Annotated in this window: 48 protein-coding genes, 2 tRNA genes and 3 pseudogenes (2 of these 53 only partly in view); 29 read left to right on the forward strand and 24 right to left on the reverse strand. The window is 73.3% G+C overall.

Translation table 11 applies throughout. From position 1 onward, the window contains the following. Both BS83_RS21805 and BS83_RS21810 read left to right on the forward strand, forming a co-directional pair. Positions 1-81, forward strand: the end of a protein-coding gene (locus BS83_RS21805) for a Gfo/Idh/MocA family oxidoreductase (protein WP_037605291.1). 987 nt of this gene lie to the left of the window's left edge; 81 of the gene's 1,068 nt are visible here — the last part of the coding sequence; its start codon lies beyond the left edge, outside the window; it ends in the stop codon at positions 79-81. Beyond that, positions 78-536, forward strand: a complete 459-nt coding sequence (locus BS83_RS21810) for a heme-degrading domain-containing protein (protein WP_037605292.1) — start codon at positions 78-80, stop codon at positions 534-536. The genes BS83_RS21805 and BS83_RS21810 overlap by 4 nt, the downstream gene beginning before the upstream one ends. Positions 537-640: 104 nt before the next feature. Here BS83_RS21810 and BS83_RS21815 read toward each other — a convergent pair whose 3' ends face one another. Both BS83_RS21815 and BS83_RS21820 read right to left on the reverse strand, forming a co-directional pair. Next, entirely contained in the window at positions 641-1,279 is a 639-nt protein-coding gene (locus tag BS83_RS21815) for a histidine phosphatase family protein (protein ID WP_037605293.1), read from the reverse strand. Positions 1,280-1,943: 664 nt separating this feature from the next. Next, a complete protein-coding gene (locus BS83_RS21820) occupies positions 1,944-2,654 on the reverse strand; it encodes a TetR/AcrR family transcriptional regulator (protein WP_037605294.1) in 711 nt (236 codons plus the stop codon). A 199-nt stretch (positions 2,655-2,853) separates the two neighbouring features. On the opposite strand from BS83_RS21820, the gene BS83_RS21825 reads away from it, so the two are divergent. From BS83_RS21825 to BS83_RS21855, 7 genes are all read left to right on the forward strand, one after another. Beyond that, positions 2,854-3,678 (forward strand): phosphatase PAP2 family protein, encoded by an 825-nt coding sequence (locus BS83_RS21825; protein WP_051943559.1) that lies wholly within the window; start codon positions 2,854-2,856, stop codon positions 3,676-3,678. A 286-nt stretch (positions 3,679-3,964) separates the two neighbouring features. Further along, positions 3,965-4,522, forward strand: coding sequence for a hypothetical protein (locus tag BS83_RS21830; protein ID WP_037605295.1), 558 nt, complete (start codon positions 3,965-3,967; stop codon positions 4,520-4,522). A 117-nt stretch (positions 4,523-4,639) separates the two neighbouring features. Then, the gene (locus BS83_RS21835) at positions 4,640-5,812 is read left to right on the forward strand and encodes a hypothetical protein (RefSeq protein WP_051943561.1); all 1,173 of its coding nucleotides are present in this window, start codon (positions 4,640-4,642) and stop codon (positions 5,810-5,812) included. Next, complete coding sequence (locus tag BS83_RS21840) at positions 5,809-7,323, forward strand: hypothetical protein (RefSeq protein ID WP_051943563.1); 1,515 nt, start codon at positions 5,809-5,811, stop codon at positions 7,321-7,323. The genes BS83_RS21835 and BS83_RS21840 overlap by 4 nt, the downstream gene beginning before the upstream one ends. Beyond that, positions 7,320-8,693, forward strand: coding sequence for an AAA domain-containing protein (locus BS83_RS21845; protein WP_037605296.1), 1,374 nt, complete (start codon positions 7,320-7,322; stop codon positions 8,691-8,693). The genes BS83_RS21840 and BS83_RS21845 overlap by 4 nt, the downstream gene beginning before the upstream one ends. Before the next feature lie 231 nt (positions 8,694-8,924). Next, positions 8,925-9,275, forward strand: a complete 351-nt coding sequence (locus BS83_RS21850) for a hypothetical protein (RefSeq protein WP_037605297.1) — start codon at positions 8,925-8,927, stop codon at positions 9,273-9,275. Between the two features lie 131 nt (positions 9,276-9,406). Continuing rightward, positions 9,407-9,970, forward strand: coding sequence for a bifunctional DNA primase/polymerase (locus tag BS83_RS21855; RefSeq protein WP_037605298.1), 564 nt, complete (start codon positions 9,407-9,409; stop codon positions 9,968-9,970). Between the two features lie 180 nt (positions 9,971-10,150). On the opposite strand, the gene BS83_RS21860 is transcribed toward BS83_RS21855, so the two are convergent. Continuing rightward, positions 10,151-11,017 (reverse strand): PhzF family phenazine biosynthesis isomerase, encoded by an 867-nt coding sequence (locus BS83_RS21860; protein ID WP_037605299.1) that lies wholly within the window; start codon positions 11,015-11,017, stop codon positions 10,151-10,153. A 122-nt stretch (positions 11,018-11,139) separates the two neighbouring features. On the opposite strand from BS83_RS21860, the gene BS83_RS21865 reads away from it, so the two are divergent. The 4 genes from BS83_RS21865 (at position 11,140) to BS83_RS21880 (ending at position 14,984) form a co-directional block, all read left to right on the forward strand. Then, positions 11,140-11,213: transfer RNA gene (locus BS83_RS21865), tRNA-Lys, on the forward strand. Between the two features lie 68 nt (positions 11,214-11,281). Beyond that, on the forward strand, positions 11,282-11,932 hold the full coding sequence (locus tag BS83_RS21870) for a nucleoside/nucleotide kinase family protein (protein WP_037605300.1): 651 nt from the start codon (positions 11,282-11,284) through the stop codon (positions 11,930-11,932). An 863-nt stretch (positions 11,933-12,795) separates the two neighbouring features. Further along, positions 12,796-14,019: a phosphodiester glycosidase family protein gene (locus BS83_RS21875; RefSeq protein ID WP_037605301.1), complete on the forward strand. Its 1,224-nt coding sequence runs from the start codon at positions 12,796-12,798 to the stop codon at positions 14,017-14,019. Next, on the forward strand, positions 14,016-14,984 hold the full coding sequence (locus BS83_RS21880) for a decaprenyl-phosphate phosphoribosyltransferase (protein WP_084713821.1): 969 nt from the start codon (positions 14,016-14,018) through the stop codon (positions 14,982-14,984). Before BS83_RS21875 ends, BS83_RS21880 begins: the two co-directional genes overlap by 4 nt. Before the next feature lie 548 nt (positions 14,985-15,532). Here the strand turns inward: BS83_RS21880 and BS83_RS21885 are convergent. From BS83_RS21885 to BS83_RS21895, 3 genes are all read right to left on the reverse strand, one after another. Further along, positions 15,533-16,492, reverse strand: coding sequence for a cation diffusion facilitator family transporter (locus tag BS83_RS21885; protein WP_037605302.1), 960 nt, complete (start codon positions 16,490-16,492; stop codon positions 15,533-15,535). Positions 16,493-16,561: 69 nt separating this feature from the next. Continuing rightward, complete coding sequence (locus tag BS83_RS21890) at positions 16,562-17,014, reverse strand: universal stress protein (RefSeq protein ID WP_037605303.1); 453 nt, start codon at positions 17,012-17,014, stop codon at positions 16,562-16,564. A gap of 104 nt (positions 17,015-17,118) precedes the next feature. After that, positions 17,119-17,433, reverse strand: coding sequence for a chorismate mutase (locus BS83_RS21895; RefSeq protein WP_037605304.1), 315 nt, complete (start codon positions 17,431-17,433; stop codon positions 17,119-17,121). Positions 17,434-17,577: 144 nt separating this feature from the next. Here BS83_RS21895 and BS83_RS21900 point away from each other — a divergent pair. After that, positions 17,578-17,651, forward strand: a tRNA-Lys gene (locus BS83_RS21900). A 221-nt stretch (positions 17,652-17,872) separates the two neighbouring features. Further along, entirely contained in the window at positions 17,873-18,694 is an 822-nt protein-coding gene (locus BS83_RS21905; protein WP_037605305.1) for a putative protein N(5)-glutamine methyltransferase, read from the forward strand. A gap of 231 nt (positions 18,695-18,925) precedes the next feature. Here the strand turns inward: BS83_RS21905 and BS83_RS21910 are convergent, their stop codons facing one another. Next, a complete protein-coding gene (locus tag BS83_RS21910) occupies positions 18,926-20,173 on the reverse strand; it encodes an MFS transporter (RefSeq protein WP_051943567.1) in 1,248 nt (415 codons plus the stop codon). Between the two features lie 360 nt (positions 20,174-20,533). Between BS83_RS21910 and BS83_RS21915 the strand changes: the two genes are divergently transcribed. The 4 genes from BS83_RS21915 to BS83_RS21930 all read left to right on the forward strand — a co-directional run bounded on the left by BS83_RS21915 (position 20,534) and on the right by BS83_RS21930 (position 26,140). Then, entirely contained in the window at positions 20,534-21,328 is a 795-nt protein-coding gene (locus tag BS83_RS21915; protein WP_037605306.1) for a VOC family protein, read from the forward strand. A gap of 166 nt (positions 21,329-21,494) precedes the next feature. Next, the gene (locus tag BS83_RS21920) at positions 21,495-21,920 is read left to right on the forward strand and encodes an OsmC family protein (RefSeq protein ID WP_037605307.1); all 426 of its coding nucleotides are present in this window, start codon (positions 21,495-21,497) and stop codon (positions 21,918-21,920) included. 328 nt (positions 21,921-22,248) lie between these two features. After that, on the forward strand, positions 22,249-24,057 hold the full coding sequence (locus BS83_RS21925; protein WP_037609610.1) for a putative bifunctional diguanylate cyclase/phosphodiesterase: 1,809 nt from the start codon (positions 22,249-22,251) through the stop codon (positions 24,055-24,057). Between the two features lie 640 nt (positions 24,058-24,697). Then, entirely contained in the window at positions 24,698-26,140 is a 1,443-nt protein-coding gene (locus BS83_RS21930; protein ID WP_063774210.1) for a glycoside hydrolase family 26 protein, read from the forward strand. A gap of 55 nt (positions 26,141-26,195) precedes the next feature. On the opposite strand, the gene BS83_RS21935 is transcribed toward BS83_RS21930, so the two are convergent. Next, the gene (locus tag BS83_RS21935; protein ID WP_063774211.1) at positions 26,196-27,782 is read right to left on the reverse strand and encodes an APC family permease; all 1,587 of its coding nucleotides are present in this window, start codon (positions 27,780-27,782) and stop codon (positions 26,196-26,198) included. Positions 27,783-28,259: 477 nt separating this feature from the next. Here BS83_RS21935 and BS83_RS21940 point away from each other — a divergent pair, with 477 nt between their 5' ends. The 3 genes from BS83_RS21940 to BS83_RS21950 all read left to right on the forward strand — a co-directional run bounded on the left by BS83_RS21940 (position 28,260) and on the right by BS83_RS21950 (position 33,497). Next, positions 28,260-29,996 carry a cholesterol oxidase substrate-binding domain-containing protein gene (locus BS83_RS21940; RefSeq protein WP_037605308.1) on the forward strand — a complete coding sequence of 579 codons (1,737 nt, stop codon included), beginning with the start codon at positions 28,260-28,262 and terminating at the stop codon, positions 29,994-29,996. A 51-nt stretch (positions 29,997-30,047) separates the two neighbouring features. Then, positions 30,048-30,797: a crotonase/enoyl-CoA hydratase family protein gene (locus tag BS83_RS21945; RefSeq protein WP_037605309.1), complete on the forward strand. Its 750-nt coding sequence runs from the start codon at positions 30,048-30,050 to the stop codon at positions 30,795-30,797. A gap of 375 nt (positions 30,798-31,172) precedes the next feature. Beyond that, positions 31,173-33,497, forward strand: a complete 2,325-nt coding sequence (locus BS83_RS21950) for a protein kinase domain-containing protein (RefSeq protein ID WP_037605310.1) — start codon at positions 31,173-31,175, stop codon at positions 33,495-33,497. Positions 33,498-33,515: 18 nt separating this feature from the next. Here the strand turns inward: BS83_RS21950 and BS83_RS21955 are convergent, their stop codons facing one another. Together BS83_RS21955 and BS83_RS21960 are read right to left on the reverse strand one after the other, a co-directional pair. Continuing rightward, entirely contained in the window at positions 33,516-34,139 is a 624-nt protein-coding gene (locus BS83_RS21955; RefSeq protein ID WP_037605311.1) for an FMN reductase, read from the reverse strand. Positions 34,140-34,168: 29 nt separating this feature from the next. Then, on the reverse strand, positions 34,169-35,293 hold the full coding sequence (locus BS83_RS21960) for an LLM class flavin-dependent oxidoreductase (RefSeq protein WP_037609613.1): 1,125 nt from the start codon (positions 35,291-35,293) through the stop codon (positions 34,169-34,171). 138 nt (positions 35,294-35,431) lie between these two features. Here BS83_RS21960 and BS83_RS21965 point away from each other — a divergent pair, with 138 nt between their 5' ends. Beyond that, on the forward strand, positions 35,432-36,187 hold the full coding sequence (locus BS83_RS21965; RefSeq protein ID WP_037605312.1) for a MerR family transcriptional regulator: 756 nt from the start codon (positions 35,432-35,434) through the stop codon (positions 36,185-36,187). Between the two features lie 215 nt (positions 36,188-36,402). On the opposite strand, the gene BS83_RS48370 is transcribed toward BS83_RS21965, so the two are convergent. Both BS83_RS48370 and BS83_RS47680 read right to left on the reverse strand, forming a co-directional pair. Continuing rightward, complete coding sequence (locus BS83_RS48370; protein ID WP_269664894.1) at positions 36,403-36,903, reverse strand: DUF6508 domain-containing protein; 501 nt, start codon at positions 36,901-36,903, stop codon at positions 36,403-36,405. Continuing rightward, positions 36,877-37,323 (reverse strand): annotated as a pseudogene (locus BS83_RS47680) (HD domain-containing protein); the annotation flags it as partial. The gene BS83_RS48370 and the pseudogene BS83_RS47680, both read right to left, overlap by 27 nt. A gap of 129 nt (positions 37,324-37,452) precedes the next feature. Between BS83_RS47680 and BS83_RS21975 the strand changes: the two are divergent. Continuing rightward, positions 37,453-38,499 (forward strand): MBL fold metallo-hydrolase, encoded by a 1,047-nt coding sequence (locus tag BS83_RS21975; protein ID WP_051943571.1) that lies wholly within the window; start codon positions 37,453-37,455, stop codon positions 38,497-38,499. Positions 38,500-38,566: 67 nt separating this feature from the next. Here the strand turns inward: BS83_RS21975 and BS83_RS48955 are convergent. Continuing rightward, a pseudogene (locus tag BS83_RS48955) lies at positions 38,567-39,651 on the reverse strand (ADP-ribosylglycohydrolase family protein). A gap of 413 nt (positions 39,652-40,064) precedes the next feature. On the opposite strand from BS83_RS48955, the gene BS83_RS45615 reads away from it, so the two are divergent. Then, positions 40,065-41,669: a hypothetical protein gene (locus tag BS83_RS45615; protein WP_051943573.1), complete on the forward strand. Its 1,605-nt coding sequence runs from the start codon at positions 40,065-40,067 to the stop codon at positions 41,667-41,669. An 81-nt stretch (positions 41,670-41,750) separates the two neighbouring features. Here BS83_RS45615 and BS83_RS21990 read toward each other — a convergent pair whose 3' ends face one another. Together BS83_RS21990 and BS83_RS21995 are read right to left on the reverse strand one after the other, a co-directional pair. Further along, positions 41,751-43,286, reverse strand: coding sequence for a hypothetical protein (locus BS83_RS21990; RefSeq protein ID WP_157597272.1), 1,536 nt, complete (start codon positions 43,284-43,286; stop codon positions 41,751-41,753). A 118-nt stretch (positions 43,287-43,404) separates the two neighbouring features. After that, positions 43,405-44,352 carry an ADP-ribosylglycohydrolase family protein gene (locus BS83_RS21995; RefSeq protein ID WP_037605313.1) on the reverse strand — a complete coding sequence of 316 codons (948 nt, stop codon included), beginning with the start codon at positions 44,350-44,352 and terminating at the stop codon, positions 43,405-43,407. 36 nt (positions 44,353-44,388) lie between these two features. On the opposite strand from BS83_RS21995, the gene BS83_RS22000 reads away from it, so the two are divergent. Then, on the forward strand, positions 44,389-44,997 hold the full coding sequence (locus BS83_RS22000; protein WP_037605314.1) for an SUKH-4 family immunity protein: 609 nt from the start codon (positions 44,389-44,391) through the stop codon (positions 44,995-44,997). Positions 44,998-45,238: 241 nt separating this feature from the next. Here the strand turns inward: BS83_RS22000 and BS83_RS22005 are convergent, their stop codons facing one another. Further along, complete coding sequence (locus BS83_RS22005) at positions 45,239-46,174, reverse strand: NADP-dependent oxidoreductase (RefSeq protein ID WP_037605315.1); 936 nt, start codon at positions 46,172-46,174, stop codon at positions 45,239-45,241. A gap of 179 nt (positions 46,175-46,353) precedes the next feature. Here BS83_RS22005 and BS83_RS22010 point away from each other — a divergent pair, with 179 nt between their 5' ends. Then, the gene (locus BS83_RS22010; protein ID WP_051943577.1) at positions 46,354-46,965 is read left to right on the forward strand and encodes a TetR/AcrR family transcriptional regulator; all 612 of its coding nucleotides are present in this window, start codon (positions 46,354-46,356) and stop codon (positions 46,963-46,965) included. A 66-nt stretch (positions 46,966-47,031) separates the two neighbouring features. Here BS83_RS22010 and BS83_RS22015 read toward each other — a convergent pair whose 3' ends face one another. From BS83_RS22015 to BS83_RS47695, 6 genes are all read right to left on the reverse strand, one after another. Then, positions 47,032-47,457, reverse strand: a complete 426-nt coding sequence (locus BS83_RS22015; protein ID WP_037605316.1) for a hypothetical protein — start codon at positions 47,455-47,457, stop codon at positions 47,032-47,034. 164 nt (positions 47,458-47,621) lie between these two features. Then, on the reverse strand, positions 47,622-48,323 hold the full coding sequence (locus BS83_RS22020; RefSeq protein ID WP_037605317.1) for a thioredoxin family protein: 702 nt from the start codon (positions 48,321-48,323) through the stop codon (positions 47,622-47,624). A 76-nt stretch (positions 48,324-48,399) separates the two neighbouring features. Continuing rightward, positions 48,400-49,146, reverse strand: a complete 747-nt coding sequence (locus BS83_RS22025; protein WP_037605318.1) for a cytochrome c biogenesis CcdA family protein — start codon at positions 49,144-49,146, stop codon at positions 48,400-48,402. Continuing rightward, positions 49,143-49,751: a TlpA family protein disulfide reductase gene (locus BS83_RS22030; RefSeq protein ID WP_084713827.1), complete on the reverse strand. Its 609-nt coding sequence runs from the start codon at positions 49,749-49,751 to the stop codon at positions 49,143-49,145. Before BS83_RS22030 ends, BS83_RS22025 begins: the two co-directional genes overlap by 4 nt. An 80-nt stretch (positions 49,752-49,831) precedes the next feature. Further along, on the reverse strand, positions 49,832-50,689 hold the full coding sequence (locus BS83_RS46580) for a CAP domain-containing protein (RefSeq protein ID WP_051943579.1): 858 nt from the start codon (positions 50,687-50,689) through the stop codon (positions 49,832-49,834). 238 nt (positions 50,690-50,927) lie between these two features. Beyond that, on the reverse strand, positions 50,928-51,491 hold the full coding sequence (locus tag BS83_RS47695) for a hypothetical protein (RefSeq protein WP_232248450.1): 564 nt from the start codon (positions 51,489-51,491) through the stop codon (positions 50,928-50,930). 35 nt (positions 51,492-51,526) lie between these two features. Between BS83_RS47695 and BS83_RS22045 the strand changes: the two genes are divergently transcribed. Together BS83_RS22045 and BS83_RS48960 are read left to right on the forward strand one after the other, a co-directional pair. Beyond that, a complete protein-coding gene (locus BS83_RS22045) occupies positions 51,527-52,249 on the forward strand; it encodes a response regulator transcription factor (RefSeq protein WP_037605320.1) in 723 nt (240 codons plus the stop codon). A gap of 437 nt (positions 52,250-52,686) precedes the next feature. After that, positions 52,687-53,625, forward strand: a pseudogene (locus tag BS83_RS48960) (HAMP domain-containing protein); the annotation flags it as partial. Between the two features lie 485 nt (positions 53,626-54,110). Here BS83_RS48960 and BS83_RS22055 read toward each other — a convergent pair. Together BS83_RS22055 and BS83_RS42020 are read right to left on the reverse strand one after the other, a co-directional pair. Then, positions 54,111-55,508: a glycoside hydrolase family 16 protein gene (locus BS83_RS22055; RefSeq protein ID WP_157597273.1), complete on the reverse strand. Its 1,398-nt coding sequence runs from the start codon at positions 55,506-55,508 to the stop codon at positions 54,111-54,113. Positions 55,509-55,963: 455 nt separating this feature from the next. Then, positions 55,964-56,190: the end of a hypothetical protein gene (locus BS83_RS42020; protein WP_051943581.1), read on the reverse strand. 898 nt of this gene lie beyond the right edge of the window; only the last 227 of its 1,125 coding nucleotides appear in the window; its start codon lies off the right edge, out of view; its stop codon occupies positions 55,964-55,966.

Below are 56,190 nucleotides of genomic sequence, written 5' to 3' on the forward strand. Positions count from 1 at the left end.
CCGCGGGACGCGGTGGCCGCGCTCATCGTGCTGGAGGCGGCCCGCCGCTCCGCCGCCGAGGGCCGGACGGTGACGCTGTGACCACCACCGCCGAGCTGGTCGAGCAGGAGAGCCGCCTGCAGTTCGCCCGCTTCAGCAACGAGGACGCCTGGAGGCTCGGCTGCCTGCTCGTCGACATGGCCAGGGAACGCGAGCTCCCCGTGACGATCGACATCCGTCGCGGTGACCAGCAGCTCTTCCACTGCGCGATGCCGGGCACCTGCGCCGACAACGACGCCTGGATCGAACGGAAGATCAGGGTCGTCCGGCGCTACGGCGCGAGTTCGTACCTGGTCGGGCAGCGCTTCAGGGAGCAGGGCAGCAGCTTCGAGGAGAAGTCCCGGCTGGACCCCGACCGCTATGCCGCCCACGGCGGTGCGTTCCCCGTCGTGGTCGTCGACGCGGGCCTGGTGGGCACGGTCGCGGTCTCCGGGCTGCGGCAGCTGGCCGACCACAAGCTCGTGGTCGAAGCCCTGGAGAAGTTCCTGGAGGGCTGACCGACGCGCCTAACGCCTGCGCCTCGGGACGGAGGCGCAGGCCCGGGGCGGTCGGCGGCCTCACGTCCGGGCCGAGCGCCGACCCGGCTGCCGCGCGGCGCGGCTCAGTCGAGGTGGGCGGCGTCGTTCCAGCGTTCGACGGCGCGGGCACCGTACTCCCAGGTCAGGACGGAGAGGGTGGCCGGTCCGAGCTTGAAGCGCTGGGCGTACTCGGGAGGCAGCCCGAGCCAGCGCGCGGTGAGGATGCGCAGCAGGTGGCCGTGGGCGAAGACGACGAGGTCGCGGTCGGCCGGGTGCATCACCGTGGTGTCCGGGTCCGGCACACCCGCGCGGGCGTCGACGTCGGCGAGGAAGTCGTCCACGCGTCCGCAGACCTCCGCGAGCTTCTCGCCGCCGGGGACTCCGTCGCGCCAGATCAGCCAGCCGGGCTGCGTCTCTGCTCGGATCGCGGGGCCGGTCAGGCCCTCGTACTGGCCGTAGTCCCACTCCAGCAGGCGCTCGTCGGTACGGAGCCGGTCACCGAAGCCGGCCAGCTCGGCGGTCTCGCGGGCCCGGGACAGCGGGCTGCTGACCACCTCGGCCTGCGGCAGCCCTCCCCACGGCTCGGCCGACAGCCGCGCGCCGAGTCGGCGACCCATCTCACGCCCCTCGTCCGTCAGCGGGACGTCGGTGCGCCCGGTGTGCCGCCCAGTGGCCGACCACGCGGTCTCACCGTGCCGGACCAGCAGAATCCGCGCGGGCATGAGAGTCCTCCAAACATCATGGCAACGCCCCCGGTCACCTCCATGATCCCCGACCCACCGAGCCCCCGCCGCCACCCGGCCCCCTGCCGGCGGGGCTGAGCGCCTGCGGCCTGCGCAGCCGCCGGACGGGAGACGGCCCGGACGCCGTCGGCTCGCTGGGCGGGAACAGCCACGACCGCTTCCGGTGCCCCCGGCCCGGCCGTCACCGGCCGGCACAGCCACCGGGACAGCCCGGCCCGCGCGACCTGGACACCGCTCGAAGTCACACGCTGCCGCCGCCCGTGACCGCTCGTCGGTGCCGGCCCACCCCCGCTCGGGTCCCGATCACGCCCGAGAAACCCGGATGCCGACGCCCTCGGGCGGGAGAGCGTGCCGTCAGGGCAGGCGACGGCCCCAGATGCCGTCGGCTTCCGGAGCCGGAACAGTCACGATCGCCCGGCGGCCCGGCCGCGACACGTGCTGCGGCCGGCACCGGCCGGCACAGCCACCGGGACAGCCCGGCCCGCGCGACCTGGACACCGCTCGAAGTCACACGCTGCGCCGACCAGGGCCGCTCGTCGGCCACGGCCCCACCGCCGCTCGGGTCCCCAGGGCGCCCAAGGCCTGGATCCCGACGCGCCCCGACGGGCGGCGACGCGCGCCGGGTGTCGGTTCGGGCGTGGGCTCAGGTGCAGCGGGAGGGGAGGTGGCGGAGTCCGGCGAGGATCAGGTCGAGGCCATACTCGTACTGGCCCGGGCCGTCCTCCGTCGTGGCCAGGATCTCCGGGGCGAGATCGGCGAGGTGCGGGTAGTGCTCCGGCGGCAGCGCCGCGATACGGCTGCGGAACATCTCCACCGCCTCCGGGCGGGAGCAGACCCGGATCTCGCGGAGGGCCGAGCCGATGGTGAAGCGCGAGAGCGTGCCGTACGCGCGGGCCGCGTCCTCGCGGTTCAGACCGCCCTCGCACAGCAGGCCGAGCATCCGGTCCATCGAGGCGGTCGCCACGTCGACGAAGTCGTCCTGCGCGGTGGACTCGGCCAGCAGCCTCAGGACCGCGGGGCGGCCGGTGAACAGGTCGTGCACGGCGAGGCAGGCGGCGCGGAGCTGCTGGTCCCAGCTGCCCTCGGTGCTCGGCGGCGTGTAGGCCGCCAGGACGCGGTCGCGCGCCGCGCGGAAGAGCTCGTCCTTGCCGCGGAAGTAGGTGTACAGAGCCATGGTGCCGACGCCGAGGTCCTCGGCCAGGGCACGCATCGAGAAGGCCTCCAGGCCCTTCTCGTCCATCAGCCGCAGGGCGTGATCGATGATCAGCTCGGCGCTCAGCGAACCCCGTGGCGCACGCGACCGACGCGCGGGCCTGGGCGGCGCGACGGTGGCGACGGACTGCTCGGAGGGCATGTCTGGAGCGTACACATGCCTGGTAAACGCCACCTTGCGGGCTCCCGCCAACGCTCTTCGGGGCGGTGGTCGACCGCTCTAACGTACAGCGTACGGTAGGGCGTACGTTTTCACCCGACCGTCCCGGCCGTACCTCGCCGCACACGGTCACCACACGTCCCGCACACGTTCAACCGCCCACGTCGCACGGAGCCCGCAGATGTCCACCGCCACCACGACCGCCCCTCGGGCGGAGGACTCTCCCACCCCCTCCCCCGGGGTGGCCCGCAGCGGCTGGCTGCGCGAGCTGCTCCTGGTCGCCGGCGTCTACTTCGCCTACGACGGCAGCCGGCTCCTGGTCCGCAACGGGCTGGAGCGGGCGCAGCGCGACGCCACCCGGCTGCTCGACGTGGAGCAGTGGCTGCATCTGGACCCCGAGCGCTGGCTGAACGCCGACTTCAGCAGCCACCAGTGGCTGGGCATACCCGCCGACTTCGCCTACGCGACGCTGCACTACGCGGTGACCCCGGCCGTCCTGATCTGGCTCTGGCGCAGTCACCGGGCGGTCTACCGACGCGCGCGGACCTGGTTGGGGATCTCCACGGTGCTGGCTCTGGTCGGCTTCGTGCTCTTCCCGGCCGCACCGCCCAGGCTGCTGCCCGCCTGGTTCGGGTTCACCGACACGATGGCCCAGCACGCGGCCGTCGGCTGGTGGGGCCAGAGCGCGAGCGCGCCCGCCGGGCTGGGCTCCCTGACGAACGAGTTCGCCGCCATGCCCAGCCTGCATGTCGGCTGGGCGCTCTGGTGCGGCCTGATGCTCTTCGCCCACGCCAAGGACCGCACCGTGAGGACGCTGGGCCTGCTCTATCCCGTCGTCATCGCCCTGGTGGTGATGGGAACGGCCAACCACTACCTGCTGGACGTCCTGGCCGGCGCGGGCGTGGTGGTCGTCGGCCGCCTGCTGGTCGGCCCCGCCCTGCGCGCCTGGAACCGCGTCACCGCCCGGAGGCGCGGTCGCACCGCACGGCCGTCGCCCTCGCGCTGAACGGTCGCGACCAGGCGCGCCGGCCCGGCCCGCCACCAACCGTGGCCAACGATGAGGCGTGTCGACCGGCATCGGGATCTCGACGGTACGCACCACGGCAGGCAGCCGATGCGGTCGCCGCGCCTTCGTCGCCACGCCCCGAGCGCCCCGGGGGAAGGCGACTGGTCCGCCGTACCGACTGATCGGTGGATGCCGCCGACGGCCGGCGCGCCGGAGTCTGGACGTGTAGCCCGGTCGCCTCCAGCCGGGCTCTCCCCCACCGCTCCTGCCTCGAAGGGTCACTGCCGTGAAGGACAACAAGGCCACCTCAAGCCCGAACCGTTTCCGTCCCGGCAAGCGTGGCCGCACGCTGATCGCCGGACTGGCCGGTGTCGGCGTCCTCGCGACCGGACTCGCTCTCGCCGCTCCCCAGGCCAACGCCGCCGAGCCGCTCCCGCAGGGGAAGGTCACCGGATGCTCGGGCACCTGCAGCGAGACCTTCAAGGTCAAGGACACGACGCAGGACCTCACCGCGACGCTCGTCGATGCCGGCAACCCGACCAACGGCTGGCTCCCGCCGACCCCCAAGGTCGGCGACCAGCTCAGCCCCACCGCCCCGGGCACCCATGTCTGGGACATGGCCTACCAGCCCCTGTGGGGTGACAGCACGGCGACCGTGACCTACGCGCTGACCGACCCGACAGGACACTCCCACGGTGACATCGCCATCGCCATGCGGACCAACATGTTCGGCCGGGGCACCGTGGACTCGTGTGTCTCCAACGACGCGAACATCACCTGCCAGTGGTCGCACGAGGGTTCTCTGGGATTCGGGACCGTCGACGTCTACCTCGTGCGGAAGTGACCGCAGCGTCGCCGTGCACCGGCGCGATCCCGCGGGCCCTCCACCGGGGCCGTCCACCTGCGCGGACGCGCCGACCGCACACCGTTGTCAGCGACAGGTGCAACACTGGCGGGCACCATGAACCACTCGACGCACACGCGGGTCGACCCGCACCTCACCCCGCTCGAATCGCGCCTCGCCGCGCTCCGCGGGGACGCCGCCGCGCGGAGCATGGACGCGCGGGCGCTGGCCGCACTCGCGGCGAATCCCGGCTGCGGCCGACGGGCCGTACTGGACGCCGCCGGGGTGGACAAGGCGGCGCTGGCCACGCGTCTGGGCAGCCCCGTGGCGTTCGGGCAGTCGCCGTTCGCGATCACCCGTGGGCTCGCCTTCGAACGGCGCCTGCGCGCGGACCACTGCGCCGAACTGGTCGCCCTGCTCCGCGCCCGGCTGCTGCCTGAGGCGTCCGAGCAGGCTCCGGTCGAGGTGCCGGATCTGCTGGTCGGCGAGGGGCTCGCGGTGCGCGCGGCGCGCACCCGCGCGGCGCTGGCGGACGCGACGAAGTCGGCGGAGCACGACGGGGCGTGGACGCTGCTCGACCATCCGCTGCTCCGGCTGGAGGTGGCCGGGTCCACGGTGTCCCTGGAGCCCGACGCCGTCGTGGTCCGGCCGGACGGGCGGTGGACGGTGGTGGAGATCAAGTCCTTCCCGATCCTGGACGGCGGCGCCGATCCGGCCAAGGTCGGCGCCGCCGCCCGGCAGGCCGCGGTCTACGTGCTGGCGCTGCGGGCGACGGCGGCCGCGCTCGACGGCGTCACCCTGCCCACGTCCCCCTACGCCGAACCGGAAGGCCTGGCCGCCGCACCGACCACGACGGGGCTGCTGGTCTGCCCGCGGGACTTCTCGAACGTGCCGGTGGCCGCGCCGGTCGATCTGCGCAAGCAGCTCGCGGTGACGCAACGTCAGCTCGCACGTCTGACACGGGTCGAGCAGTTGCTGGCCACCCTGCCGGCCGGTGCACGGCTGGACGAGGAGCCGACCGCGGTCGATGCGCTGGCGCACGCCTACAGCCCGGACTGCCTCGCCGCCTGCGAGCTCGCCTTCCACTGCCGCGCCCAGGCCCGCGAGGCGGGCGCGGTGGAGACCCTCGGCCGGGGCGTGCGCGGCGAGCTCGGCAGCCTCACCACCGTCTCCGCCGCCCTCACCGCGACCACCCCAGGCGGTTCCCTCGCCCGCGCCGCCCAACTGCGCCACGAGGCGCTGACGGCGGCCGGCGCCCGGACCGCGTCGGGCGAGGGGTGCCTGCGATGAGCCTGCTGACGACGCTGGCCCGGCTGGAGGCCGTGCGGGACGGGGTGGCGCAGCCCCTGGCCACCGTGTGCCATCGGCATCTGGCCGACGAGCCGTTCGTGCTGGTGCCGTTGGCCGCCGCGGGTGAGGCGGGGGCGCCGCTGGCGGCGCTGTTCGGGCGGGAGCGGGGTCGGCCGACGCTGCTGACGGTCCCGCAGCCGCTGGACCGCGATCTCCGCTTCGCCTTCCTCGCCCGGCTGGCCGACGAACTCCTGCCCTACCTGGAGGGCTTCGGCGAGGACGTCGAGCTGCTCGAACGCTCCGTCAAGGACGAGGAGTCCGGCGAGAAGAAGATCGAGGTACGGGAGCTCTGCGCGGACGCGCCGCAGCTGGTCGTGCCCAACGAGGGCGGTGTCGAGCTGCTCCGGCTGCTGGGCCGTTCCATGCGCTTCCGCCGCACCGCTGACGACCCGGATCCCGGACCCTACCCCGCGCCGGCGCGGGTGCCGCTGCTGGGACGCTGGCTGACGCACCTCTCCGACCGGGCGCAGATTCCCGGGTCGTCGCTGCTGCTGCCGCTGACGAGCGTCCTCTCCCGACACTGGGCCACCGGCCAGAGTTCGTTGGAGGACGCCCATCTCGGCGCGCTGCTCGGGTGGATCGCACCGCCCGAGGGCGAACGCGGCGAGCAGGTGGCGCTCCGCGCCGAGACCGGCAGGAACGCCCGCGGTCAGCTGCTCTGCCCGCCCGCGGGCCCGGCCACCGATCCGGCCTTCGACAGCGCGCTGCTCGGCCCGGCCGTCACCCGCTACGACGCCGCGCGCGCCACCGGCGACGAACGGCTGGTCAAGGCACGGACGGCGGAGCTCGACGCGCTGCTGGAGTCGGTGCTGCTCCCGGTCTGGGAGCAGGTGTGGCAGGGCATCGACCTGCTGCGCACGCTGCCGCCCGGCGCGCACGTGGCCGAGCGCTGGGAGGGTGACCGCTGGTCCTACACCGCCCACCGCGACCGCCTCGCGGCCGGCGAACCTCCGCAGCCGATCAGGGACGACGCCGTCACGGCGGCCCGCAAACTGGCCCAGCGCGAGCGGGAGCAGACCCGGCTGGATCTGCAGGAGGCACTGGACGATCCGCTCGCCATGGCCGAGCACCGACTGGCCGGCCAGGCCTTCGCCGGCGAGGTGGTCGCGGTCGAGGCCGCGTACGACACGAGCGGGCGCACCCCGAAGCCCCGGCCGCTGGTCACGATCCGCACGGACGACCGCCCGCACGCGGAGCCCGGCGGCGAGCTGCACCGGGCCGGCGGTCCGTCGGCGCAGAAGGCCGAACTGGACTCCGTCGACGCCGGGGAAGGGCTGCTGACGGTGCGCCTGCTGAGCGGGATGGGCCGGAAGAAGGAGCCGGAGCCGGGCAGCGTTCCCGAGCCGGGCGACCAGGTCTGCTTCACGCTCTTCGAGCTCTCGGCACGCCAGTCGGCGCCCCTTCCGGAGCCCGAGGACACCCCCTGGACCCACGGAGGCCCGCCGCAGTGACCCCCGCTCTCCCCCTCCCGGCTCCCGAGCCCTCCCCCGCCGAGCAGGCGAACGCCGCCGTGGCCGCCATCCTCGAATCGGCGCTGCGCGGCGGCGAACGCGGCACCGTGGTCGACTCCCCTCCGGGGGCCGGCAAGTCGACGCTGGTGGTGAAGGCGGCGCGCGAGCTGGTCGGCACCGGCGAGCGGCTCATGATCGTCGCGCAGACCAACAGCCAGGTGGACGACCTGGTCGACCGGCTGGCGCGGGCCGACGGAGAGCTGGCGATCGGGCGTCTGCACGGCAGCGACGCCGCCCCCTCGCACACCGCCTTGCAGCACCCCGGCGTCGTGGCCTCGACGAAGGCCGCGGAGCTGCGCGAGCTGCCGGTGGTCGTGGCGACGGCGGCGAAATGGCAGTGGGTCAAGGACGTCGATCCGTGGCGTCACGCGATCGTGGACGAGGCGTACCAGATGCGCTCGGACGCGCTGCTCGCCGTGGCGCGGCTCTTCGAGAGGGCCCTGTTCGTCGGCGATCCCGGGCAGTTGGACCCGTTCAGCATCGTCGGCACGGAGGCCTGGGCCGGGCTCAGCTACGACCCCTCGCAGAGCGCCGTCGTCACCCTGCTCGCGCACAACCCCGGCATCGTGCCGCATCGGCTGCCCGTCTCCTGGCGGCTGCCGTCCTCGGCGGCGCCGCTGGTCTCGGACGCGTTCTACCCGCTCGCCCCGTTCCGTGCGGGCACCGGGCCGGGCGCGCGGCGGCTGGTGCTCGGCGCGGCCCCCGCGCCGGACGGCCGGATCGCGCGCGGGCTGGCCGACGCCGCCGACGAGGTGCTCGACACCGCCGCAGGGTCGGGGTGGGGGCTGCTGGAGCTGCCGGCCCGGCGCACGATCCGCACCGACCCCGAGGCGGTCGCCGCGGTCGCGGCCGTGGTCGCCCGGCTGCTGGCCCGCGGCGGCTCGGCCTGGTCCGACGAGGAGGAGACACCGCTCACCGCCGACCGCGTCGCGGTCGGCACCGCTCACAGGGACCAGGCGGCGGCGGTCCGCGCCGCGCTCGCCGCGCTGGGCGTCGAGGGCGTGACCGTCGACACGGCCAACCGCCTGCAGGGCCGGGAGTACGACGTGACGGTGGTGCTCCACCCGCTCTCGGGCCGCCCCGACGCCACCGCCTTCCATCTGGAGACCGGCCGGCTGTGCGTGCTGGCCTCCCGCCATCGGCAGGCCTGCATCGTCGTGACGCGGGCGGGCATTCCCGAGCTGCTCGACGCCCATCCGTCGGCGGAACCGGTGTTGCTGGGGGTGACCTCGAAGTTCCCCGACGGCTGGGAGGCGAACCAGGCGGTGCTGGAGCACCTGCGGGCCCACCGGGTCACGGCGACGCCGTGACGCCGACCCGTCCCGTCCCGGGCCCTCGCGGGGCCGTCCACCACCACCCACCGCCACCGCCCGAACGCCGAAATCGCACATGAGGCCCGGGAATAAGGGCGCACGGAGGCCCTGTTCCTAACCCGGCTGCCCGCGTCGACAATGGAATGCGGCGGTCCACCGCGGCCGCTGATCCGTGCTGCCGTTTTCGCATGCTTTCGCCGGCTTTTCGCCCGCCCCTGGAGGTGCCCGATGTCCGACTCCCCCGCCGACCGCTCGTCGCAGAGGAGGCTCCGCCCTGCCCCACTGCTCTTCGAGCCCGGCATCGCGGAGCCGGAGGCGGAGCACTTCTTCGACCTGGAGTCCATCGAGGACTCACGCGAGCTGCTGGCCCGCGCGACCGAGCTGACCCTCGCCTTCCGCGCGGCCGCCGAACGGGCCGGCGAGTTCCAGGCGATAGCGGCGGCGCAGCTCGCCGACACGCGGCGCTTCGACAGTCTCAGCCTGGAGGAGATCGCCGAGGCCGCGGACTGGACCCCGGACTATGCCGCGAAGATGGTCGAACACGGGCGCGGCCTGCAGCGCCGCAGACCGCTGGCCTGAGCCGGACGGCCGACTTCCCTTTGGCATATGCCAAGGGCAGCGGATAGTACCCCTCCTCGTCCGTCCGTGTCAGGGATTCCGAGGTTCCGGTCCGGGTGAATCGTCGACCTCGGTACAGCTGGACCGTGGACATGTGGACGTACGACTCCGTCGAGTACGTGACCGTCGCCGGTGAGTCATGGCTCGCCTCGGCCAGCGAGTACCCGCGGAGCATGCGCGCGCTGTGGGAGGCCCGCCCCTGGGCGGCCACCGTGCTGCCCTGCGGGCGGGTCTTCGACGTGATCAACCTCCCCGGGCTCTTCGGCCGCCGGGTCCTCGACGAGCTGTGGGCCTCGGGCCCCGGCTGCGGGCCGGTGGCGACGTTCCGCGGTCGGATCCTGATCTTCGCCGAGCCCGGCACGGCCGCCCGACTGCGGCCGCTGCTGGTCTGGGAGGAGTGGGCCCGCGACGTCCCGCCGCTGCTCTGCCACGGTCCCGGCGACGCGATCACGGTCCCTCCGCTGCAGCGCCCGCTGGACGCGCCGGAGACCCAGGGCCGCTGGATCGTGGGGCCCGACGGCCCCGAACCGTGGCTGCCCGGCGCGTCGACCCTGCTCTGGGCCTGCGTCCGGGCCGCCCGGGACCTGCCCGCCGCGCCGCAGCGCGTGGAACAGGAGGCCCCCGACCACGACCCCGACGTGCTGCCGGCCGGCTGATCAGGCGCCGGCCTGCACGGGCACCCAGCCGAGCAGGCGGCAGGCGGCAGGCGGCACGAACCACGGCCGGAGCGGGCAACGGGCCCTCGGGCGGCAGGGGCTCCGGGTACGTCAGCCGACGTCGCCCGGGCGGGCCGGGGTCGACACACCCGGGGCCGACGTGGGCCGGAGCCCGTCGGCTCAGATCACGACGGCCGTTCCCGAGACCCGGATCCGTTCGCCGCCCGGCACGGCGGAGACCGTCAGCACGCTCGGTCGGCCCATGTCCTCGCCCTGGAGGATGGTGAAGGCGCCAGACTCCGGCAGCTTGCCGAGGGCGCGCAGGTAACCGCCGAACGCGGCCGCCGCGGCGCCGGTGGCCGCGTCCTCGACCACACCGCCGACGGGGAACGGGTCCCGCGCGTGGAACAGCTCCTCGCTCTCGCGCCAGACCAGCTGCACGGTGGTCCAGGCATGACGGGTCATCACCGCGGCCAGCGCGTCGAAGTCGTAGTCGAGCGCGGCCAGTCGCGCACGCGTGCCGACGGCCAGGACCAGGTGCTCGACACCGCCGAAGGCGACGTGCGGAGGGAACGCCGGATCGAGCTCCTCGCGGGACCAGCGCAGCGCGGCGAGCGTCGCGTCCAGCTCGGCCTCCGTGGCGGGACGGGTACGGGTCGGCACGCTCGTCAGGGTGGCGCGGACCGTGCCGGAGACGTCCTTCCCGGTGTCCAGCGTGATCTCGCCCGCGTTCGTCACGAAGAGCAGCGGCCCGTCGCCCAGGCGCTCGGCCAGCGCGACGGCCGTCGCCACGGTCGCGTGGCCGCAGAAGTCGACCTCGGCGAGCGGGCTGAAGTAGCGCAGCCGGAAGCGGCGGCCCTCCCGGTCCTGCTCGGTGACGAAAGCGCTCTCCGAGTAGCCGACCTCGGCCGCCACCGCCAGCATCTCCGCGTCGCTCATCGCGCGCGCGTCGAGAACGATCCCGGCGGGGTTGCCGCCGGCCGGATCGGCCGAGAAGGCCGTGTAACGCAGGACCTCGGACGTGGGGAAGCCGCTGGAAGTCGTCATGCCTCCACGCTGGCACGGCGGTTCGCCAAGATCAACTGATTCGGCACGCCGGGCCCGGCCGCCTGCAGGGACCGGATTCGGCAATCGGGGGTCCGGTCATGTAATGTCTTCCACGTCAGCAGGCGCCGCTAGCTCAGTTGGTTAGAGCAGCTGACTCTTAATCAGCGGGTCCGGGGTTCGAGTCCCTGGCGGCGCACAGACAGCTCGAAGGGCTCCCTCGTCCACGGACGAGGGAGCCCTTCGGCGTTCCAGGAGGTTCGGGTCATGGACGCACAGGAGCTGGTCGAGGCGGCAGCGGCGCTGGTCCCCGCTCCCGGCGGCCGCTTCCTGCTCGGCATCGCGGGCGCGCCGGGCGCGGGCAAGTCCACCCTGGCCCGCCTGCTCGTGTCACGACTACGGGACCACCTCGGCCCCGACACGGCGGCCTACGTCCCGATGGACGGCTTCCACCTCTCCAACGTGCAGCTCGCGCGGCTGGGCCTGACCGACCGGAAGGGCTCGGCGCCCAGCTTCGACGTCTGGGGCTACCTCGCGCTGCTGCGGCGCCTGCGGGAGCAGCGCCCGACCGAACCGGTCTACGTCCCCGACTACGACCGCGAGCTGCACGAACCCGTGGCGGCCCGCCACCTGGTGGCCCCCACGACCCGCCTGGTCGTGACCGAGGGCAACTATCTCGCCACCGGCGCGGCGGGCGGCCCCGGCTGGGCGGAGGTCCGCGACGCGCTGGACGCGATCTGGTTCCTCGCGACACCGGACTCCGTCCGTGACACCCGCCTGCTGGCCCGCCAGCAGGCGGGCGGCCTGGACCCGATCGCGGCCCGCGCCTGGGTCGACGGCAACGACCACCCCAACGGGGCACTGGTCAACACCCACGTCTCGGCCGACGTGCGCGTGATCACCCTCGACGTGCGCTGACCCACCCCGGGTAGCGTCCCCCGGCCACGTCCGCCGGCGCGATGCGCGCCCGCGAACGCCCACCGGAACAGCACGCCGATGCCCGGGCCACCGCCGGTGCGCCAAAGCGGCCACTCGCCCGGGGCCGTCCTGGCACCGGCGCCTGACCTACCCGGGCTGTCCCGTGCCGGTAGGCGGCACGACGGAGGACAGCTTGGGCACCAGGGCGCATTCGGGCCCCGCGACCTGGCGGCGGGCGGCGCTCCCGGCCCGAGGCCGAGACGGAGCGCGCCATGCGATCTCGGACCGGCGTGAAGCTGAAGACCTGACCAACCCCTGACGAGGCACCCGCGACCGACAAACCCTCGCACCCCCTGCCTCCTGCCTCCTGTCGACGCGCTCGGTCACACCTGCGCATCACCTCGTGGAACTGCCGTGCGACCGTCAGCGGCGAGCGCGCGTCCCGCTCTCCCCAGAGGAGGAGGGTCATCAGACCGCGGTCGACGGAGACGCAGGTCAGCCGGTCACCGACGGGGTCCCGGGGTGAGGACGTCGCGGGCCGCCTCGCCGACGCCGGGCTGGGCGTGGTCGGTGCCCGCTCACGCACGCCCCCTCACCCACGCCCACGCGCCCCCGCGCCCGAGCCCATGGGCCCGCCCTCGGCGCGTCCGTCACACCCCGCCGCCGAACCCTCCCTCCCGCACCGCAGGTGGACGCGTTGCCGTAACCCGGACTGCCTAGCTGAAGAGGCGGCTCCGGTTCCGCTTACCTAGCGTGAAAGTCCGGGCGACCAGACGTGATTTGCGATCACCCTCCGTGCCTACGGGCTGGCCGTCTTTCCCTTGCTCCGCGCGCCCAGGCGCGCCCGGCTGGAAGAGGTCCGCGTGGGTATACCAGCGCCGCCCGAGTCCGTTTCGGAGGATCCGGCCGAGGAGCCGCCACAGGCGGGCACGACTCAGCCGCGCAAGAAGCGGTTCCGGCGAATACGGCATCTGCTCAGCCTGCGCACCGTCCGGGCGATCCTGGCGCTGTTCGCGGTGTTCTTCGTCTGGCTCTGCTGGTCCATAGGCTCCGCGCTCGCCGCGCCCGGGGACGACAGCGTCGTCGCCCGGGTCGCCGAGTGGGCCCGCGACCACCACCTCGGTCCGGTGGTGACCTTCCTGGAGGACCAGCAGTACAAGGCCAACCCGCCGAAGATCGGCGGGAGGCCGACGATCGCGCTCGCGCCCGACGGCACGCCCGTCCAGAGCGGCACCAAGCCCACGATGAAGCCGATCACCCCTGCTCGCCTGGTCTCCCCCGCCGGTCCCCCGCTCCCGAACGAGGGCACTTGGCACACGCTGGGCAGCGTCAACGGCACCCCCGCGCTGCTCGGGGCGTTCCTGCGGCCGGACAACGAGCACACCTCGTACGTCGCCGCGGTCGCGTCGATGGACCAGCGCCTGCTCCGCTTCTCGCTGCACCCCGGCGAGTTGGACCCGGGGCCGGGAAAGTGGGGCGTTCCGCCGTCCGTGCCCGCCGGTCAGCGCACGGGCCTGCTGGCGACCTTCAACGGCGGCTTCAAGATCTCCGACAACGAGGCCCAAGGCGGCTTCTACCTCAACGGCACCACCCGCGGCACGCTCACCGACGGCGCAGCCTCCCTGGTCTTCACCAAGGACGGCAAGGCCACGGTCGCCGACTGGGGCCGTGACGCGACGCTCACGCCCAACGTGACCGGCGTCCGGCAGAACCTGAAGCTGATCGTGGATCACGGCAAGGTTCCGGACAGCGTCGACACCAACGTCGAGAGCGGCTGGGGCCTCACCATCGCCGGCAAGTACTTCGTCTGGCGCTCCGGCATCGGCATCACCAACGACGGCCGCATGGTCTTCGCCTACGGCCCCGCACTCTCGGTACGGACCCTCGCCGACCTGCTGGCGAACGCGGGCGCGGTCCGCGCGATGCAGCTGGACATCAACCCGGCCTGGATGTCGTTCCAGTACTACGAGCCGAAGACCGACCCGGCCGACCCGACGCCGGTCAAGCTGCTGCCGGACCAGGAGCGCCCGGCGAACCGCTACTACGAGTCGACCAGCCGCGACTTCACCGCGGTGTACGCGCGATGAGCGCGCCTCAGCCCGTCCGCCCGGTGCAGCCGACGACGCCGTTCGTCGGGCGCCGCACCGGGTGGGTCCGGTTCCCCTCCGCGGTGCTGCGCACCGCGCGGCCGCGGCAGTGGGTGAAGAACCTGCTGGTCTTCGCGGCTCCGCTGACCGGCTCGGAACTGACGGCACGCCAGTTCGAGGCCCGTGGCGGCAGCGCGCTGGGCGGGGCGGCCCTGGCCTTCGTGGTCTTCACGCTGGCCTCCTGCTCGGTCTACTTCGTCAACGACGCGGTGGATGCGGAGCGCGACCGGCAGCACCCGCGCAAGTGCCTGCGGCCGATCGCCTCCGGCGAGCTGAGCGAGACGGCGGCGATGGCCGTCGCCGCGACCTGCGTGGCCGCGGCCCTGGCGGTGAGCCTGACCGCTCCCGGCTTCGGGCTGACCATCGCGGTCTCGGCCTACCTGGTGACGTCGTTCCTGTACAGCCTCGGGCTGAAGCACCTGGCGGTGCTGGAGCTCACGCTGGTCGCCTCGGGCTTCGTGCTCAGGGCGCTGGGCGGCGCGGCGTCCTCGCAGGTGCCGCCGTCGGGCTGGTTCGTGCTGGTCTGCAGTCTGGGCGCGCTGCTGGTCGCCACGGCGAAGCGCCATACCGAGTTGGCCGGCCTCGGCGATCCCGCGGCGGCGCACCGGCCCTCCCTCCAGCACTACACGGCCTCCGGCCTGAGGCTCGCGCAACGCGTCATCGCCCTGGCGATGGTGGCGGCGTACCTCGCGTGGGCGCTGCTCGAGGCGGACCCGCGGACGCGGGGGTGGCACGTGGCAACCGTGATACCGCTGAGCGCGGCGCTGATCCGCTTCGACGGACTGACGTCGCGCGGCACGACCAACCACATCGAGGATCTGCTGATCCGTGACGCCCCGATGATCGCCTTCGAGATCGCCTGGCTCCTCCTCTTCGCCCTCGGCTTCGCCGCGCCGGCGATGTGACCATCGCGCAAGCGGCCAGGTGCAACACCCCCGAGCCCGCGAGCAACCACCCTGAGGGGGCACCCCGGCCGAAGGCTGGGGGTGGGCGACCCTGCACGTTGAGGACCATCTGCTCGTCAGAGGGGGTGCCTCCCAGCCGAAGACTGGGGAGCGTCGCACCCACTCAGGGGGGGGGGCACCTCCCGGCCGAAGACTGGGGAGTGTCGCACCCACTCAGGGGGGGGCACCTCCCGGCCGAAGACTGGGGAGTGTCGCGCCCACGCAAGGGGCACGTCCCGGCGGAGGAGCCGCACATCAGCACGGCCGCCCCTGGATGGTGCAACTCGGCCGATTGTTGAGGACCATCCGGTCGCCGGAGGGGGTGGGTGCCTCCCGGCCGAGGGCTGGGGGATTGTCGCGCCCACGCGCCGGAGGCGCGGAACAGCAGAGCCTCGCGCCCCCGGACAGTGCAACCCGCTCGGCGCTCGAGGCTCACGTCCGCGCGCCGGAGCCGCGCAGTTCGCCGCGCCCCGGTTGAGGCAGTGCAACTGGCCCTCTGTGGTGAGGGGTCAGCGGCCGCCGGGGGTGGCGGCGGGGTCGGGGCCGGCGGCGGCTTCGGCCTCGTCGTAGAGGTCGGGTTCGAGGTAGATGACGCGGGCCATCGGCTCCTCGGCGCGGACCCGCTCCTCCGCCGCGTTGATCGTCGCGGCGATCGCGCGCGCGTCCGCGTCCGGGCGGACGGCGATCTTCGCGGCGACCAGCAGTTCCTCGGGGCCCAGATGCAGGGTCCGCATGTGGATGATCTGCTCGACGTCGTGGCCGGCCAGCATCGCCGCGCGGATCCTGGCGACCGCCTCGGCGCCCGCGCCCTCGCCCAGCAGCAGCGACTTCGTCTCCACCGCCAGGACGAACGCGATGACGACCAGCAGGGTGCCGATGCAGAGCGTGCCCACACCGTCCCAGACGCCGTCGCCGGTCAGCACCGCGAGGCCGACGCCGCCGAGCGCCAGCACCAGACCGATCAGCGCGCCGAAGTCCTCCAGCAGGACGACCGGCAGTTCCGGCGCCTTCGCCGTACGGATGAAGCGGCCCCAGGACTGACGCCCCTTCAGCGGTCGCGCCTCCGCGATCGCCGTGCGGAACGAGAAGCCCTCCGCCACGATCGCGAAGAGCAGGACCCCCACGGGCCAGTACCAGTGGTCGATGGCGTGCGGGTGCCTGACCTTCTCCACGCCCTCGTACAGCGCGAAGACCCCGCCGATGGTGAAGAGCACGATGGAGACGAGGAAGCCGTAGACGTAGCGCTCACGCCCGTAGCCGAAGGGGTGCGACTCGTCCGCCTGGCGGCGCGCCTTGCGGCCGCCCACCAGCAGCAGCACCTGGTTGCCCGAGTCGGCGAGCGAGTGCACGCCCTCCGCGAGCATGGAGGAGGAGCCGCTGAAGGCGAAGGCGACGAACTTCGACACCGCGATCGCGAGGTTGGCTCCAAGAGCCGCGACAACGGCCTTCGTGCCTCCGGACGAGCTCATAGGTAGGAATCTCCCGCCTCGTTCTTACCTGAAAGAGCACCACCGTAGTCCACGGACCCGAACCGGGTACTAGGGCACCACCGTGACCGGCCAGCGGCCGGACTTGACCAGGCGGACGCCGACCGAGCCCACCAGGCGGTGGCCCGCCTTCTGGGACGCGCCGATCACCACGGCGTCCGCCTTGAGCTGGTCGGCCAGGTCCACGATGCCCTGGTACGGGTCGCCGGGCGTGGAGTAGAACTCCCAGCGGATGCGCTCGCCCTCGGGAATCCGCTCGACCGCGTCGCGGATCTCGGCGAGCAGGTGCTCGGCGACGTCCTGCTCGGCCTGGATCACGGCCGCGCCGACCTCCGCCCCGCCCACGGCGGTGATCGGCTGCACGTAGGCGAGCGCGAGCTTCGCGCCCTGCCGCCGTGCGAGACCGGACGCGTAGGCGGCGGCCCGCATCGAGGAGTCGGAGCCGTCGATGCCGACGACGATCACCGACGGTCCGTCCGTGCCGAGTTCGAACGTGTCACCCATGTCACCCTCACCCTCCGCCCCACGAGCAGAGCCCGCTCGCGGGCCCTGCTCCGACCGATCCCGACCCTACGCCCAAGATCGAACCGCCGGCGGGCTCGCCGCGCTCACTCCTCGGCGGCGATGCTCTCGTGATGCCGGATGACCTCGGCGATGATGAAGTTCAGGAACTTCTCCGCGAACGCCGGATCGAGCCTCGCCGCCAGGGCCAGGTCGCGCAGCCGGGCGATCTGCTCCCGCTCGCGCCCGGGGTCGGCCGGCGGCAGGCGGTACTCGGCCTTGAGGCGGCCGACCTCCTGCGTGCACTTGAAGCGCTCGGCCAGCATGTGCACGATCGCGGCGTCGATGTTGTCGATGCTGCCGCGCAGGCGCTCAAGCTCCGCCTTCGCGTGCGGGTCGACCTCGGCGTGGCTGTCGGACATGCGCTCCCCTGTCGGCCTGGCTGCTGGTTGCCCGGGCCGGTTCCTCCGGTCGGGCCGGGCGGCCACTCCCTGGCCCCGCCCGGGCCCAAGAATACCGATTCGGCATTTCGCCGAACGGTCATGTAATGTCTTCCACGTCAGCAGGCGCCGCTAGCTCAGTTGGTTAGAGCAGCTGACTCTTAATCAGCGGGTCCGGGGTTCGAGTCCCTGGCGGCGCACAGACAGCTCGAAGGGCTCTCCCGTCCACGGACGGGAGAGCCCTTCGGCGTTCCGGGGCGAGGCGGTAGGGTCGAGCCTGCTCGTCCGACACGATCGAGGAGGTGGGTCCCATCAACGCCAGCAAGGTGTGTGCGCTCCCCTCCCACGGCGGCCGTTAGGCGTACGGCACGGCCCGGGGAGCCCGCTGTCGGTCTTCCCCGAAGGGCTTACGGACTTCTCCATGTCTGACTCTCCTGTCTTCCTCACCTCCACCGCCTTCCCCTCCGTGGTGGAGCGGCTGCGCGCCGCCGGTTGCGTCTTCGCGGAGGACGAGGCGCGGCTGCTGCTGGACGCGGCGGCGTCCCGCGAGGATCTCGACGCGATGGTCGCGCGTCGGGTGGGCGGCCTGCCGCTCGAACACGTACTGGGCTGGGCCCGTTTCTGCGGCCTGCGGATCGCCGTGGATCCCGGCGTCTTCGTCCCGCGTCCGCGCACGGAGTTCCTGGTGCAGCAGGCCGCGGCGCTGGCCCCGCCGGGCGCGGTGGTGGTGGATCTCTGCTGCGGCTCCGGCGCGCTGGGCGTGGCGCTTGCGCGCCGACTCGGCGCGCCGGAACGGCCGGTGGAACTGCACGCGGCGGACATCGACCCCGCGGCGGTCGCCTGCGCCCGCCGCAACGTCGCTCCGCTGGGCGGGCAGGCGTACGAGGGCGACCTCTTCACCGCGTTGCCGCCTGCGGCGTCGCTCCAGGGGCGGATCGACGTACTGCTCGCCAACGTGCCGTATGTCCCGACGGACGACCTCCCGTTGCTTCCGGCGGAGGCCCGCGAGCACGAGGCCCTGGTCGCCTTGGACGGCGGCGCGGACGGCCTGGCCGTTCTCCGGCGGGTGACCGCGGAGGCGGCGACGTGGCTGGCCCCGGGCGGCGCGATGCTTGTCGAAACGAGCGAACACCAGCGGGACGCGGCGCTCGCGGCGTTCGCCTCCGGCGGTTTGGTCGCCGAGCTCGCGACGTCGGACGAGTACTGGTCCACGGTCGTCATCGGCCGCCGCCGGACGGCGTAGCCGTCCTGGGGCGCGAGGAACTGCGCGAGAAACCACCGTGTGCGGATGGCCCTGCTCGACGAGGACCATCCGCACGCCGGTGGCTTGGCGCGCAGTTCCTCGCACCCCCCGGACAGTGCAACCGACCCGTTTGCCGGACAACACCGCGCCACGCGCCGAAGGCGCGCAGTTCCCCGCGCCCCTGGACAGTGCAACCAGCCCGCCTGCAGAGGCAGCGCCGCGGCGGAGGGGTCAGGCGGAGGCTGGGGTGGGTTCGGGGCGGGTGGGGGTGAGGGTGCGGGAGAGGGGGCGGGTGGGGGTGAGGTGCGCGCGGAGGGCGACGAGCCCGGCGAAGCCGAGGGCCGCGCCGAAGGCCGGGACGAGGAAGCCCGCGGTGGGACCGTGGGCGTCGATGAGGCGGCCGGCGATCGTGGAGCCCAGGGCCAGGCCCAGGCCGATCGAGCCGGTCAGCCAGGTGAAGGCCTCGGTCTTCGCGCCGGAGTCGACCAACGTCTCGACCAGCGTGTACGCGGAGATCAGCGTCGGGGCGATGGCCAGGCCGCAGCAGAAGGCCGCCGCTGCCAGCGTGTACAGGTTCGGCATCGCCCACAGCGTGGACGCGCCGACGACCAGTGCCGCGTACGCGGCCAGCAGGCGGAACCGCGGCGAGCGCTTCCACCGGACCGCGCCGAACGCCGTACCGGCGATCACGCTGCCGGCCGCGAACAGGCCGTAGACGACACCGCTCAGACCGGCCTTGCCCGCCGCCTCGCTCGCCGCGGTGATCGAGACCTGGAGCGCGCCGAAGACCGTGCCGACGCCCAGCAGGCCGCCGACCAGCAGCCGGACGCCCGGCTGCGCCAGCGCGGAGCCGCCGTGCGCGGCGGCCGCCGTCCGGACCGGCGGGGCGGTACGGCGCTGGGCCGCGAACGCCAGGCCGCCGAGGACGGTGAGGACCGCCTCCGCGCCCAGGCCGGCCGCCGGGGCGACGGCGGTGCAGAGGGTGGTGGCGAGCACCGGGCCGAGCACGAAGGTCAGCTCGTCCGTCACGGATTCGAAGGCGAAGGCCGAGCTCAGCGCCTCGGGGCGGCCGTCCAGCGCGTGCAGCCAGCGGGCGCGGACCATCGCGCCGATCTGCGGCAGCGACGCGCCGGCCAGGCCGGCCGCGGCGAAGAGCGTCCACACCGGGGCGCCCGCCAGTGCGAGGGCGATGAGGCCGACGACGGAGCCGCCGTGGATCGCGAGGCAGGGCAGCAGCACCGGGGCCTGGCCGACGCGGTCGGCCAGTCGGCCGGTCAGCGGCGCGCCGACGACCTGGGTGATCGAGGCGACCGCGGCGACCGCGCCCGCCGTGGTGTAGGAGTGCGTGGTGTCGAGCACGAGCAGGACGGTGCCCAGCCCGAGCATCGCGTAGGGGAGCCGCGCCACGAAGGCGGGAAGCAGGAAGGTCCAGGCGCCGGGGGTGCGTAGCAGCGCACCGTAGCCGAACGAGCGGGCCATGAGGGGAGGTCTCTCTGCCGCCTGGTAGCGCACAGGGATGTGGGTGGGCCCCGCGCGCCGAGGGTCGTCCTCTGGTGCTGACCGGGGTAGATACCGCGCGCCTCCGCCGGGGAGGGCGGGGGCCGACGGCCGCCGAGCGGTCTAGCCGACTCTGCATCAGGCAGATGTAGCTGGTCTCGGTAGATCTTTGGACATCTTAACGCTAAACGATCCAAGCCCGCCGCCTCTTCCCACGTGAGCCCGGCCACCACACCACCCCCGTCGTCACCGTACGGACGCGAGCGGTTGCGCTGTGCGCACGGCGGGGGAATCGTGGCAGTCGATCCGACCCCCAGATCCGATCCGACCCCGGAGGGCCGCATGCCCGACGTCAGCTCGTTCCCCGACGGCGCGCCCTGCTGGGCCGACCTGAACGCCCCCGATCTCGAATCCTCCCGCCGCTTCTACGGCGCGGTGCTGGGATGGGAGTTCCAGGACAACGGCCCGGAGTACGGGCACTACACGATGTGCCTGTGGAAGGGGAAGCCGGTCGCCGCGCTGATGCCGCCGCCGCCCGGCGCGGAAGGGCTGGCCCCGGCGTGGAACGTCTACCTGAGGACCGGCGACGTCGACGCGACCATCGCCAAGGTCGAGGCGGGCGGCGGCAAGATCGCCATGGGCCCGCACGACGTGCCGGGCGCCGGACGGCTGGCGTTCGCCTTCGACCCGCAGGGCGCCTCCTTCGGGTTGTGGCAGCCGGGCGGGCACGAGGGCGCGCAGCTGTACGGCGAGCCGGGCGCGATGTGCTGGAACGAGGTCTACACGACGGCGGGCGGGGCGGCGGACGCGTTCTACGCCGGGCTCTTCCCCTACCAGCAGCGTCAGATCGGCGGGGGCGGGGACTTCGACTACACCGTGTGGACGCCGGAGGGCGCGGAGCGCGAGGTCTGCGGCAGGCTGCGGTCCACCGACCCGGCCAACGAGCTGGCGGCGGGCGGCGGTTCGCCGTTCTGGGCGGTGTACTTCGCGGTGGCGGACGTCGACGAGACGGCCAAGCAGATCGCCGCGGTCGGCGGCTCGGTGCTGCACGGGCCGTTCGACTCGCCCTACGGGCGACTGTGCGTGGTGCGCGACCCGTCCGGCGCCGCCTTCACGGTGATGACGCTCGCGCGGTGACGACGCCGGCACAGTGACGGCCTGACGCCCACCCGACACCGGGGTGAAGGCGGGAGGTCGACCACACGAAGCGCGGGAACCGGGCACGCCGTGCCCGGTTCCCGCGCTTCGCGGCTCCTACGATGGATGACGACGTGTCAACGGACCATCGATCGGAGGTGCCCTCGTGGCAACCACCCGCACCGCGCGCACGACCTGGGAAGGCAACCTGATGGAGGGCAAGGGCGTCGTCGCCATGCTCTCGTCCGGGATCGGCGAGTACCCGGTGTCCTGGCCTTCCCGGGCCGAGCAGGCCAACGGCAAGACCAGCCCCGAGGAGCTGATCGCCGCGGCCCACAGCAGTTGCTTCTCGATGGCCCTCTCGCACGGTCTGGCCGGGGCCGGCACGCCGCCCACCAAGCTGGAGACGCAGGCCGAGGTCACCTTCCAGCCCGGCACCGGCATCACCGGCATCCACCTCTCCGTGGTCGGCACCGTGCCGGGCCTGGACGAGGCGGGCTTCGTCAAGGCGGCCGAGGACGCGAAGGCCAACTGCCCGGTGAGCCAGGCGCTGACCGGCACGACGATCACGCTCTCCGCCTCCCTGGCGTAACGGCGGACCGCCGGTCCGAAACCCGGCGGGCGTCGCGAGAACGAGTGAAAGGGGGCGCACGCCGCCCGCGTGCAACCCCCACCAGGGAGTGAATCGGCCCCGGATCGCTGGCATGCGCCCGGGGCCGACTCCTAAGATCACTACCGTGCGTAGCGGCCAGCCCGGTCCCCCAGGTCTTCCCGAGGGGGCCAACGCCCTCGACGCCCTCAGTGCCGCAGACCCGGTCGGCACGGTCGGCGTCCCCGGCGAGCCCGGGGAGTCGAGGGAGTCCGGGAGGTCCGGTCCTCACCCCGAGCGCTACGGGGATCCCGAGCCGTCCAGGAGGCCCCTGGAGCCGGGCAACGGCGGCGCCCGCGCGGGAGAGGAGAGCCCGGTCGACCGGCGCCGTCTCGAGGACGCGCTGCGGGCCAGCGAGAACCGCTTCCGGGCGGCCTTCGTCGACGCGGGCATCGGTATGGCCCTGGTCGACCAGGACGATCTGATCATCGAGGCGAACCCGGCCCTGGCCGAGATGCTCGGGCACACCGTCCCCGAGCTGATCCGGCTGCACATCCGCGAGCTGATGGACGTCGAGGAACGGGCCCGGCGCGTCCACCGGCAGCTGGTGCGCGGCGAGCGCGACCGCTTCCGGCTGGAGAAGCGGCTGCGGCACCGCCAAGGGCACGCCGTGTGGACGAACATCACGGTCTCGCTGATCCGCGACTCCTCCGGCGAGCCGCTGTACACCCTCGCCATGGTGGAGGACGTCTCCGACGCCCGCCGCCTGGGCGACCGGCTGCACTACCAGGCCATGCACGACCCGCTGACCCAGCTGCCGAACCGTTCGCTCTTCTTCGAGCGGCTGGCGGGCGCCTTCGCCGAGGCGGACCAGCGGATCGGCCTCTGCTACCTCGACCTCGACGGCTTCCAGGCGATCAACGACACGCTCGGTCACCACGTGGGCGACGAGCTGCTGGTCGCCGTCGCCCGGCGGCTGGAGCAGCGCTTCGCGCCGCGTGGCCATCTGGTCGCCCGGATGGGCGGGGACGAGTTCGCCGTGCTGGTACCGCGCAGCGCCGACGCGAAGGAGTTGACGGCGCTGGCGGCCGAGGTCGTCGAGCTGCTGGGCGCGCCGTACGACCTGAGCGGCCAGCGCGTCGTGGCGACGGCGAGCGTGGGGGTGGTGGAGCGCCCGGTGCCGGGCACGACGCCGACCGAGCTGGTCAAGGACGCGGACGCGACGCTCTGCTGGGCGAAGACCGACGGCCGTTCCCGCTGGGCCTTCTACGATCCCGAGCGGATCGCGCATCAGATGACCCGGCAGGTGCTGGCCACGACGATGCGGCCCGCCCTGGAGCGGGACGAGTTCCTTCTGGAGTACCAGCCGCTGGTCGACCTCGGCGACGGCCGGCTGCGCGGAGTCGAGGCGCTGGTGCGCTGGCGGCATCCGGACTTCGGCCGCCTCGCGCCGGATCGTTTCATCCAGATCGCGGAGGAGACGGGCGCCATCGTCCCGCTGGGACGCTGGGTGCTGGAGACGGCGTGTCGGCAGGCACGGAGCTGGCTCGACCGCTACCCGGACGCACAGCTGTTCGTCAGCGTGAATCTGGCCGCACGTCAGTTCTGGGATTCGGACGTGGTGGCGGATGTGGCGGAGATCCTCGGCAGCACCCGTCTGCCCGCGCGACTGCTCCAGTTGGAGCTGACGGAGAGCGCGGTGATGGGCCCGGCCGGACGCCCGGTCGAGGCGTTGCACGCGCTTGCCGCGATGGGCGTCAGGATCGCCATCGACGACTTCGGCACGGGGTACTCCAACCTCGCCTACCTCAGCCGGCTCCCGGTCCACGTGCTCAAGCTGGCGGGCTCCTTCCTCGAAGGCTTCCGCGAGCCGCGCCCGCAGGCGGGCCCACGGCCGGGCGCCGGGGCAGCCCCGCGAACGCACGCGGGCGGGCCGGCGCCCCGCGCGGCCGCGGACGAGAAGATCGTCGCCGCGCTGGTCGGGCTCTCGCACGTGCTCGGCCTCACGGTGACGGCCGAGGGCGTAGAGAGCGCCGCCCAGGCCGACCGCCTGCGCGACACCGGCTGCGACACCGCCCAGGGCTGGCACTTCGGCCGCGCCGTGGCACCGGAGGAGATCGACAGGATGCTGGGCTCCTGAGCCGCGCGCCGTCGCTCCCGCGAGCGCGACCGAAGACCCGCAGGGCCGGCCGGGTGCGGCGCGCGAACCCGCGTCGCGGCCGGGCGGCGACTCCCCGCTGCCGCGGCGATCGCCTGCCGTCCCCGAAGCTCCTCCAAGCGAACCCAGGCCAGCGCACGAAACCATGGCGCGGACGAGCCGCGATTGCCCACTTCGGACGGATGTCGCCGGCCCTCCCCGAAGCTCCTCCAAGCGGCCCCGCTCCAGCGCACGAAACCATGGCGCAGCCCAGCGGCGACTCCCCATTGCGGGCGGATATCGCCTGCCCTCCCCGAAGCGAACCCGGTCCCGCACGCAAAGCCATGGCGCAGCCCAGCGGCGACTCCCCGCTGCGGGCGCGGATCGCCTGCCCTCCTCGAAGCTCCTCGAAGCGGACCCCGTCCCGCACGGAGCGGCGCAGGCGGCGGCGGTCGCGCCCCTGTCGGCCGCCCTCGCTGCGCGCTCGACCCCCCGCCCGGTCCAAGGCCCCGGCTCCGACCCGGGTGGGCGACGAACGTGCACGTCAGCCCGCCACGCCGCATTTCCCCCGAAGGAGTGAGGCACGCCCACCGTTCAGCGCGCCCTGGATCATGACGGTTCATCAGTCCATAGTCTGAGCGTCATGCCACAGCGTCGCCTGCTCGCCGTCCTGGCCTTCGCCATGACCGCGCTGCTGCTCGCCTTCGCGACCGGAGCCCGGCTGCTCGCGCAGCCGCAGCCGTCGTCGTCCGGGCGCACCCACAGCGGCGACGCGATGCTCTCCGCACCGGCGACGCCCGCCGGGCCCGAGCGGCAGCTCTGGTCGGACCCGACCGTGCTGCCCGCGCACGCGGTCCCCTTCGGGGCGTTCGTCGGCTCCGACTTCGCCGACGACCGGCAGACCAGGCTCTCGATCTGGCTGCACAACGCGGATCTGCAGGTCGGCCACACCTACCTGCCGGGCGGCACCTGGCAGGACATCGAGGGCAGCCCGTCGCTGCTGGGCCCCTGGGCCCAGTGGCGGCTGTCGCGCCCCGACCGGCTCTTCGTGCTGGCCGTGCCGATGCAGCAGCAGAACGAGGACAACCTCAGCGACGACGAGGTGGCCTCGCTGCTCCAGCAGTCCGCGGCCGGGGCCAACGACGCGCACTTCCTGACCCTGGCCCGCCGCCTGGTGGCCCTCGGCGTGCCGGACACGGTGATCACGCTCGGCTGGGAGATGAACGGCGTCACCTACACCAGCCGCTGCGGACCGGACCCCGAGGACTGGCGCACGTACTGGCGGCGCATCGTCCACGTCATGCGCAGCGTCCCCGGCCAGGCGTTCCGCTTCGACTTCACGCCCAACCGCGGCCCGGACGCGCACCCCTGGACGGACTGCTATCCCGGCGACGACGTCACCGACGTCATCGGCACCGACAACTACGACCAGGGCCCGGGCGACACCTTCGCCGACTACGTGACCGAGCAGTACGGGCTGCTGGACCAGGTGCGCTTCGCCGCGCAGCACCACAAGCCGGTCTCCTACCCGGAATGGGGCATGTTCCGGCACGGCGACGACCCGACGTTCATGCGTCAGATGATCAACTGGATCGAGACCCACGACACGCTGTACCAGACCATCACCGACTACTGCCCGCACGGCGTGCTGAACTGCGACGCGAACCCTCAGTCGAGCGAGGTCTACCAGGCGATGATGTCGCAGCAGCCCGCCCCGCTGCCCTCCCCCTCGCCCTCCCTCAGTACGAGCCCCGGCGCGAGTCCCACGGGGAGCGTCTCGCCCAGCCCGACGCCGAGCACCGGCCCGAGTCCGTCGCCGAGCCCCGGCCAGAGCCTGCCACCGTCCCCGAGCCCGAGCCCCGCTCCCTCGCACTCGCCGTCGCTGTCCCCGTCGCCGTCCGGCCCGCCCTCGGCCTCGGCCCCGCCGGCCCACGGCCCGGTGCCGGCCCCCACACCCTCCCCCAGCTGCCACCGCCGCAGGGACGGCAACCCGTGCACCACGCCGGCGCCCCTTCCCGCAGGGCCCGGCGGGCACCCGACCCCGATGCCCGCCGTCACCCGCACCAAGCTGCCGGGCCGCTCCTGACCGTCGGCCCCCGACCGCCTGCTCCGACCGTCGGCTCCCGACCGGCCGCTCCCGGCTACTGGACCACGCGGCCCGTCGGCTCCGCTTCCTCGTCCCGCGTGGCCGCGCCGACCGGGACGTCGGGGTGGCGGAACCAGGAGCCCTGGACCGCCCACTGGATGAGCATCAGCACCAGGCCCAGCGCGATCGCGCCGACGCCGATCACGGTCACGCCGCCGGTCTCGCCGAAGAACGGCAGGTTGACGGTGGTGTTGCCGTAGCTCGGGTCGGCGTAGACGTCGAAGGCGGCGTAGCAGAAGAAGTAGAGCAGCATCAGGCCGCCGAGCAGCGGCAGGAGGCCCTTGAACACGAAGTCCTTGACGCTGCGGGTGAGCACTTTCCTGAAGTACCAGAAGCAGGCGAAGCCGGTGAGCCCGTAGTAGAAGGCGATGCCCAGGCCGACCGATGAGACCGAGTCGGTGAGCACGTTGGTGCTGATCCGGGTCAGCAGCACGTAGAAGGCGATCGAGATGCCGCCCATCGCCACCGTGGACCAGGTCGGCGTCTGGAAGCGCGGGTGCACCCGGCCGAAGTGCGAGGGGATGGCCTTGTGCAGGGCCATCGAGAAGCTGGTGCGTGCGGTCGGCAGGATCGTGGTCTGGGTGGAAGCCGCCGCCGAGGTCAGCACCATGAAAATCAGCAGCTTGGAGAGGAACCACCCGAAGCCGGTGCTTCCGAAGACCGCGTTGCCGAGGCCGGAGAGCACGTCGCCGGAGTTGTCGGGGTTGGCCAGCCCGATGCCCTTCTCGCCGACGCCTGCGAAGCTCTGCGCCGAGGTGGAGACCAGGGCGTAGATCAGCAGCAGCAGGACGGTGGAGATCACCGCCGCGCGGCCCGGGGTTCTGGTCTTGTCGGCGGTCTCCTCGTTGACGGAGACGGCGGTGTCCCAGCCCCAGTAGATGAAGACGGCCGAGAGGATGCCGGCCGTCAGCGCGCTCGCGGAGGCCACGTGGAACGGGTTGAACCAGGCGAGCTGGACGTGGATCGCCGTCGCGGGCGCGTTGCTGCCGTAGGCCTTGACCAGTGCGGTGATCGAGAAGACCGCCAGCATCGCGACCTCCAGGCAGAGCAGCACGCGCTGCAGCGCCGCGGAGATCTCGATGCCGATGTAGCAGATGAACGTCATCACCGCGATCCACACGACGCCGGCGACGGTCGTCCACAGCGTGCTGGCCGCCAGCCCGGGATGACCGATGAGCTGGAAACCGTAGGAGCCGGCGATCTGGGCCAGGTTCGCCATCACGATGATGTCGGCGATGATGATGCCCCAGCCGCCCATCCACCCGGTGCGCGGGCCGAAAGCGCGGGCCGCCCAGGTGAAGGTGGTGCCGCAGTCGGGGTCGACCGCGTTCATCTCCTTGTAGGCGTAGGCGATCAACAGCATCGGGATGAACGCCAGAATGGTGATGATCGGCGCCTGGAGGCCCACTCCCACGACGATCAGGCCGAGTGTCGCCGCCAGGCTGTAGGCGGGCGCGGTGGAGGCGAGACCGATGGCGACGGAGGAGAAGAGGCCGAGCGCGTTGCCCTTCAGCCCCTTCTCTCCGGAGCCTGATCCCGGGGCGACGGTGGACGCGTCGGGCGACTGTGCAGAGGTGCTCATGAGGACCCTCCACGCGGAAGTGGGGCCGAGCCAGCTGATGCGCGGATGTTAGACCCAATCCTCCCCCTTCGCGCACGGACTGCACGTCGAGCGATGCCGTTCGGGGCGGCTTCTTCGGATTCCGTGGCCGGTGCCGGGTATTCCGGCCGATTCCGCAAGCATCTTGCGATAGCTACTGTCCAGTAGACCGATGAGGGAGCGCTTTCTGCGCATCTGCATTGACTTCTTTCGTGCGCCGCCCGACTCTCTCCATCACCCACCACCACCGGACTGTCCCGCCCAGCCCCGCACCCCCGGCCGGCCGCCGCACCGCCCCGCCGGGCACTGAGCGACGACTCCCCGCGCGGGACCGCACCGCCCGGCGCATCTCTGCACCCTTCACCGCCGTTCGTCGGCCTGCCCGCGCCCGGGTGTCACCGGGCCCCGGCCTGTCCGGCGCACGGCCGCGCTCCCACCTGAGCCGACCGGAGGACAGTCATGGACCAGCACGAACGCGCGCGCCTGTCACGCCGCGCCTTTCTCGGCGCGACCGCGGCGGGCGCCGCCCTCGGGATCTCCCCGTGGACGCCCGCCTTCAGGGTCACACCGGCCGAAGCGGCCACCACGGCACCGCCGAACTTCCCCGGCTCCATCTCCGTCTACCAGCAGGCCTTCCGGAACTGGTCCGGCGAGATCGTGCTGGACCCCACCTGGACCTGTGCCCCCAGCAGCCCGAACGACGTGGTCACCCTCGCCAACTGGGCCTACGCCAAAGGCTGGAGACTTCGCCCCAGAGGCATGGGACACGGCTGGTCCCCGCTGCTCGAACCGAGCGGCGCGTCGGGCAACATCGTGCTGGTCGACACCACCCAGCACCTGACCGCCGTCACGGTGAACTCCGGCTCACCGGCGAGCGTGACCGCCCAGTGCGGCATCACCATGCTCAACCTGCTGACCGCGCTGGAGGGTTCGGGCTACGGTCTGACCAACACCCCGGCCCCCGGCGACCTCACGCTGGGCGGCGTGCTGGCCATCGACGGCCACGGCACGTCCGTGCCGGCGCAGGGCGAGTCGCAGGTCGCCGGACACACCTTCGGCTCGGTCAGCAACCTGGTCACCTCGCTGACGGCCGTGGTGTGGGACTCGGGCAGCAGCGCCTACGTGCTGAAGACCTTCCAGCGCAGCGACCCCGACATCGGCGCCTTCCTGGTCAACCTCGGCCGCGCCTTCGTCACCGAGGCCACCCTGCGCGTGGGCGCGAACGTTCGGCTGCGCTGCCAGTCGACGTACACCACCCAGGTCACCGACCTGTTCGCGCCGCCCGCCTCGGCCGGCTCCAACTCCTTCGCCTCACTGGTCAAGCAGAGCGGCCGGGTGGAGACGATCTGGTTCCCCTTCACCACCGTGCCATGGCTGAAGGTCTGGTCGGTCGCGCCGAGCAAGTCGTGGCTGTCGAGGGAGGTGGACAGCCCCTTCAACTACAGCTTCTCGGACTCGGTCAGCAGCCAGGAGTCGCAGTACATCTCCGACATCGTGGCGGGCAACGTCTCGGTGACGCCGACCTTCGAGAACCTGGAGATGAGCATCGTCGGCTCCGGGCTGATCACCACCGGCACCTGGGACATCTGGGGCTGGGCCAAGAACACCCAGCTGTACGTCAAGCCGACCACGCTCCAGGTGACCGCGAACGGCTACGCGATGCTCTGCGCCCGCAGCGACCTGCAGCGCGTGGTGAGCGAGTTCTACTCCTACCTGAGCGGGCAGTTGGCCACGTACAAGGCGGCGGGCCAGTACCCGATGAACGGCCCCTGGGAGGTCCGGGTCACCGGCCTGGACCACGCCGCCGACTGCGGCGTCCCCGGCGCGGTCGAACCACTGCTCAGCGCGATCCGGCCGCGGCCGGACCAGCCGCAGTGGGACACCGCGGTCTGGATGGACCTGCTCACCATTCCCGGCACGCCGCAGTCGCAGAAGTTCTACCGCGAGACCGAGCAGTGGGCGCTGTCCAACTACACCGGCAGCTACGCGGCGGTACGGGCGGAGTGGTCGAAGGGCTGGGCCTACTCCGGCAGCGCTGCCTGGGCCGACCCGACCGTGCTGGGCAGCACCATCCCGGCCTCCTTCCGAGCCGGCCAGCCCGGCACGGCCAACTGGGACACGGCGCTCGCCGTCCTGGACCGCTACGACCCGGGAAGGATCTACTCCAACTCCTTCCTGGATACGCTGCTGCCCTGATCTCCTCTTCCTCAGGGACGGCGGTGCGGGTGACATGCGGGTGAGGCGCGGATGACCGGCGTACGCGTGGACCGCGACGGGGCGGTGTGGACGGTCGTCCTCGCCCGCCCGGAGCGGCGCAACGCCGTGGACGGACCGACGGCCGACGCGCTGTTCCGCGCGTTCGCGGAGTTCGACGCCGACCCGACGGCCGCGGTCGCCGTCCTGTGGGGGGAGGGCGGCACGTTCTGCGCGGGCGCCGACCTGAAGGAGGTCGGCGGTCCGCGCGGCAACGGCCTCACCGTCGAAGGACCGGGCCCGATGGGCCCGAGCCGGATGCGCCTGGGCAAGCCGGTCATCGCGGCGGTCGCCGGCCACGCGGTGGCCGGCGGGCTGGAGTTGGCGATCTGGTGCGACCTGCGGGTGGCCGCGGAGGACGCGGTCTTCGGCGTCTTCTGCCGCCGCTGGGGCGTCCCGCTGATCGACGGCGGCACGGTCCGGCTGCCGCGCCTGATCGGCGCGGGCCGGGCGATGGACCTGATCCTCACCGGCCGCGAGGTCCTCGCGCCGGAGGCGCTGGCGATCGGGCTGGCGGACCGGGTGGTCCCCGCCGGGACGGAACGCGCCGCGGCGGAGGCCCTGGCCCACGAGATCGCCACGCTCCCGCAGGCCTGCCTGCGCAGCGACCGCCTGTCGGCGCGGGAGGCCGAGGGCCTGGAAGAAGAAGCCGCGCTGGCGAACGAGTTCCGCCACGGCCTCACCACGATCGAGGCCGAAGGCCTCCCGGGGGCCCAGGCGTTCCGCGAACGGCAGAGGCCCTAGGCAGCGGGTACGTTGCACTACATCCGGGGGCGCGAGCAACCACCCTCTGCGGATGGCCCTGTTCGGTGAGGACCATCTGCATGGCGGTGGTTTTTCGCGCGGTTCCCCGCGCCCCTGAGATGGCGCACCTCACTCTCAGCAGTGAGATTCCGCATGGCGGTGGCTTTTCGCGCAGTTCCCCGCGCCCCTGGAGGTAGGGCAACTCGCCCTCTGCTGTGGGGTTCCGCCGGGCGCGCCGGAGGCGCGCGGTTCCCCGCGCCCCTGAGGTGGTGCAACTGGCCCGGCACTCGGAGTTCCGCGCCCCCAGGGGGGTGCCACGGCGGGCCCGCATAGAATCTGCGCCGACCGGATTGGCAGGGCTGACGGGGGAGCACGATGCAACCGCTGGAAAATGACGATCCATCATCGATAGGTCCCTACCGGCTCGTCGCCAGACTCGGCGCGGGTGGGATGGGACGGGTGTACCTCGCGCGGAGTGCCGGCGGGCGGACCGTCGCGGTGAAGGTCGTGCGCGCCGAGCTCGCCGACAGCGCCGACTTCCGGGCCAGGTTCCGGCGGGAGGTCGCCGCCGCGCAGGCCGTGGACGCCGCCTACACCGCGCGCGTCGTGGACGCGGACCGGGACTCGGCCACGCCGTGGCTCGCGACCTCCTACGTGCTCGGCCCCTCCCTCAACGAGGCTGTCGCAGCGCACGGTCCACTGCCCGAGCACAGCGTGCGCGCGCTCGGCGCGGTGCTCGCGGAGGCGCTCCGGTCCATTCACGGCGCGGGGCTGATCCACCGGGACCTGAAGCCGTCGAACGTGCTGCTGGCGGCAGACGGGCCGCGCGTCATCGACTTCGGCATCGCCCGCGCGTTGGACGGCGGTGAGCTCACCGGCACCGGTGTGGTCGTCGGCTCGCCCGGCTTCATGTCACCGGAGCAGGCCTCGGGGCGGCCGGTCGGACCCGAGGGCGACGTCTTCTCCCTGGGCTCCGTGCTCGCGTTCGCCGCCACCGGCCACGGCCCGTTCGGGCAGGACTCCGTCGCTTCGCTCCTGTACCGGGTCGTCCACGACACGCCCGATCTCGACGCGGTTCCGCCGGGGCTGCGCGAGGCCGTCGGCGCCTGCCTGGCCAAGGCGCCCGCGGACCGTCCCTCGCCCGAACAACTCCTCACCATGCTCGCGCCCGACGGCGCGGCCGCGCTGCTGCGCGGCTCCTGGCTGCCGGCCGAGGTCGCCTCCGGCATCGCCCAGCACGCCGCCCGCGTCATGGAGCTGGAGACGCCGCTGCCGCGTGAAACGCGTGAACAGCAGGACCAACAGGACCCGCGGCGCCTGCTCGGCGCGGACCCGCGCACCGCGGGCCCGGCGGACCGGCCGGATCACGGCACCTTCGTGCTCGGCGGCACGCCCGACGCCGGCGCCCCGACTCCCCCGGTCCCGCCGACGACCGCGCCCGCGCCCGCGTCCCCGGCTGCCTCGGTGCCCTCGCGGCGCAAGGTCCTGTACGGCGTGGTCGGGGTCGCGGTCCTCGCGGCCGGTGGCACCGCGGCCGCGCTCTCCTCGGGCGGCGGCCGGAAGCCGACCCCCTCCCCGAGCGGCAGCGGCAGCGCCGGCCCGTCCGTGCGTCCCACCACGTTCCCCAGCCGCGCGGCCGGCGTGCCGCCGCAGCCGCTGTGGACCTACCCGGCTAGCCAGAAGATCGAGAGTCCGGCCGTCGCCGTCGGCGGCGTCCTGCTGGTGCCGGACCAGAAGCTGATGGGCCTGGACGCCCGGTCCGGCGCCGTCAAGTGGACCGGACCGCAGATCGCCGCCGGGATCCAGAGCCCGGTCGCCCTGAGCGCCGGACTGGTGGTGACCCTGCCGAACGACGGCGACAAGATGCTGGCCGGCTACGACCCGGCCACCGGCGCACGCCGCTGGACCTTCCCCGAGCCGACGAAGTACGGCTTCGACTCCGTGCTCGGCGCGAACGACGACTACGTCTTCATCATCGGCAGCCAGTACAAGCTCGACGGCAGCGGCAAGCCGATCATCACCTTCGGCGACACCAGCACGGCGGTGGTCATGGCTCTCGACCCCAAGAGCCAGAGCACCGCCCACTGGACCCAGCACCGCAACACCTCGGCCAACTGGGACGTCCAGGGATTCGCCACCTCGAAGTACCTCGTCTACACCAACTCGGCCAACAACGTCGTGGTCAGGGACACCGCGACGGGCAACCAGATCTGGTCCAAGGACTACGGCGACCCCACCTTCACGAGCACCGAGATGCCGCTGCTCGGCGGGGACGCCCTCTACCTGCCGGGGCCTCAGCTGCTCGGCTTCGGCCTGGACAAGGGCGACCAGCGGCTCCAGACGTCCAAGGTGAAGAACGTCGCGTACGAGTTCCTCGCCTACGCGGACGGAGTGGTCTACTCGACCCGCGGCAACGACACCGTGGTCGCCCTGGACGCGCACAACGGCGCGGTCCAGTGGAGCGCGCCGATGGTCGCGCCGCTGACCGGCGGCCCGATGCTGGTGGTCGGCGACACCCTGTTCTGTCCCACGCTGGACGACAGCGGCGACAGCGTCTCCCTCCTGGCCCTGAACCGCCACAACGGGCAGCGGTTGTGGACGTTCCAGGACGGGAGTGGCGACGACTGGTGGCTCTCCACCGACGGCACGGTGCTCTTCGCCGCCCACGGCAGCCGGGTCTACGCCCTGCCGCCGGTCTGAGCCCGGATACCGCGCTCGTCAGCGGGGCTTGAGCGCGGCGAGTTGCTCCGCGAAGGGGACGACGTCGCGGAAGGGATCCGTGCGCCGCGCCTGGGTGGGCTGCCGCAGCAGGACGGCGGCCAGCTCGCCCGCGGCGCGCTCGATGTGCTGCCGCAGGCCGTTCTCGTCCGCGCCGCCCCAGTCCTCGGAGGCGGCGTAGACGGCCGTCGGCACCACGGCCGCGCGCAGGTACGCGAAGAGCGGGCGCAGCGCGTGGTCGAGGGCGAGCGAGTGGCGCGCGGTGCCGCCGGTCGCGCCGAGCAGGGCCGGCCGACCGGCCAGCGCACCCTGCTCCAGCACGTCGAAGAAGGACTTGAACAGCCCGCTGTAGGAGGCGGAGAAGATCGGCGTCACCGCGATCACCGCGTCCGCGCCGGTGACCGCGTCGATGGCCTGGCGCAGTGGCTCGCCGGGGAAGCCGGTGACCAGGTTGTCGGCAATCGGGTGGGCGAGCTCGCGGAGTTCCACGAGCTCGACCACGACGTCGCGTCCCGCGGAGGCGAGTTCGGCGCGGACGGCCTCGGTGAGGCGGTCGGCGAGCAGTCGCGTCGAGGAGGGCTGGCTGAGCCCGGCCGAGACGACGGCCAGCGTGACGGTTTCCATCGTGGTGGTTCTCCTCCGGCTCGGACGGTTCAGACGGTTCGGACGGCGGCGGTGTCGGACTGCGGGGCCTCGTGCGGGGCGGCCTGCGCCACGGCCAGCAGCGAGGCGTGGTTCGGCGCGTCGGGGACGCCGGCCGGGCGGCGCTTGGCGAACTCCTCGCGGAGCACCGGCACGACCTCCTCGCCGAGCAGGTCGATCTGCTCCAGCACGGTCTTCAGCGGCAGTCCGGCGTGGTCGACCAGGAAGAGCTGGCGCTGGTAGTCGCCGGCGTAGTCGCGGAAGGACAGCGTCTTCTCGATGACCTGCTCGGGCGTGCCGACGGTCAGCGGTGTCTGCGCGGTGAAGTCCTCCAGCGAGGGACCGTGCCCGTAGACGGGCGCGTTGTCGAAGTAGGGACGGAACTCGCGCACCGCGTCCTGCGAGGTGCGGCGCATGAAGACCTGCCCGCCGAGTCCGACGATCGCCTGCTCGGGCGTGCCGTGGCCGTAGTGCGCGTAGCGCTCGCGGTAGAGCTCGACCATGCGCCGGGTGTGGTCCTTGGGCCAGAAGATGTTGTTGTGGAAGAAGCCGTCACCGTAGAAGGCGGCCTGCTCGGCGATCTCCGGGGAGCGGATCGAGCCGTGCCAGACGAACGGCGGAACGCCGTCGAGCGGGCGCGGCGTCGAGGTGAAGGACTGCAGCGGGGTGCGGAAGCGTCCCTCCCAGTCGACCACGTCCTCGCGCCAGAGCCGGTGCAGCAGCGCGTAGTTCTCGACGGCCAGCTCGATGCCCTGCCGGATGTCCTTGCCGAACCACGGGTAGACGGGGCCGGTGTTGCCGCGGCCCATCATCACGTCCACGCGGCCCTCTGCGACGTGCTGGAGCATCGCGAAGTCCTCGGCGATCTTCACCGGGTCGTTGGTGGTGATCAGCGTGGTGGAGGTGGAGAGGATGATCCGTTCGGTCCGGGCGGCGATCCAGCCCAGCATGGTCGTCGGCGAGGAGGGCACGAAGGGCGGGTTGTGGTGCTCGCCGGTGGCGAAGACGTCCAGGCCGACCTCCTCCGCCTTCTCCGCGATGGCGAGCATGGCCTTGATGCGCTCGTGCTCGGTCGGGGTCCGGCCGGTGGTGGGGTCGGGCGTGAGGTCTCCGACGGTGAAGATTCCGAACTGCATCGTGCTCACCTGTCTTCTCGCGATCCTTATTGTTGAATATTCAACCATGCCTCACAACGGTCACGCGACCGCTCGCATTCCCGCCCGTTCGGCCGGGTGTGACAGCGCTACTGTTAAGGCCGACGGTTTCGGCGAGGCATGCACGGGTCAAGGGGAGGCGCGTTGACGGTCGACGAGTTGGCGGCGCGCGCCGGGATCACCGTTCGCACGCTCCGCTTCTACGCGGCGAAAGGCCTGCTCCCACCGCCCGAGATCGGCCCGCGCAGGGTCGGCCGCTACGGCCCCGAGCACCTGGGCCGCCTGGAACTGATCGAGGAGTTGCAGCGCCAGGGCCTGACCCTGGCCGCGATCGAGCGCTACCTCGCCCAGCTCCCCGAGGACGTCGGCTCGCTGGACCTGGCGGTCCACCGGGCGCTGGTCGCCTCCTGGCAGCCCGAGGCGGCGGAACGCGTCAGCCGCGAACAGCTGGAGCGCCGCGCGGGCCGCGCGCTCAGCGACGCCGACCTGGACCGGCTGGCCGCGATGGGCGCGATCATCCCCCAGCCGGGCGCGGCGTCCGACGCGGCGTCCGCGCCGGACGGCGCCGAGTGCTTCTCCGTCGACCCCGGCCTGCTGCCGCTCGGGGTCAGGGTGCTGGACGTCCCGATCCCGCTGGAAACCCTCGTCGCGGCCCGCGCCGTCGTCCGCCTCCACAGCCGCGCGACGGCGCACGACCTGCACCGCCTCTTCCGCGACACGGTCTGGCGCCCGTTCCGCGCGTCGGACCCGAGCCCGGAGGGCCTGGAGCGGATGAAGGAACTGGCCACCCACATCGAGCCGATGGTCGTCCAGGCCCTGGTCACCGCGTTCCAGCGCTCCCTCGCCGAGGAACTCGCCGAAGCACCCCCGCAGTAGGCCTCCGGCCCGAAAGGGTCACCCCCCGACGGCGAGCGAGTTGCACCCTCCAGGGGCGCGGGGCTCTGCCGATCTGCGCCTCCGGCGCGCGGGCGCGACAAGCCACCGACAAGCGGATGGTCCTCACCGAACAGGGCCATCCGCACGCGGGTGGTTGCTCGCGCAGTTCCCCGCGCCCCTGGAGGGTGCAACTGACCCGCCGCCGCCAAGTGCGCCTACGCGCCCTCGGGGGTGGCGTGCCAGGCGTAGAGGGCGCGGACGACGGCGAAGAGGCGGCCATCCTTCCAGGCGACGCCGATCACGCCGTCGGAGAAGCGCTCGCCCCGGATGACGGCAGTCGCCGTGCGGACCGCGTCCGCCGCGGAGAGGCCGCCTTCCGACGTCAGCGGCGGCAACGTGTGGTCGACCCAGTGGAACACCGGGGTGACCGCGCCGACCGTGGCCAGCGCCGTCGTCACCGCGGTCACCCGCGAGCCGTAGACGGGGTGGCCCCCTTCCCACTCCGCGTCGCCCGGCAGTACGCGCCAGCCGCCCGCGAAGTCTCCCAGCCGTTCCCACGCGGCCGACGCCGCGGCCGAGTCGCGGTCGAGGCCGGCCAGCAGCGCCGCGTCGTCCGGATCGCCGTCGGCCCCGCCGCCCGCCGGAGGCTCGAAGCGGCGCTCCGGATGGATCAGCCGGGCGGTCAGCTCGTACTTGGCCGTCAGCCTGGCCCGCAGCGCGGCGTCGGGGAGGAGCGCGAGGCGGTCCGGCGCGGAGTTGCTGGCGAGGTCCGCGTCCTTGACGGTGACCGCGCCCGGCGTGGCCAGGACCCTGGCCGCGTAGTCCACGAGCGACTCATCGGCGCGTTTCGTCAGCGCCAGCACGATGTCCTTGGTCCGCTGCGGCAGCGCCGCCGCGTCGAGCCACTCGACGCTGAGCACGTCGTCCTCGACGGCGTCGTGCAACCACCCCGCCGCGACCTGTGCCGTGTCCCCGCCGAGACGCGCGGCGCCCTCCGCGACCGCCGCCAGGTGCTCGGCGTAGGGCCGGCCGGCCTTGTCGACCTGACCTGCGTGGGCCGCGCGGGCGATGGCCTCGACCTCGTCGAGCGTCAGCAGCGCCGAACCGGAACCGTCTCCTGGGGAAGTCCCCGCCATCTGGTACGTCCTCTTCGCCGGGGTGGAACGATCGTCCACCCCAGTGTCGCGCGCGAATCCCTGGACACGCGCCGCCTCACCGTGGACAGTGGTCGCGCCCGAAGTCAGTTCATCAGAGAATCGGCCACCATGAGTGCAACGGTCTCCCTCCACGCCCATGCCCCCGTCTCGGCCGAGCTGCTGCCGATAGCCGACGGAGTCCACGTCTGGAGGCCACGGCCCGGCGTCGGCTGGGGGCTGGCCAACTGCGGACTGCTGGTCTCGGGCGCCACCGCCGCGTGGATCGACTCGCCCTACGACCGCACCCTCGCCGACGAGTTCCTGGCCCGCTGCCGGCCGCTGCTCGCGGAGGGGGCGGAGGTGGACTGGCTCTTCGTCACCCACGGCAACGGCGACCACCTGTGGGGCTGGCAGGCGGTGCCGGACGCCCGCGTCGTCTACACCCGGGCCACCGCCGGTCACATCGCCCACGAACCTGACCCCTGCGACCTGCACGGACTGGTCCACAACGCCGACACCGACACCGTCGTCGGCTGGTACCTGAACCGTCACTTCGGCCGCTACCGCTGGCCGGAGACGGAGCTGCCGCAGCCCGCCCTGACCTTCTCGGGCGAGGTCGAGATCGCCGTCGGCGACATCCCGGTCGAGCTCACCCAGCTCGCGCCCGCGCACACCCGCGGCGACCTGATCGCCTATCTGCCGCGCCAGCAGGTCTGCTTCGCGGGCGACATCGTCTTCGCCGCGACCGCCGACGAACCCGGGGACCACCCGGTGCACTGGGCCGGGCCGCTCGAGAACGTGATCGCCGGCTGCGACCGGGTCCTGGCGACCGGCGCGACGACGATCGTGCCGGGTCACGGCCCGGTCCTGGACCGCGACGGCGTCCTCGCCCACCGGGACTACCTCTGCTACCTGGCGGAGAGCGTGCAGCGCCTGCACGCGGCCGGGGTCCCCGCCGCCGACGCCGCCCGCCGCCTCGTCGCCGAGGCCCGCTACCCGGACCTCCACCTGCCCGAGCGCCTCGCGATCACCGTCGCCCTGCAGTACCGCCACCTCGACGCCGCCCCCGAGGCGCCGATGCTGCTGCAGATGCAGGCCCTGGCCCAGCTCGCCTGGGAGATCGAGCACCCGGGCACTCCCCTCCCCTCCCCCCGCCCGGCCCCGACGACGGACTGAGCGCCGCCCGCACCGGGCGTCGGGCCTCGAAGGGTTTCACCCGGCTGACACCGGTCTCGCAGAGGTTCTACGCCTCGTCCGCGGACCTGCCACCGCGCGCAGCGAGAGCGTCGGCGACGCGGAGGAGGGTGGGACGGCCCTCGATCTGGTCGGCCCAGTCTGCGGGGAGGGAGGACTCCCCGTAGGCCGCGCCGAGGAGGTTGCCGCAGACGGCGCCGGTGGAGTCGCTGTCGCCGGAGTGGGTGACCGAGAGGGTCAGCGCGCGGCGGGTGTCGCCACCGGAGACGAGCAGGCAGTACACGGCGATGGCCAGGCACTCCTCCGCGATCCAGCCGAGGCCGACCCGCTCCACGGTGTCGAAGCCGGCCTGCGCCTCCGCCGCCAGGCGGACCGCGCGGTCCAGCGCGGCCACGGTCTCCTCGCTCGCGGCGTGGGCCGCCGTCTGCGCGAGGGTCCCGGCGACGGCCGCGTCGGGGCCGCGCCGGCCACCAACCGGTCCACCAGTGCGGCGAAGGCGCCGGCCGCCAGGTAGCCGGTCGGATGGCCGTGGGTCAGCTGCGCGCAATCGGAAGCGAGCCGAAAGGCCTGCTCGGACCCCAGCCCGAGCAGTCCGAAGGGCGCGGAGCGCATGACCGTGCCGCACCCCTTGGAGTCACGGTTCACCGGCCCGTGCCGCCCGTCGGCCACCGGAACGCCCGACGGGAGCCGCGGATGGTCCGACAGACCGGACATGCACGCGTTCCCCGGCGCGCGGGAGGCGTAGAGCCAGGCCTCGGCCGCGAGGCCGAGGTGCCCCTCGCCCTGCGGTCCGGCCAGGCGCTGCGTGCGCAGCCAGCGGAGGTACGCCGCGTGCACGGAGCCGAGCACCGCCTCGGGCGTGCCCTCCCTCGGCGTGCCCGCCCCCGCGAGCAGCAGGCCTTCCGCCGTGAAGAGGGTCATCTGGGTGTCATCGGTGACCTCGGCGAGCTTCCCGCGCGGCCGCCGTAGGGAGGTGACCCCCTGCGAGCCGAAGCCGTCCAGGATCCGCTCCAGATGCTGGAACTCGACCGGCCACCCCAGCGCGTCACCGATCGCACCCCCGACCAGACACCCGCGCACCCGGTCCCGCCGCTCCAGCTCCGCCGCCGTCTCCGTCCTCGTCTCCGTCGTCATCACCCCTCCGTCCGCGCAGGCGGCACGCCCGCTCCTGGCGACCGTAGTCGACACCGCACCCGGCCGTCGCGCGGGTTGTCGGGGTGGTTAATGGACCGTTAGATGTCCGCCGCCAGCTCGGCGCGCAGCTGGGACGACTACGTACGACAAGCACCTTTGACGATCAACATGGCTTTCCCACCAGGCAGTTGCCGCCCCGGTTCAACGTCGCCGACCGCGGCGCCTTCACCCGCGTGGCCGCCCCGAACGCCGCCGGTCGGGGCAACGGGTGGGTCTTCCGCGCGACGTTCGTGCACGGTTACCGCCCCGCCGCAGCTGACCCGCGCGGCGGTACCCCTATCGTGGACCTCCACCGTCACCGTCCACCGACCACTGCCCTCCGTCCACCGACTCAGCCGGGGAACCCACTGCACATGACCGCCACCTCCACCTCCGTCAAGTCCAGCACCACCATTCCCTCGCCGCTCCTGCCGTCCGATGTCCGGGAAGACCTGTGCCGGTACGCGGAGGCGGGCGGCTTCACCCTCCGGACCGGGACGAACCCCTGGTTCGCCGCCCTGGACTCGGTCGCCGACGTGGAGGAGGCCCGCGCCGCCTCCACCGTCCTGGCCGAGCTCCGGGGCCGTGACCTGCCGCTTCTCCAGCAGGCCGCCGAGCAGCTGAGCGCCGTGTCCGGCTTCGACGCGCCGACCACGGTCGCCGAGACGGCCGCCCTGGTCGCCCTCGTACTGCGCGTGCGCGGCACGCTCGCCGTACTGCACGCCCCGGTCTACGAGGGCGCGCCCGACGCGCTCGACGCGATGATCGCCGCGACGGCGAGCAGCGCGTGGCGCTCGCAGAACGGGGTGAAGCAGTCCTGGCTGCAGCGCCGGGCGCTCACCCGCCAGGCCCGCGTGCTCGCCGTGACCCGCCGAACCCGCCGCGACGCGCTGCACGGCGCGCTGGCGGCGGCCGCGTCCGAGCGCGCGGACTGGGCCACGCTCGCCGCCGACGGAGGCCGTCCGGCCCTCCCCTCCGGCCTGGAGCTCCCCGAGGGCGCCGGTCAGGCGGCCGAGAGCGCGGTTCCCGGTCTGCGCCTGCTCGCAGACCTGATCCGGCCGGAGCACGCCCTGGAGGACCTGCCCCTGGCCGACCTGACGACCCTCCTCGACCAGCTCGCCGCCGACGAGGGCACGCTGTACCGCCTGCCGCGCCTGCGGGCCCTCCGCGACGGCCTGCTCGCCCACGACCTGGACGCACTCCTCGCCGAGCTCACCGCCCAGGAGGCGGGCGTCACCGAAACCACCGCGCTCCTGGCCCGCGCCACCGTCCCCCAGCCCTCCTCCGAACCCCAGCCCACGACCCCCGCGCCGACCGAGCCGGAGTCGGAGTCGGCGGCCGTGGCGGAGGCTGAGATCGAGGCCGTGGCGGAGTCTGCGGCCGTGGCCGAGGCTGAGGTCATCGCCGAGGCCGAGGTTGAAGCTGAGGCCCTGATCGAGGCCACGCCGGAGGCCGAGACCCCGGCGGAGCCCGAAGCAGAGATCACGGTCGAGTCGGAGGCCGAGGTTGAGGTCGAGGCCGAGGTTGAGGCCGCGGCCGAGACCACGCCGGAGGCCGAGGTCGAAGCTGACGCCGCGGCTGAGCCGGCAGCCGGGGTTGAGACCCCGGCCGAGCCTGAGGCAGACCCCGTTGCCGAGGCCCTGATCGAGGCCACGCCGGAGGCAGAGACCCCGGCGGAGTCGGAGGCGGCGTCCGCCGCGGTCGACGCCGAGCCTCAGGCCGAGGCCGGGCCCGCCGAGGCGGCGCCGGCCGCGCGCGCGGCTCGTCGGCCGCGGAAGCCGGCGTTCACGCCGGGGCAGCCGGTCACCGCGTACTCCGCGGAGCAGCTGGAAGCCGTCGTGCGGTGGATCGACAGCGACTCCGTGGAGCGCACGAACGAGGAGCTGCTGCGCGCCGCCATGAAGGAGTTCGGGTTCTCCCGCCTCGGGCCCCGTATCAAGGAGGCGCTCGGCGCGGCCGTCGCCGCCGTCCGGGACTGACCCCTCAGACGTCCCGCCCGCACACGCGACTCAGGTCCGTGCGGGCGGGACGTCTGCTGTCCGCAGGCAGCCCGGCATCTGCTACGACCGGACGGTCAGCCCGAAGCGGAGCCGATCGACCGTGCGCGCGTCGAGCGCCTCGCCCGCCTGCTCCAGAAGCGCCGTCAGCACGTCACGCCGGCCGTCGGCCAGAGGTCGGTAGGACGCCGTTGCCGAGTACGCGCAGACCAGGGTGGACCGGCGCGCGTCGCGGGCGATCACCGGGTCCGGGTCGTGCAGCAGTCGCAGGTTCGCCTCCAGCCGGTTCCATCCGCCCGCGGCTCGTGCCAGCCGCGCCGCATGCCGGCGCAGCGTGCTCGGCCGTCCGGGAGCCAGCCAGCCGTCGAGTCGGTCCCGCGTGAGCATCGCGGCGTCCGGCTCCAGCAGTCGCGCGGCGGTGCGCAGCACGGAGGGCGCGGGGTCCTCGTCCAGGACGGCCGCGAGCACCTCTGGGGTCACTGCCGACGGTTTCCTCGTGCCGAGGGCGTGCAGGGCGGCAGCGCGCACCTTGGACCGCGGGTGCGTCGCCTGCGCACGCAGCAGCGCGGTGTCGGCCGCGTACCCGGCGGCGTCGTCGCTCTCGCCGCACTCGGCCAGCCCGCTGACCGCACCCGGGGTGATCTCCCGGGCCGGACGGGCGAGGAGCGCCCGGCAGAAGCCCGCCGGATCCTCACCGCAGCTGCGCAGCACCCAGCGGGCGACCTGGCGCACGGACGCGGACCGGTCCGCGGTGAACGGCCGGGCCAGGTCCGGCCGTTGGGCGCGCCGGAGCACGGTGACGACGGCGGCCCGCACGGTCGGCAGCCTCGCACCGAGCAGTCGCCCGACGAGTTCCACGCCGGGGGCGTCGAGCCGGGAGTCCTCGCCGGCCGGAACCGCGAGGGCCAGCAGGGTCTCGGCGGCGTGCTGCGCCACCAGTGGGTCCGAGTCGCCGACGGCGAGCGCGGACAGGCGCGCGGCGTCCAGGCGCCCCGCCGCAGCCGCCTGCGCCAGTGCACGCCGACGCACCCGGTGGTCAGGGAAGGCGAAGAGGTGGTCCCATACGGTCGGTGACGCGTCGGCGAGCCGCACGGCCACGATCTCGACGGCCTCGGCGCCTCGCTCACGGCCCTCACAGGCCCAGGCGGAGGCCGCCGCCCAGGCCAGCCCGGCGTCATCGGCTGCGGCAACCATCTGCGCGAACGCCGCCCGTGCGGCGGCACGGATCGGCTCGACCCAGTCCGCGCAGCGCACGGCCAGCAACGCAGCCACCCCGCGCCGCCCTGCGGCAAGCGGAACGGCGCCCGGCGCGAGCGCGGCTTCCCGAACGCGTCCGTCGCCGGCGCAGACGGACAGTGCCCACTGCCAGAAGTCGGGCAACTCGCGGCGGGCTGCCGGCCACCCGTAGAGGCACCGGGTGCGCTCATCGAAGGCGCTCCACCAGGCGGTCCCGACGGCGCCTTCCTCGCCGCTGTCGGCGAACCGCTCCAGAGCTCGCGTCAGGACAGCGGTGTCCGCCTGGGCGCTCCACAGGTGAGCGATCGCGGCCAACACCTCCGCGCGCGGCGTCATCGACCTGTCACTGCTCTCGGCTGTCATCGGCACCCCCGGATCCCCGGCAACCCACTCGCCGACCCTCGGCGACCCGCACCGTAACCGTGGGCCGTGCTCATCGGCCAACGTTTTCCGCCCCGGCAGCGGCGCCGATCCGTGCGCCTCAGACCCGCGCCGCGTCCAGCCGCGCCGCGAGGTCGAGCAGCTCCGGCAGCCGCAGGGTCCGCCCGCCCGAGCCGGGCAGCGGGACGTGCAGTGGCCCGGTCCACCCGACCGGGATCGCGTCCAGCCCGTAGCGGGCGCCCGCCAGGCCGCCCGTGACGGCGGCGACCGTGTCGGTGTCGCCGCCCAGGTCCACGGCGGCACGGATCGCCCGCTCGAAGGAGTCCGTCGTACGCAGCGCCCACACGGCGGAGCCGAGGCAGGGCCACACCGCGCCGTTGAACTCGGTGGCCTGGTCGGGATGCCAGTCGGGGGCCAGGACGACGGCGTAGCGGGCGCGCTGTTCGGGGGCGGTCCGGTCGAGCGCGGCCGGAAGGGCTGCGAGGGGGTCGCCGCCGTCCAGGGCGACTCTGATCAACTCGTGGTAGATCGCGGTGCCCTCCCAGGCCGCCGCGTCGCCGTGCGTGAGCGCCGCGATGCGGCGGGCCGCGTCCATCGTCAACTGCTGTCCGGCGCGGGCGAAGTAGACGGCGGAGGTGGCGGCCCGCATCAACGACCCGTTGCCCGCGGCACGGTGGGTGGTCTGGAAGTGGATGACCGCGGCCAGGTCCCAGGGCAGGCCGTTGCCGAGCACGTCCTCGGTCTGCAGGCCGATGTCCTTCGGGTCGTCGGCCGCCCAGCGCTGGAAGCGGGCGAAGATGTCGGGAAGCTCCAGTCCGCGCTCCAGCAGCGATTCGGCGAGGTGGACCGCCATCTGCGTGTCGTCGGTGGCCTCGCCGGGATCCCAGCCACCGCCGCCGCACATCTCCCGCGCGCGGGTGTCGTCGGCGCTCGTCCCGGGGAATCGGGCCGAGAACGTCCCCTCCCGGCTGAACTCGAACGGCGCCCCCAGCGCGTCCCCCACGGCCGATCCGACCACTGCTCCCGCGACCCGCGCCCCACGATCCATCCCCGCAGGCTACCGACACCGCTACAGTCGGCGACCGTGACTCACTCCTCCGCCCCGCCCCACGTCGGCCGCGCGACGATGGCCGACATCTTCGGCGAGGACGACCTCGAGACGGTTCCGCCGGACGTGGCGGCGGGGATCCCGCACGCGGCCACCCGCACCTTCCTCGTCGAGGTCGGGCTGCCGGACCAGGCGGACACGCAGGGCTGGTTCCACCGTGTGCTGGATCTGTCGGAGGAGGTCGGCGATCGCGGCCCCGACCAGTGGATCTCCCTCGGAGAGATCCCCTACGACTGCGTCGACGTGGACGCGTCGACCGGTGTCGTCCACGCCACCCCGGCCGACGGCGGCGAGCCCTATCCGCTCAACTCCGGTCTGGGGGCCTTCGCCTACCTGCTCTGCGTGGCCGAGGCCGAGCTTCCCTTCTACAGCGGCACCGCGGAGCAGACCCTGGCCGACGGGACGGTCCGCGCCCAGGTCGAGGCCCGCCTCGAAAGGCTCTACGGAATGCCGCGCGAGCAGATGGGCCCCACCCCCGAGGCCCGCCTCCGCGCCGCGATCGAACGCGTCGATCCGTTGGCCCTGGCCCGTCCCGACTCGACCTGGCAGATGGTGCTGCGCTACGTCACCGAGGGCATGGACTGAGCCTCACTCGGAGGCCTCGCCCCCACGGCGTTCACTGCTACGTCCGCTCGGCATCCGACGGACGCTGGTACGCCGGACACCTCGTGGAGGGCACAGGGGAGGTCGTCCTCCGGGAGCGGCTCGGCACCGACCTCGCCGAGGCGCTGCGGCGCGTCTGATCCGCACCCCTCTCTCCGGCAGGACCGGGGCGGCCCCCGGCCGGGGCCGGGGGCGGGCACCGGCCCGTTCAGGGCCTGCGGCCTCAGGCCGGGATCGTGAGGACGGTCTTGCCGCGGGCGCCGCCGCGCTCGACCTTCTGCAGGGCGTCCGCCGCCTGGGCGAGCGGGAAGGTGGTGTCCAGGAGCGGCTGGAGTTCGCCGGAGGCGACGAGCTCGGCGAGGCGGGTGAGCTGCTCGCCGTGCGGGCGCATCATGAACGCGCGGGCGTCGACGTTCCATTCGGCCTTCTTGGCCTCGGCGTCGGCGATCGGGACGATCGAGACCAGCGTGCCGCCCGGCTTGAGGACGCGGAAGGAGCGGTCCTGGGTCGCGCCGCCGATGGTGTCGAGGACGACGTCGACGTCGGAGACGACCTCGTCGAACTGCTCGGCGCGGTAGTCGACGACCCGGTCGGCGCCCAGCTTGCGGACGAGTTCGACACTGTCGGCGCTCGCGGTGGCCACGACCTCGGCGCCCAGGTGCTTGGCGAGCTGGACGGCGACCGAGCCGACGCCGCCCGCGCCGCCGTGGATCAGCACACGGGTGCCCGGTCCGACCTGGGACTGCTCGGTGAGCGCCTGCCAGGCGGTGAGGCCGACCAGCGGCAGCGAGGCGGCCTCCACGAAGGACAGTGCCTCCGGCTTCACCGCGACCAGGGACCGGTCCACCGCCACGTACTCGGCGAAGGCCCCGCCGACCCGCGGGTCGACCCGGGCGAAGACCTCGTCACCGGCGGCCAGGTCGGTGACCTCGGCGCCCACCGCGGCGACCACGCCCGCCACCTCGCTGCCGATGGCCAGCGGCTGCGCGAGCTCCCCGCCGCGCAGGAAGCCCTTGACGATCAGGTGGTCCACCGGGTTGACGCCGGCCGCGCGGGCCTCGATCAGCACGTCGCGCGGGCCGACGGCCGGGGTGGGCGTCTCGGTGACCGTGACGACGTCGCCGACCTGGCCGTACTGGTGGATGACCGCTGCCTTCATGGTGGAGCTCCTTGATCGTGTCGGTGCTGTGCTGCCTTGGTCCTGGTCCCGATCCGGACGGCGCTGCTCGGCGCATCGCCCCAGCAGTTCAGGACCGCTCGTTCCAGAACCATACGCATTCTGGAACGAACGGTCAAATAAATGCTGCTTTCGCCCGCGCGGTTCGCTACCGTGGATGCATGGCCAGACCACGCACGTTCGACGAAGACGCGATCCTCGACCGCGCGATGCTGCTGTTCTGGCGCAAGGGCTACGAGGCCACCGCCATGAGCGACCTCGTCGAGGAGCTGGGTCTGGGCCGCGGCTCGATCTACGCGGCGTTCGGCGACAAGCACCAGCTGTTCGTGCGGGCGCTGACCCGCTACCTGGACTTCCAGAACAACCTGCTCACCACCGCGCTCGACGCCGAGGGACCGGCCGTCGCGCAGCTGCGCGACGTCCTCGGACGGCTGCTCGCCGCGGACACCACCTGCACCAACGCGGGGTGCTTCAGCGTCAACAGCATCGCCGAGCTCCTCCCCCACGACGAGGACGTCGCCCGGCTCGCCCAGCGGAGCCTGCGGATCGCCGAGGAGGCCTTCACCCGGCAGCTGGAACGGGCCGCCAGGGACGGCGAGCTCTCCCCCGCCATCACGCCGGCCGAGGGCGCGCGTCTCCTGATCACCCTGGTCCAGGGCGCGCAGATCGTCCGCAAGGTCGACCCGGACCCGGCACGGGCCGTCGCCCTCCTGGACTCCGCCTTCACGCTGCTGACCGGGCAGCCCGCGGCCCTCGCCCCGGTCCCGTCCTGACGCCATCCTGATCGAGGACGACGGTCAGGGGCCGGTCCGCGAAGGACCGGCCCCTGACGTGCACCATCAGCTCGACGGGCCGAGGGAGAGCGACGAACCGCTCACCCTCACCGCGACCGGGTGACCGGAGACCGGGATCTGGCAGCCGTACGTCTCGCTGCAGGCGGCATAGCTGACCAGCACCGTGGCCGCCACGCCGTCGGCACTGCGCCGGATCGGCAGCGTCGCCGTCAGCGGCGCGTCCGGATACACCTCCAACGGCTCGGCGACGCCCTGGAGGGTCAGCGGGTGCAGCGGCGCGGTGGTGGTCAGGCGGCCCGTCGAGGCCACCGCTCCCCGTACGACCGCCGCGGTGGGCCTGCCCACGCCGTCCACGCCGTCGGCCGGGAGGGTCACGCTGTAGAGGTGGTACGTCGGCCGCAACGGCGTGAAGCGCAGCGCGAGCGTGCCGCTCCGGCCGTTCCACGCCGCGACCGTCAGCGTCACGTCCATCCCACCGGCGCTGAAGCGCGCAGACGAGGAGGATGCGGGGGCAGAGGAGGAAGACGACGACACGGGCCGGTCCGGCTGCGCCGCCGTGCCGACGCCGCCCGCACAACCCGTCAGCGCGAGGGCCGCGGTGGCGACGACGGCCGCCGCGGCCCGCCCTCCCGTGGTCACTTCGCCCACTGCGTCAGCCAGTTGAGGAAGCCACTCTTGTTGAGCTGCGGGTGCCCGGTCTTGTTGGTGTCCACCTTTATCGTTCCGGACGGGCTGACCACGAGCAGGACCGGCAGCCCGTAGCTGCCGCTGTTGTCGTACTTCTGCAGCAGGGACATGTTGCTGTCGATGTCGATCTCGACGAGGTGGTAGTGGGCGTTGATCTCGGCCTTGATGGAAGGGTCCGAGTAGAGCGCGTGCACCGTACGGCAGGCGAAACAGGTGGTGGAGCCGAAGTCGAGCAGGACGTTCCTGCCGTCCGCGCGCGCCTGCTGGAACGCCGCCTTGACCGCCTGCGGCGCGTCGGCCGACACGGGGACGGTGGCACCGGAACCCGATCCCTTGCTGCTGGAGCCGCCGGAGGTGTGCGCCTTCGCCTTGGCCTTGGCCGGCTTGACGCCGGCGGCGGCCTTGGAGCTGGTGGCGGTGGTCGGGGTGGGCGTCACCGCGGCGGCGCTGGGCGAGGACGCCTCGGCCGTGGGTGAGACCGCGGCGACCGCGCCGACCGCCGGAGTCGTGGGTCCTTCGGCGGCCGGGCTGGTCGGGCCGCAGCCCGAGAGGGTCACGGTGGCGGCCGCGGTCATCGCCGCTGCCCAGAGCAGCAGCGGACGCCCCTGCGGGAGACGGCCGGCGGTCTCGAAGTTCCTGCGAAGTGTCATGACGCCTCGTCAATCGTGTGATTCGGTGAGGGAGGGGAAGGGAGGAAAATCGGGAAGGCAGGAGAGAAGGGGCGGATCAGACGTCGGAGGAGAACCCCGACGTCCACACCTGGAGTTGGTAGACCAGGTGCGCCCACGCGCCCGTGGCCAGCAGGAGGCCGACGAGCACGAGCATGCCGCCGCCGAGGCGCATCACCAGCGGGTAGTGGCGCTTGACCCAGGCGAACGCGCCCAGCATCCGGCGGAAGGCGAGCGCCACCACGAGGAACGGCACGCCCAACCCCAGGCAGTAGCAGACCGTCAGCAGCGCCCCGCGTCCTGCGCTGGCCTCCTGGCTGGCGAGGAAGTTCACCGAGGCCAGGGTGGGCCCGATGCACGGGGTCCAACCGACGCCGAAAACGGCGCCGAGCAGCGGCGCGCCCAGTAGTCCGACGGCGGGCTTGCGGTGGCTGCGCAGTTCACGGCTGGTGAAGCCGGGCAGGAAGCCCATGAAGGCGAGCCCGAGCAGCACCGTCAGCACGCCGGTCGCGATGTCGATGACGCGCTGGTGGGCGAGCAGCCGTTCGCCGAAGTAGCCGAAGAGCGCGCCCTCCGAGGCGAAGACCGCCGTGAAGCCCAGCACGAACAGCGAGGCGCCCGCGAGCAGCCGTCCGCGCCGGCGGCCCTCGGCCGCGGCCAGGTCGACCGCGGAGAAGCCGGTGACATAGGAGAGATAGCCGGGGACCAGCGGCAGCACACAGGGAGAGAAGAAGGAGACGAGCCCGCCGAGCAGGGCCACCGGCACCGCCAGGATCAGCGCGCCGTTCTGTACGGTGCCGTTCATGCCGCCTCCTCCACGACCGGTGCCAGCAGGGCCTCCAACTGGGCTGCGGTCAGGGGCTGCAGAGCTCGGACGGCGATCCGGCCGCGCCGGTCGAGGATCAGCGTGGAGGGGATGGTCTGGGGGTTGACCGTCCCCGGCGGCAGGCTCAACAGGAGCGAGCCGTCGGGGTCGTAGAGGTCGGGGTAGCTGAGTCCGGCCGTCCGCACGAAGGCACGGGCGGGGGCCGGGTCCAGGTCGCGGGTGTCCAGGCCCAGGAACTGGACGCCCTCGGTGCGATCCGCCTCGAAGACCCTCTCCAGGCCCTTGGCCTCGGCCCGGCACGGACCGCACCAGGATCCCCAGACGTTGAGGACCACCACCTTGCCCCGGTACGACGCCAGGCTCACCGCCCGTCCGTCGAGTCCCCGGCCGGCGAGCCCCAGCGGGGCGCTGCGGTCCGCGACGGCGACGGTGCTCGTCGCCGCGGTCCCGGTCGTGCCGACGCCGCTTCGACCGGAACCGGCGGAGCCTGACGCTCCGTCGGCCGGGGAGGACTGGGAGCAGGCGCTGAGGAGCAGCGTGAGCATGGCTGCGACGCCCGGGAGCAGGTGAGGACGGCGTTTCATGCAGCCGAGTCTCACAGTGGGCCGGTGAGCGCAGGCTGCGCCGAACCTTAAGACAAGGTGATCTGCCAGGTCCGCGCGGCTCAGTCGGAGAAGTCCTGCGTCATCCAGACCGTCCCCGAGCTGTCACGGATGACCGCTATGCCGATGTGGGTGAAGGACGAGCTGAGGATGTTGCGGCGGTGCCCGTCGTTGGGCGGCCGCTCGGCCAGCATCTGCTGGGTGAGGTTCACCGCCATGGCCGCCTCGGCGGAGGCGGAGGCGGCGACCCCGCCGCCCTCGCCGATGTTCTCGCCCGCCGCGCTCCAGTGCACGCCCGCGGCCGACTCCCGCTGCCCGAGCGAGGCCTCGCCGGGGCAGACATGGGACAGACCGCAGCCGCCCGCCATGGTCCGGTCGTGCGTGGTGGCACTGGCGTCGAGCCCGTTGGTGAGGGTGTAGGCGGGCAGGCCCTGGGCGGCGCGGGCCTTGTTGACCGCGCTGAGCACCGCCTGCACCGCGGCGTCGGAACCGGACCCGCCGCCGGAGCCCGTACCCGAGCCGGAGGCGCCCGAGCCGCCCGAGCCGGATCCGCCGCCGTGCGAGCGCGCGGCTCCGGATCCGGAGGAGCTGTGCGCGGCGACAGCCGGCTTCGCGGTCTTCGTTCCGGTGGCGGCGACGGTCGGGGACGTCGAGGGCACGGCAGCGGCCGGACCGGCGCCCGGCCCCGCCGAGGCGGTGGCGGCGCTGACCGCCCCGGCCGCCGCGGCGGCGGGTCGCACCGGTCGCGGGGCCGCAGACGGCTGCAGACAGACCGCGACGGCGACCCCGCCGACCGCGCAGGCGACCAGAGCAGGCGCCGCGATCCTGCGCGGCACGAACCAGCGCGGGCGGCCGCGGTGACGGGACCGTGCGGTCACGTCGCTCTGTCGCTGCGGGTGCTGAGGGCGCTGCGTGCTCATGGGACGGGAACCTCCGAGGCGTGAAGGGACGGGACGCGCCGCCACGATAGGCACGTTCCCGCAGCTCGGAGGCCTGTTGAGCCGGTTCTTCAGACAGCCGTAAGGGAGCGCTCACCTGCCCCGCACGTTCCCCCGGCCGCGCCCGGCCCCGCCTCCGCCCGCACCGCCGTCGGCGCGGCAGACAGCCGCAGCAGACAGCGGCGGCCGACAGCGGCGGCGGTCAACCACGACGTCGACCTCAGCACATCGACGTCGAAGGGACCTGCCACGAGGTCTCGCGGATCTCCGACCCCGGGTCCGGAGCGATGTGAGCGGTGATCTGCGAGCGGTGGGTGCTGCCGCAGAAGGTGATCACCAGGGTCCCCGGATCCAGCTGCTGCGTCTGCTCGGTGAAGCCGGGAGCCGGTACCGCCGAGATCAGGCAGACGGCGCCGCTGCCGAATCGCACGGACGCCTGGCCGCCCTGGGAGTGGACGGTGTGCGCGCCGACGCCGCCCTGGCAGGAGACGCCGGTGCCGTGCGTGCCGGGCGACGCGGAGGCCCGGTAGCCGGCCGTCGACGCGCCGTGCGTGCGGCCGGCCGAGGCGGAGGCGGCGGCCGGGGAGGCCGGGGGTGCGAGCGACGCCACCGCGGTGGGCGAGGTGGAGGCGCTGGGGTCGGCGCCCGTCGCGGCGTCGGCCTGGACGGTCGGCGGCGTTCCCGCGGCGGAGTCCATCACGAAGCCGACGGCGAGGAAACCGACCGTCACGGTGCAGGTCGTACATATCAGCCAGATCAGGCCGTAGCGAAGAAGGCGGGGCACTCGCGCATCTTCTCGCATCCACTACGGTGTGCCGCATGCCGAGCGTCCTCGTCGTGGAAGACGACCCCGCGATACGCGCCTCCCTGATCGAGGTGCTCTCCGAGCACGGCCACGCTGTGCGCAGCGTGGGCGACGGATTCGGGGCGCTGCGCGAGATCACGCAGGCGCCCGTCGACGTGGTCGTCCTCGACCTCGGCCTGCCGGACCTGGACGGCAGCGACGCGCTGCGGATGATCCGCGGGCTCTCCCGGGTGCCGGTGATCGTGGCGACGGCCAGGGACGACGACGCGGAGATCATCCGAATTCTCGACGCGGGCGCCGACGACTACCTGGTCAAGCCCTTCTCGGGGGGCCAGTTGGCCGCCCGGGTGGGCGCGCTGCTGCGGCGCGCCGCCGGCAGTCTCGCCCCGGAGGCCTCGAGCCTGGTGCTGCACGAGGGTCCGCTGGTGTCCGCCGAGGCGGTGGTCGTCGGCGGGCTGCGGATCGACCCCTCCGCCCGGACGGTGCGCCTGGACGGCCGGGAACTGCAACTGACCCGCAGGGAGTTCGACCTGCTGGCCTTCCTGGCCCACCACGTCAACCAGGTGGTGTCCAAGCGGCACATCCTGGCCGAGGTGTGGCGGGACTCGTACGTGGACGACCAGACCGTCGACGTCCACCTCTCGGCGCTGCGGCGCAAGTTGGGCGAGCAGGGTGCGCGGCCCCGCTACCTGTGGACGGTGCGCGGGGTGGGCATCAAGATGGTGACGCCGGCGTGAGACGCTCCCTGGCGGGAGTGGCGCTCGCGGTCACCCTGATGGTGTCGCTCTCGTTCCTGCTGCCGCTCGGCGTGCTGGTCCGCTCCCAGGCGCGCGGACAGCACATCGCCGCCGCCGAACAGCGGGCGGGCGCGCTGGCGCCGGTGCTGGCGCTGACGACCGACACCGACCAGCTGAACGCGGCCATCTCCAGCCTCGATCCGTCCGACGACGGCCTCGGCGTCCGGCTTCCCGACGGCGCGCAACTGGGCAGCGACCACGCCCCGCCGCAGCTGTTGGCCAGGGCTGCCGCAGAGCGCGAGTCCACGACCCAGGACGTTCCCGGCGGCTGGCTCTACCTGCAGCCCGTCGTGCTGCCGCAGGGCCGGGTGGCGGTCATCGAGGAGTACGTCCCCTCCGCGCGGCTGACGGACGGCGTCGCCTCCTCCTGGGGCGTGATGTCCCTGCTGACGGTGTGCCTGGTGGTCGGCTCGGTGTTCGTCGCGGACCGGCTCGGCGCCCAGGTGGTGCGCTCCTCGCGCGGACTGTCCCGGGCGGCCCACCGGATCGGCGCGGGCGACCTGGACAGCCGCGTCGACCCATCGGGCCCGCCCGAGCTGCAGCGCGTGGGCGCCGCGTTCAACGCGATGGCCGACCGGGTCGTGCAGCTGCTGGCGGTGGAGCGGGAGCTGGTGGCCGACCTGTCGCACCGGCTGCGCACCCCGCTGACCGCGCTCCATCTGGCCGCCGAGCGGATGGGCCCCACTCCGGACGCGCAGCGCGTCACCGCCGCGATCGACCAGCTGGAGTCCGAGCTCCGGGCCATCATCGCCGCCGCCCGCACCCCGCTGGCGACCGGCCCGATGGGGCGTGCCCTGCGGACGCCGGACCCCGCACCGAACGGGCCTTCGGGCGGCGCCGGCCCGTCGAGACGAGGGCTCGGCCGAGGCGCGAGGACCCGGCCTCCCGGGCACGAGGAGGCCGCGCTCCCGCTCTGCGAGGCGAGCACGACGGTCGAGCGCCGGGCCGGCTTCTGGGCGACGCTCGCCGCGCACCAGGACCGCGACTGCCAGGTGCGGGTCACCACCGAGCCGACGCCGGTCCACCTGCCCGCGGACGACCTCGGCGCCGTCGTGGACGCGCTGGTGGGCAACGTGTTCCGGCACACGCCCCCGGGCACGGCCTTCACCATCGAGCTCGCCCGCACCGCGCTCGCGGTCCGGCTGACGGTCGAGGACGCGGGGCCCGGCATCGACGACCCCGCGGCGGCGCTCGCGCGCGGCAGCAGCGCCGGCTCCACCGGTCTGGGCCTCGACATCGCCCTGCGGGCCGCCATCGCCACCCGCGGCGACCTACGGATCACCCGCGGCGAACTGGGCGGCGCCTGCCTGACCCTCACGCTCGGCCTGGCGAGCGCACCCGCCCCCCGGGGTCGTGGGCTCACCCCCGGCCGCCTCGCCCGCCGCCCCGGCGGCCCCCGGGCGGCCGCTGACCGGTCGGCCCTGCCGCGCGCTCTCCGCCGGCGACGGCGTACCCGCCACCCCCGAACGCGCCGCCCGCGTGCGGCACCGCGAGCACGACCGCGACGGCCGGCTTCCCGGCTCGGAGCCGACGTGGGCCGGGCATCCCAGGGAGCGAGCCGGGTGGATGCCCGTAGGCCGGCCGAGCGGATCGCCTCTCGGCGGAGCCGGGTGGATCGCCGTGGGCGGACGCGACCGCGCATTACTGCGGCGGCCTCGACCACCCCGCCGCCGAGGCTCCCGGACGGCACGGCGGACGCTCTTCCTCGCGTCCGCGGAGGAGTACGGCGCGGGGCGGGAAGCGCGACCGCCCCGGGCCGGACTGCGGACAGTCCGGGCCGGGGCGGTCGCGTCGGCCGGGGTCAGTGCTGCCAGACGCGCACGTAGTCGACCTGCATGTCGGCCGGGGCCACCACCTGGCCGCCGGTGGCGGTGACGGCGTTGTTGAGGATCAGGTACTGCGGGGCGGAGGTGATGCCGGTGGTGATCTTCCCGACTTCCTTGCCGTCGTAGTAGTAGGTGACCGAACCGGGCTCCCAGTCGGCGCCGTAGGTGTGCCAACCGCTGTAGTCGCCGCTGGCGCAACTGCCGGGGCCGCCTGCCGGGGAGTGGAAGTGGTAGCAGGCCTCGCCCTCCAGGCCCTCCATCACGTCCATCTCACCGTCGGTCGGCCAGCTCTGACCGTCCGTCCAGAAGGCGGGCCAGTTGGCGATCCCGGTGTTGCCGGCCGGGAGGTAGATGCGCGCCTCGAAGGCGCCGTAGGTGAACTGGGCCTTGCCGTTGGACTCGACCAGGCCGGAGCGGTACGGGTACGTCTTGCTGCCCACGGTGGTGGACTGCTGGGCGGTCGTGAGGTGGAGCGAGCCGCCGCTCACGGAGACCTGGGAGGGCGCGTACGCGGCCTCCTCCGCGGTGTTGACCGGAGGGGTGGTGCAGGTCGCACAGCCGAGCCAGTTCGGCGTCCACTTCGAGGTGTCGAGTCCGGTCCCGTTGAACTCGTCCGCGAACGACTCGCGCCAGGAGCCGGGGATGCCCAGCGGGGCGGGAGCCCCCGTGGACGAGGTGGCGGTGGACGACGGCGTGGCCGAGGACGCGGGCGAGCTCGCCGTCTGGGACGGCGCGGCGGCCGCGGAGGTGGGAGCGGACGTGGTCGGCACGCTCGTGGCGGCACCGGCCGGTGTCTGCGACGCCGAGGCGGACGCGGACGCGCTCGCGGACGGCGTCAGGGTCGGCGTCGCAGACGCCGCGGAGCTCGGCGACGAGGACGACGTGGAGCTCGGGGTGGGCGTCGGCGTGGACGTCGGGGTGACGGTCGCGCCGTTGGAGGTGAACGTGCCGGTCGGGGTGAGCCGGTGCCAGGCGCCGTTGCTCTCGTACGAGACGAAGTAGCTGTACGCGCCGGCCGCGAAGGTGCGGCTGGGCGGGGTGAAGGTGCGCTCGGAGGTGGTGAGCGTGGTGGGCCCGGTGGCCGGGAAGTCGTAGTGGCCACCGCTCGCGGACCGCACCGCGATCGTGAGCGCCTGCACCGGGAGGTTCGTGGTGGCGTGCAACCTGGCCGTGGCGGTGACCGAGGCGCCCGCCGACGGGGAGGACGGGGAGAGGGAGAGGGCGTCGACGACGACCCGGCTGCCCGCGCCGTGCGACCGGGCGGCGCTGGCGCCGCTGACGGCGACCGCGGACACTGCGGCAATGGCCAGCCCGGTGGCGGCCAGCCTCCTCCCCTTGGCCGGACGGAGGCGGTGTTTCGCTTGATTGCGCATACGTGGGAGAAACCTTTCGTGTCCCCCCCGACGTGTCGGGCCGGCCGCTGACAGGTGCGGACTGGTGGACCCGATGCACGTGGAGCCTGCGTGAGAAGTCGCGGCCGACGCAACCTCCGGACGATCCTTCGGCCACGAACACTGGCGGTTCCCGGTGGTGACAGGTTGCACAAGTTGCCTGGTGACAGCGGTTTTTCGCGCGCGCCTTCCCCGAGACTGTGACGTCGGGCACAAGTGAGCCCGGTCATACGGGTCCTGTACGGAAGGTCGAGGTGGTCACACATCGAGCCGCGTCTACTTTGGCCAAATAGTCGATTTTAGGGGATTTGAGATGTTTTCCTCCAGGGCGCGCACGGCACGCAGGATGGCACCGCGTCAGGGACGACCGGGACAGACCGGGCGTCGTCGGCGCGGAGCCCGGCCACGCCACCAGGATCGCGGACGCTGGAGCGGGTTCACTCGCTGTACGTGAGGACGGGGTGGGCCGGGTCCGCGGTGCAGCCGAGCAGCCACAGCCGACCGTTGCGGCCGCACCACACGCCGGTGGGACCACCGGCGTCCCACTCCTCCGGGTCGGTCCACGGGAAGCCGGGATCCATGGTCGGCAACCACGGACCCACCAGTGCCTCGAAGGTCGCGCCGAGCAGCAGGAAGGTGGGCGCCCCGCAGACGCAGTGGTCGT

It is taken from the genome of Streptacidiphilus rugosus AM-16 (assembly GCF_000744655.1).
GTDB classification, from domain to species: Bacteria; Actinomycetota; Actinomycetes; order Streptomycetales; family Streptomycetaceae; genus Streptacidiphilus; species Streptacidiphilus rugosus.

What these genes read in the sequence shown, in the direction of transcription:
- BS83_RS22020 (WP_037605317.1), bottom strand. Translation starts at nt 48,323, where the DNA reads ATGACACTTCGCAGGAACTTCGAGACCGCCGGCCGTCTCCCGCAGGGG.
- BS83_RS21835 (WP_051943561.1), top strand. Translation starts at nt 4,640, where the DNA reads ATGAACCACTCGACGCACACGCGGGTCGACCCGCACCTCACCCCGCTC.
- BS83_RS21850 (WP_037605297.1), top strand. Translation starts at nt 8,925, where the DNA reads ATGTCCGACTCCCCCGCCGACCGCTCGTCGCAGAGGAGGCTCCGCCCT.
- BS83_RS21930 (WP_063774210.1), top strand. Translation starts at nt 24,698, where the DNA reads ATGCCACAGCGTCGCCTGCTCGCCGTCCTGGCCTTCGCCATGACCGCG.
- BS83_RS21955 (WP_037605311.1), bottom strand. Translation starts at nt 34,139, where the DNA reads ATGGAAACCGTCACGCTGGCCGTCGTCTCGGCCGGGCTCAGCCAGCCC.
- BS83_RS22030 (WP_084713827.1), bottom strand. Translation starts at nt 49,751, where the DNA reads ATGAAACGCCGTCCTCACCTGCTCCCGGGCGTCGCAGCCATGCTCACG.
- BS83_RS46580 (WP_051943579.1), bottom strand. Translation starts at nt 50,689, where the DNA reads ATGAGCACGCAGCGCCCTCAGCACCCGCAGCGACAGAGCGACGTGACC.
- BS83_RS22015 (WP_037605316.1), bottom strand. Translation starts at nt 47,457, where the DNA reads ATGGACGTGACGCTGACGGTCGCGGCGTGGAACGGCCGGAGCGGCACG.
- BS83_RS21880 (WP_084713821.1), top strand. Translation starts at nt 14,016, where the DNA reads ATGAGCGCGCCTCAGCCCGTCCGCCCGGTGCAGCCGACGACGCCGTTC.
- BS83_RS21915 (WP_037605306.1), top strand. Translation starts at nt 20,534, where the DNA reads ATGCCCGACGTCAGCTCGTTCCCCGACGGCGCGCCCTGCTGGGCCGAC.
- BS83_RS21885 (WP_037605302.1), bottom strand. Translation starts at nt 16,492, where the DNA reads ATGAGCTCGTCCGGAGGCACGAAGGCCGTTGTCGCGGCTCTTGGAGCC.
- BS83_RS21860 (WP_037605299.1), bottom strand. Translation starts at nt 11,017, where the DNA reads ATGACGACTTCCAGCGGCTTCCCCACGTCCGAGGTCCTGCGTTACACG.
- BS83_RS21940 (WP_037605308.1), top strand. Translation starts at nt 28,260, where the DNA reads ATGGACCAGCACGAACGCGCGCGCCTGTCACGCCGCGCCTTTCTCGGC.
- BS83_RS21950 (WP_037605310.1), top strand. Translation starts at nt 31,173, where the DNA reads ATGCAACCGCTGGAAAATGACGATCCATCATCGATAGGTCCCTACCGG.
- BS83_RS21890 (WP_037605303.1), bottom strand. Translation starts at nt 17,014, where the DNA reads ATGGGTGACACGTTCGAACTCGGCACGGACGGACCGTCGGTGATCGTC.
- BS83_RS21965 (WP_037605312.1), top strand. Translation starts at nt 35,432, where the DNA reads ATGCACGGGTCAAGGGGAGGCGCGTTGACGGTCGACGAGTTGGCGGCG.
- BS83_RS21840 (WP_051943563.1), top strand. Translation starts at nt 5,809, where the DNA reads ATGAGCCTGCTGACGACGCTGGCCCGGCTGGAGGCCGTGCGGGACGGG.
- BS83_RS21825 (WP_051943559.1), top strand. Translation starts at nt 2,854, where the DNA reads ATGTCCACCGCCACCACGACCGCCCCTCGGGCGGAGGACTCTCCCACC.
- BS83_RS21820 (WP_037605294.1), bottom strand. Translation starts at nt 2,654, where the DNA reads ATGCCCTCCGAGCAGTCCGTCGCCACCGTCGCGCCGCCCAGGCCCGCG.
- BS83_RS22005 (WP_037605315.1), bottom strand. Translation starts at nt 46,174, where the DNA reads ATGAAGGCAGCGGTCATCCACCAGTACGGCCAGGTCGGCGACGTCGTC.
- BS83_RS21905 (WP_037605305.1), top strand. Translation starts at nt 17,873, where the DNA reads ATGTCTGACTCTCCTGTCTTCCTCACCTCCACCGCCTTCCCCTCCGTG.
- BS83_RS21855 (WP_037605298.1), top strand. Translation starts at nt 9,407, where the DNA reads ATGTGGACGTACGACTCCGTCGAGTACGTGACCGTCGCCGGTGAGTCA.
- BS83_RS21945 (WP_037605309.1), top strand. Translation starts at nt 30,048, where the DNA reads ATGACCGGCGTACGCGTGGACCGCGACGGGGCGGTGTGGACGGTCGTC.
- BS83_RS21910 (WP_051943567.1), bottom strand. Translation starts at nt 20,173, where the DNA reads ATGGCCCGCTCGTTCGGCTACGGTGCGCTGCTACGCACCCCCGGCGCC.
- BS83_RS45615 (WP_051943573.1), top strand. Translation starts at nt 40,065, where the DNA reads ATGACCGCCACCTCCACCTCCGTCAAGTCCAGCACCACCATTCCCTCG.
- BS83_RS22045 (WP_037605320.1), top strand. Translation starts at nt 51,527, where the DNA reads ATGCCGAGCGTCCTCGTCGTGGAAGACGACCCCGCGATACGCGCCTCC.
- BS83_RS21975 (WP_051943571.1), top strand. Translation starts at nt 37,453, where the DNA reads ATGAGTGCAACGGTCTCCCTCCACGCCCATGCCCCCGTCTCGGCCGAG.
- BS83_RS22055 (WP_157597273.1), bottom strand. Translation starts at nt 55,508, where the DNA reads ATGCGCAATCAAGCGAAACACCGCCTCCGTCCGGCCAAGGGGAGGAGG.
- BS83_RS21935 (WP_063774211.1), bottom strand. Translation starts at nt 27,782, where the DNA reads ATGAGCACCTCTGCACAGTCGCCCGACGCGTCCACCGTCGCCCCGGGA.
- BS83_RS22025 (WP_037605318.1), bottom strand. Translation starts at nt 49,146, where the DNA reads ATGAACGGCACCGTACAGAACGGCGCGCTGATCCTGGCGGTGCCGGTG.
- BS83_RS21815 (WP_037605293.1), bottom strand. Translation starts at nt 1,279, where the DNA reads ATGCCCGCGCGGATTCTGCTGGTCCGGCACGGTGAGACCGCGTGGTCG.
- BS83_RS22010 (WP_051943577.1), top strand. Translation starts at nt 46,354, where the DNA reads ATGGCCAGACCACGCACGTTCGACGAAGACGCGATCCTCGACCGCGCG.
- BS83_RS21960 (WP_037609613.1), bottom strand. Translation starts at nt 35,293, where the DNA reads ATGCAGTTCGGAATCTTCACCGTCGGAGACCTCACGCCCGACCCCACC.
- BS83_RS21870 (WP_037605300.1), top strand. Translation starts at nt 11,282, where the DNA reads ATGGACGCACAGGAGCTGGTCGAGGCGGCAGCGGCGCTGGTCCCCGCT.
- BS83_RS21895 (WP_037605304.1), bottom strand. Translation starts at nt 17,433, where the DNA reads ATGTCCGACAGCCACGCCGAGGTCGACCCGCACGCGAAGGCGGAGCTT.
- BS83_RS21990 (WP_157597272.1), bottom strand. Translation starts at nt 43,286, where the DNA reads ATGACAGCCGAGAGCAGTGACAGGTCGATGACGCCGCGCGCGGAGGTG.
- BS83_RS21995 (WP_037605313.1), bottom strand. Translation starts at nt 44,352, where the DNA reads ATGGATCGTGGGGCGCGGGTCGCGGGAGCAGTGGTCGGATCGGCCGTG.